Origin of the sequence: Micromonospora parastrephiae (assembly GCF_016802865.1) — a bacterium.
GTDB lineage: Bacteria > Actinomycetota > Actinomycetes > Mycobacteriales > Micromonosporaceae > Micromonospora > Micromonospora parastrephiae.
In genome coordinates, this window is sequence record NZ_JAEVHM010000002.1 from 1 (window position 1) to 57,082 (window position 57,082).

52 protein-coding genes and 4 pseudogenes are annotated in these 57,082 nt (G+C 68.4%); 19 read left to right on the forward strand and 37 right to left on the reverse strand.

Features of this window, described 5'->3' with window-relative positions:
- A partial coding sequence (locus JNW91_RS00860; protein ID WP_203173042.1) for a non-reducing end alpha-L-arabinofuranosidase family hydrolase occupies positions 1–753 on the reverse strand: 753 nt, incomplete at its 3' end.
- Between the two features lie 359 nt (positions 754–1,112).
- Between JNW91_RS00860 and JNW91_RS33780 the strand changes: the two are divergent.
- Positions 1,113–1,427: pseudogene (locus tag JNW91_RS33780) on the forward strand (TMEM175 family protein); the annotation flags it as partial.
- Between the two features lie 70 nt (positions 1,428–1,497).
- Entirely contained in the window at positions 1,498–1,803 is a 306-nt protein-coding gene (locus tag JNW91_RS31585; RefSeq protein ID WP_238424048.1) for a hypothetical protein, read from the forward strand.
- 74 nt (positions 1,804–1,877) lie between these two features.
- On the opposite strand, the pseudogene JNW91_RS00870 reads toward JNW91_RS31585, so the two are convergent.
- From JNW91_RS00870 to JNW91_RS00890, 5 genes and pseudogenes are all read right to left on the reverse strand, one after another.
- Positions 1,878–2,324: pseudogene (locus tag JNW91_RS00870) on the reverse strand (ketol-acid reductoisomerase); the annotation flags it as partial.
- A 72-nt stretch (positions 2,325–2,396) separates the two neighbouring features.
- Positions 2,397–3,275, reverse strand: coding sequence for a serine hydrolase (locus JNW91_RS00875; RefSeq protein WP_203173044.1), 879 nt, complete (start codon positions 3,273–3,275; stop codon positions 2,397–2,399).
- Between the two features lie 34 nt (positions 3,276–3,309).
- Entirely contained in the window at positions 3,310–3,924 is a 615-nt protein-coding gene (locus JNW91_RS00880; protein WP_203173045.1) for a hypothetical protein, read from the reverse strand.
- A 153-nt stretch (positions 3,925–4,077) separates the two neighbouring features.
- On the reverse strand, positions 4,078–4,578 hold the full coding sequence (locus tag JNW91_RS00885; RefSeq protein WP_203173046.1) for a SigE family RNA polymerase sigma factor: 501 nt from the start codon (positions 4,576–4,578) through the stop codon (positions 4,078–4,080).
- Positions 4,571–5,455, reverse strand: coding sequence for a hypothetical protein (locus tag JNW91_RS00890; RefSeq protein WP_203173047.1), 885 nt, complete (start codon positions 5,453–5,455; stop codon positions 4,571–4,573). Before JNW91_RS00890 ends, JNW91_RS00885 begins: the two co-directional genes overlap by 8 nt.
- A 357-nt stretch (positions 5,456–5,812) precedes the next feature.
- Between JNW91_RS00890 and JNW91_RS00895 the strand changes: the two genes are divergently transcribed.
- The 3 genes from JNW91_RS00895 to JNW91_RS00905 all read left to right on the forward strand — a co-directional run bounded on the left by JNW91_RS00895 (position 5,813) and on the right by JNW91_RS00905 (position 10,153).
- Positions 5,813–6,307, forward strand: a complete 495-nt coding sequence (locus tag JNW91_RS00895) for an alpha/beta hydrolase family protein (RefSeq protein ID WP_203173048.1) — start codon at positions 5,813–5,815, stop codon at positions 6,305–6,307.
- A 193-nt stretch (positions 6,308–6,500) separates the two neighbouring features.
- The gene (gene rph, locus JNW91_RS00900; RefSeq protein ID WP_203173049.1) at positions 6,501–9,098 is read left to right on the forward strand and encodes a rifamycin-inactivating phosphotransferase; all 2,598 of its coding nucleotides are present in this window, start codon (positions 6,501–6,503) and stop codon (positions 9,096–9,098) included.
- A 101-nt stretch (positions 9,099–9,199) separates the two neighbouring features.
- On the forward strand, positions 9,200–10,153 hold the full coding sequence (locus tag JNW91_RS00905) for a hypothetical protein (RefSeq protein WP_203173050.1): 954 nt from the start codon (positions 9,200–9,202) through the stop codon (positions 10,151–10,153).
- A 7-nt stretch (positions 10,154–10,160) separates the two neighbouring features.
- Here JNW91_RS00905 and JNW91_RS00910 read toward each other — a convergent pair whose 3' ends face one another.
- The 6 genes from JNW91_RS00910 to JNW91_RS00935 form a co-directional block, all read right to left on the reverse strand.
- A complete protein-coding gene (locus tag JNW91_RS00910) occupies positions 10,161–11,888 on the reverse strand; it encodes an IlvD/Edd family dehydratase (protein WP_203173051.1) in 1,728 nt (575 codons plus the stop codon).
- Positions 11,889–11,933: 45 nt separating this feature from the next.
- The gene (locus JNW91_RS00915) at positions 11,934–12,818 is read right to left on the reverse strand and encodes a carbohydrate ABC transporter permease (protein ID WP_203173052.1); all 885 of its coding nucleotides are present in this window, start codon (positions 12,816–12,818) and stop codon (positions 11,934–11,936) included.
- Entirely contained in the window at positions 12,818–13,759 is a 942-nt protein-coding gene (locus tag JNW91_RS00920) for a carbohydrate ABC transporter permease (protein ID WP_203173053.1), read from the reverse strand. Before JNW91_RS00920 ends, JNW91_RS00915 begins: the two co-directional genes overlap by 1 nt.
- A gap of 76 nt (positions 13,760–13,835) precedes the next feature.
- Positions 13,836–15,176, reverse strand: coding sequence for an ABC transporter substrate-binding protein (locus tag JNW91_RS00925; protein WP_203173054.1), 1,341 nt, complete (start codon positions 15,174–15,176; stop codon positions 13,836–13,838).
- Between the two features lie 105 nt (positions 15,177–15,281).
- A complete protein-coding gene (locus JNW91_RS00930; RefSeq protein WP_309244166.1) occupies positions 15,282–17,420 on the reverse strand; it encodes an alpha/beta hydrolase-fold protein in 2,139 nt (712 codons plus the stop codon).
- 214 nt (positions 17,421–17,634) lie between these two features.
- The gene (locus tag JNW91_RS00935; RefSeq protein ID WP_203173056.1) at positions 17,635–18,657 is read right to left on the reverse strand and encodes a LacI family DNA-binding transcriptional regulator; all 1,023 of its coding nucleotides are present in this window, start codon (positions 18,655–18,657) and stop codon (positions 17,635–17,637) included.
- 716 nt (positions 18,658–19,373) lie between these two features.
- On the opposite strand from JNW91_RS00935, the gene arfA reads away from it, so the two are divergent.
- Positions 19,374–20,897: an arabinosylfuranosidase ArfA gene (gene arfA, locus JNW91_RS00940; RefSeq protein WP_203173057.1), complete on the forward strand. Its 1,524-nt coding sequence runs from the start codon at positions 19,374–19,376 to the stop codon at positions 20,895–20,897.
- Positions 20,898–20,983: 86 nt separating this feature from the next.
- Here arfA and JNW91_RS00945 read toward each other — a convergent pair whose 3' ends face one another.
- From JNW91_RS00945 to JNW91_RS00980, 8 genes are all read right to left on the reverse strand, one after another.
- A complete protein-coding gene (locus JNW91_RS00945; protein WP_203173058.1) occupies positions 20,984–22,558 on the reverse strand; it encodes an alpha/beta hydrolase-fold protein in 1,575 nt (524 codons plus the stop codon).
- A gap of 54 nt (positions 22,559–22,612) precedes the next feature.
- The gene (locus JNW91_RS00950) at positions 22,613–24,130 is read right to left on the reverse strand and encodes an aldehyde dehydrogenase (NADP(+)) (RefSeq protein WP_203173059.1); all 1,518 of its coding nucleotides are present in this window, start codon (positions 24,128–24,130) and stop codon (positions 22,613–22,615) included.
- The gene (locus JNW91_RS00955; RefSeq protein WP_203173060.1) at positions 24,127–25,338 is read right to left on the reverse strand and encodes a fumarylacetoacetate hydrolase family protein; all 1,212 of its coding nucleotides are present in this window, start codon (positions 25,336–25,338) and stop codon (positions 24,127–24,129) included. The genes JNW91_RS00950 and JNW91_RS00955 overlap by 4 nt, the downstream gene beginning before the upstream one ends.
- Positions 25,335–26,021, reverse strand: coding sequence for a mandelate racemase/muconate lactonizing enzyme family protein (locus JNW91_RS00960; protein WP_203173061.1), 687 nt, complete (start codon positions 26,019–26,021; stop codon positions 25,335–25,337). Before JNW91_RS00960 ends, JNW91_RS00955 begins: the two co-directional genes overlap by 4 nt.
- 17 nt (positions 26,022–26,038) lie before the next feature.
- Positions 26,039–26,515, reverse strand: a complete 477-nt coding sequence (locus JNW91_RS00965) for an enolase-like domain-containing protein (RefSeq protein ID WP_203173062.1) — start codon at positions 26,513–26,515, stop codon at positions 26,039–26,041.
- 8 nt (positions 26,516–26,523) lie between these two features.
- On the reverse strand, positions 26,524–27,354 hold the full coding sequence (locus JNW91_RS00970; RefSeq protein ID WP_203173063.1) for a carbohydrate ABC transporter permease: 831 nt from the start codon (positions 27,352–27,354) through the stop codon (positions 26,524–26,526).
- Entirely contained in the window at positions 27,351–28,304 is a 954-nt protein-coding gene (locus tag JNW91_RS00975; RefSeq protein ID WP_203173064.1) for a carbohydrate ABC transporter permease, read from the reverse strand. Before JNW91_RS00975 ends, JNW91_RS00970 begins: the two co-directional genes overlap by 4 nt.
- 73 nt (positions 28,305–28,377) lie before the next feature.
- Positions 28,378–29,625 (reverse strand): ABC transporter substrate-binding protein, encoded by a 1,248-nt coding sequence (locus JNW91_RS00980; protein ID WP_203173065.1) that lies wholly within the window; start codon positions 29,623–29,625, stop codon positions 28,378–28,380.
- Between the two features lie 165 nt (positions 29,626–29,790).
- On the opposite strand from JNW91_RS00980, the gene JNW91_RS00985 reads away from it, so the two are divergent.
- Entirely contained in the window at positions 29,791–30,567 is a 777-nt protein-coding gene (locus JNW91_RS00985; RefSeq protein WP_203173066.1) for an IclR family transcriptional regulator, read from the forward strand.
- Between the two features lie 45 nt (positions 30,568–30,612).
- Here JNW91_RS00985 and JNW91_RS00990 read toward each other — a convergent pair whose 3' ends face one another.
- Positions 30,613–31,335 (reverse strand): alpha/beta fold hydrolase, encoded by a 723-nt coding sequence (locus tag JNW91_RS00990; protein WP_203173067.1) that lies wholly within the window; start codon positions 31,333–31,335, stop codon positions 30,613–30,615.
- Between the two features lie 210 nt (positions 31,336–31,545).
- Complete coding sequence (locus JNW91_RS00995) at positions 31,546–31,812, reverse strand: helix-turn-helix domain-containing protein (protein ID WP_203173068.1); 267 nt, start codon at positions 31,810–31,812, stop codon at positions 31,546–31,548.
- Positions 31,813–31,914: 102 nt separating this feature from the next.
- Here JNW91_RS00995 and map point away from each other — a divergent pair, with 102 nt between their 5' ends.
- The gene (gene map / locus JNW91_RS01000) at positions 31,915–32,733 is read left to right on the forward strand and encodes a type I methionyl aminopeptidase (protein ID WP_203173069.1); all 819 of its coding nucleotides are present in this window, start codon (positions 31,915–31,917) and stop codon (positions 32,731–32,733) included.
- Between the two features lie 278 nt (positions 32,734–33,011).
- On the opposite strand, the gene JNW91_RS01005 is transcribed toward map, so the two are convergent.
- Positions 33,012–33,716, reverse strand: a complete 705-nt coding sequence (locus tag JNW91_RS01005) for an SLATT domain-containing protein (protein ID WP_203173070.1) — start codon at positions 33,714–33,716, stop codon at positions 33,012–33,014.
- Between the two features lie 11 nt (positions 33,717–33,727).
- Positions 33,728–35,962: a metallophosphoesterase gene (locus JNW91_RS01010; protein WP_309244167.1), complete on the reverse strand. Its 2,235-nt coding sequence runs from the start codon at positions 35,960–35,962 to the stop codon at positions 33,728–33,730.
- A gap of 335 nt (positions 35,963–36,297) precedes the next feature.
- Here JNW91_RS01010 and JNW91_RS01015 point away from each other — a divergent pair, with 335 nt between their 5' ends.
- Positions 36,298–37,752: an alkaline phosphatase PhoX gene (locus JNW91_RS01015; RefSeq protein WP_203173072.1), complete on the forward strand. Its 1,455-nt coding sequence runs from the start codon at positions 36,298–36,300 to the stop codon at positions 37,750–37,752.
- A gap of 141 nt (positions 37,753–37,893) precedes the next feature.
- Positions 37,894–38,817: a hypothetical protein gene (locus JNW91_RS01020; RefSeq protein WP_203173073.1), complete on the forward strand. Its 924-nt coding sequence runs from the start codon at positions 37,894–37,896 to the stop codon at positions 38,815–38,817.
- A gap of 60 nt (positions 38,818–38,877) precedes the next feature.
- Here JNW91_RS01020 and JNW91_RS01025 read toward each other — a convergent pair whose 3' ends face one another.
- From JNW91_RS01025 to JNW91_RS01050, 6 genes and pseudogenes are all read right to left on the reverse strand, one after another.
- Positions 38,878–39,447, reverse strand: coding sequence for a hypothetical protein (locus JNW91_RS01025; protein ID WP_203173074.1), 570 nt, complete (start codon positions 39,445–39,447; stop codon positions 38,878–38,880).
- Positions 39,448–39,616: 169 nt separating this feature from the next.
- Positions 39,617–39,946, reverse strand: a complete 330-nt coding sequence (locus JNW91_RS01030) for a TraR/DksA family transcriptional regulator (RefSeq protein ID WP_203173075.1) — start codon at positions 39,944–39,946, stop codon at positions 39,617–39,619.
- Between the two features lie 377 nt (positions 39,947–40,323).
- Positions 40,324–40,902: a dihydrofolate reductase family protein gene (locus JNW91_RS01035; protein ID WP_203173076.1), complete on the reverse strand. Its 579-nt coding sequence runs from the start codon at positions 40,900–40,902 to the stop codon at positions 40,324–40,326.
- A pseudogene (locus JNW91_RS01040) lies at positions 40,899–42,097 on the reverse strand (RNA polymerase sigma factor). Before JNW91_RS01040 ends, JNW91_RS01035 begins: the two are co-directional and overlap by 4 nt.
- Before the next feature lie 20 nt (positions 42,098–42,117).
- Entirely contained in the window at positions 42,118–42,471 is a 354-nt protein-coding gene (locus tag JNW91_RS01045) for a YciI family protein (protein WP_203173077.1), read from the reverse strand.
- Between the two features lie 39 nt (positions 42,472–42,510).
- The gene (locus JNW91_RS01050; RefSeq protein ID WP_203173078.1) at positions 42,511–42,924 is read right to left on the reverse strand and encodes a DUF6069 family protein; all 414 of its coding nucleotides are present in this window, start codon (positions 42,922–42,924) and stop codon (positions 42,511–42,513) included.
- A 709-nt stretch (positions 42,925–43,633) separates the two neighbouring features.
- Between JNW91_RS01050 and JNW91_RS01055 the strand changes: the two genes are divergently transcribed.
- The 4 genes from JNW91_RS01055 to JNW91_RS01070 all read left to right on the forward strand — a co-directional run bounded on the left by JNW91_RS01055 (position 43,634) and on the right by JNW91_RS01070 (position 48,095).
- The gene (locus JNW91_RS01055; RefSeq protein ID WP_309244168.1) at positions 43,634–44,488 is read left to right on the forward strand and encodes an SMP-30/gluconolactonase/LRE family protein; all 855 of its coding nucleotides are present in this window, start codon (positions 43,634–43,636) and stop codon (positions 44,486–44,488) included.
- Between the two features lie 28 nt (positions 44,489–44,516).
- On the forward strand, positions 44,517–46,229 hold the full coding sequence (locus tag JNW91_RS01060) for a PQQ-dependent sugar dehydrogenase (RefSeq protein ID WP_309244169.1): 1,713 nt from the start codon (positions 44,517–44,519) through the stop codon (positions 46,227–46,229).
- Positions 46,230–46,447: 218 nt separating this feature from the next.
- Positions 46,448–46,804, forward strand: a complete 357-nt coding sequence (locus JNW91_RS01065; protein ID WP_203173080.1) for a YciI family protein — start codon at positions 46,448–46,450, stop codon at positions 46,802–46,804.
- A 73-nt stretch (positions 46,805–46,877) separates the two neighbouring features.
- The gene (locus JNW91_RS01070; RefSeq protein ID WP_407664230.1) at positions 46,878–48,095 is read left to right on the forward strand and encodes an RNA polymerase sigma factor; all 1,218 of its coding nucleotides are present in this window, start codon (positions 46,878–46,880) and stop codon (positions 48,093–48,095) included.
- Between the two features lie 123 nt (positions 48,096–48,218).
- Here JNW91_RS01070 and JNW91_RS01075 read toward each other — a convergent pair whose 3' ends face one another.
- Positions 48,219–48,611 (reverse strand): VOC family protein, encoded by a 393-nt coding sequence (locus tag JNW91_RS01075; protein ID WP_203173081.1) that lies wholly within the window; start codon positions 48,609–48,611, stop codon positions 48,219–48,221.
- Positions 48,612–48,736: 125 nt separating this feature from the next.
- Here JNW91_RS01075 and JNW91_RS01080 point away from each other — a divergent pair, with 125 nt between their 5' ends.
- The gene (locus JNW91_RS01080) at positions 48,737–49,297 is read left to right on the forward strand and encodes a GNAT family N-acetyltransferase (RefSeq protein WP_203173082.1); all 561 of its coding nucleotides are present in this window, start codon (positions 48,737–48,739) and stop codon (positions 49,295–49,297) included.
- Positions 49,298–49,306: 9 nt separating this feature from the next.
- Here the strand turns inward: JNW91_RS01080 and JNW91_RS01085 are convergent, their stop codons facing one another.
- A complete protein-coding gene (locus tag JNW91_RS01085) occupies positions 49,307–50,056 on the reverse strand; it encodes an alpha/beta fold hydrolase (RefSeq protein WP_238424049.1) in 750 nt (249 codons plus the stop codon).
- 195 nt (positions 50,057–50,251) lie between these two features.
- Here JNW91_RS01085 and JNW91_RS01090 point away from each other — a divergent pair, with 195 nt between their 5' ends.
- Positions 50,252–50,806 carry a hypothetical protein gene (locus tag JNW91_RS01090; protein WP_203173083.1) on the forward strand — a complete coding sequence of 185 codons (555 nt, stop codon included), beginning with the start codon at positions 50,252–50,254 and terminating at the stop codon, positions 50,804–50,806.
- Positions 50,807–51,008: 202 nt separating this feature from the next.
- Here JNW91_RS01090 and JNW91_RS01095 read toward each other — a convergent pair whose 3' ends face one another.
- Positions 51,009–51,881 carry an endonuclease/exonuclease/phosphatase family protein gene (locus tag JNW91_RS01095; RefSeq protein ID WP_203173084.1) on the reverse strand — a complete coding sequence of 291 codons (873 nt, stop codon included), beginning with the start codon at positions 51,879–51,881 and terminating at the stop codon, positions 51,009–51,011.
- Between the two features lie 331 nt (positions 51,882–52,212).
- Here JNW91_RS01095 and JNW91_RS32965 point away from each other — a divergent pair, with 331 nt between their 5' ends.
- Positions 52,213–52,404, forward strand: coding sequence for an aromatic-ring hydroxylase C-terminal domain-containing protein (locus JNW91_RS32965; RefSeq protein ID WP_407664231.1), 192 nt, complete (start codon positions 52,213–52,215; stop codon positions 52,402–52,404).
- A gap of 91 nt (positions 52,405–52,495) precedes the next feature.
- The gene (locus JNW91_RS01105) at positions 52,496–53,002 is read left to right on the forward strand and encodes a polyketide cyclase (RefSeq protein WP_203173085.1); all 507 of its coding nucleotides are present in this window, start codon (positions 52,496–52,498) and stop codon (positions 53,000–53,002) included.
- Between the two features lie 16 nt (positions 53,003–53,018).
- Here the strand turns inward: JNW91_RS01105 and JNW91_RS01110 are convergent, their stop codons facing one another.
- From JNW91_RS01110 to JNW91_RS33385, 4 genes and pseudogenes are all read right to left on the reverse strand, one after another.
- The gene (locus JNW91_RS01110) at positions 53,019–54,137 is read right to left on the reverse strand and encodes a Gfo/Idh/MocA family protein (protein ID WP_203173086.1); all 1,119 of its coding nucleotides are present in this window, start codon (positions 54,135–54,137) and stop codon (positions 53,019–53,021) included.
- A complete protein-coding gene (locus JNW91_RS01115) occupies positions 54,110–54,817 on the reverse strand; it encodes a ThuA domain-containing protein (RefSeq protein ID WP_309244171.1) in 708 nt (235 codons plus the stop codon). The genes JNW91_RS01110 and JNW91_RS01115 overlap by 28 nt, the downstream gene beginning before the upstream one ends.
- A 272-nt stretch (positions 54,818–55,089) precedes the next feature.
- Positions 55,090–55,887 carry a class I SAM-dependent methyltransferase gene (locus JNW91_RS01120; protein WP_203173087.1) on the reverse strand — a complete coding sequence of 266 codons (798 nt, stop codon included), beginning with the start codon at positions 55,885–55,887 and terminating at the stop codon, positions 55,090–55,092.
- Positions 55,888–56,198: 311 nt separating this feature from the next.
- Positions 56,199–56,298, reverse strand: a pseudogene (locus tag JNW91_RS33385) (tyrosine-type recombinase/integrase); the annotation flags it as partial.
- Positions 56,299–56,456: 158 nt separating this feature from the next.
- On the opposite strand from JNW91_RS33385, the gene JNW91_RS01125 reads away from it, so the two are divergent.
- Positions 56,457–56,912, forward strand: coding sequence for a DUF4383 domain-containing protein (locus JNW91_RS01125; RefSeq protein WP_203173088.1), 456 nt, complete (start codon positions 56,457–56,459; stop codon positions 56,910–56,912).
- Positions 56,913–57,082 lie beyond the last annotated feature (170 nt).

Here is a 57,082-nt window from a genome sequence, read left to right on the forward strand (position 1 = left end):
GTGGGTGGTGGCGTAGACGAGCTGCCGGCCGTTGTAGGGCGCGACGGTGAAGTCCTTCAGCGACACCCACCCCGAACGCGGGGTCGCCAGCTGACCGGTGGAGGACCACCGGTACGTCGACGGCAGGTTGCACGTGCCACCCGGCGGCGGGGTGGTGGGGTTGCCTCCGCCGTCGACACGGACGAGCTGCCACTGCTGGTTGCTGCCGTTCCAGTCGTCGTACTGGACGATGTTCCCACCGTCGGCGGTCGAGGCGCCCTGCACCTCCATCACCCTGTTGCTGTTCCGGTTGATCAACCGGACGTAGCCGCTGTCCGAGTCAGCCAGCCGGAACTGCTGGTTGGTGCCGTTGCTGTCGCTCCACTGCACGATGCTGGCACCGTTGGCGGTGGAGAAGTTGTAGACGTCCAGCACCTTGCCGGACAGGCGCGACTTCAACCGGTAGTAGCCACCGCCCGAGTCCACGAACTGCCACTGCTGCTGGTTGCCGTTGTTCCGCGCCCACTGCGTGATCCGGGCGCCGTCGTTTGTGGCCAGGTTGTACACGTCCAGGGCCTTGCCGCTGTTGCGGTTGACCAACACGTACCACGCGGTGGTGTCAACCGTCGCCGCGGCGGCGGGCGTCGTCACCGCGACCGCGGCGGCACCACCGACAACCACCGCCGCCACGCTGGCGGCGACGAGCCGCAGCAGCCATCCTCGCCGCCGCCGCGACGGCGCGGCGATCGATGGTGACCTATCGAGGGCAGACATGATCCTCCTCCAGTGACCAGGAGCCGAACGGTTCACCCGAGACGGGCGCACCGCGACGCGCGGCCGGGCGCATGCAGCGAGATTGTTCGCGTTAACACGATCCCGGCATGCCCTGACGCACGTCTGATTCGAGGTCGACGTAGCAGGCTTGCCCGGTAAGCCGTGGGTGCCGTCGTCCTTGTCCATCGACTGTGAGCGATAACATGCTGTTCGTCAAGTCGTAATCTCCAAGGAACGCCGCCCGGTTGCGCACCGCGACGAGCGGGCGGCAGGTCGCTGACGTGTCGACCGTGATCGGGCCTGCCGGGGATTTCGGTGATCGTGGTCGCGGTCCGTTGCCTCACTGTTAGCCTGCGTCAATGTCCGCGGCTCCCGAACAGGACCCGCCCACCGGGCCCGGCCCCAGACTGGCCGATTCCGGTCGGGTGGCGGCGTTCAGCGACGGCGTCTTCGCCATCGTCATCACCCTGCTGGTGCTGGACCTGCGGGTGCCCGACTTCCACGAGGGCGACCTGGCCGAGTCACTCCTCGAAGAGGCACCGTCCTTCCTGGCGTTCACGGTGTCGTTCATCTACATCGGCGTGCTGTGGCTCAACCATCACGCGGTGATCCGGCTGGTCCGGGGCACCACGCTCGCGCTCAACTGGATCAATCTCGCGCTCCTGTTCGGCGTGGTGGTCATCCCGTTCCCGACCGCGGTCCTCGCGGCGGCCCTCACCGATGGTGACAGGAACGACCAAACGTGTGGCCGTCGTCATCTACTCGGTCGCGGCGGCACTGATGTCGGCGCCCTGGCTGGTGTTCTTCGCGTATCTTCGCCGCCACCCCGCGCTGCTCGGCGAGCATGTCGGCCGGGGCCAGGTCCGCGCGCAGGAGGCGCGGCCGATCACCGGGCTCATCCTCTACGGCCTGACCGGACTGCTCGGCTGGATCGTGAATCCCCTGCTCGGCCTGGTCGGCATCGTCGTGATGATCATCTATCACGGTGCCACGAGTGAGGGAATCCGCCCCGGAATGTTCCATCGGCGGCGACCCCGCCACCAGGACTGATCGGTCCACCAGCGCGCCCCGGTAGGGTGCGACCGCCCTCGGCGCCGCTGTCGACGGCGGGCATCGAGCCCGGATCAGGCAGTCTCGGTGATCGGACGGTCGACCCAGCTCATCATCGCCCGCAGGGCACGACCGGTCTCCTCGATCGGCTGGGCGGCCGCCTGCTCCCGATACCTGGTGAAGTCGGGCCGGCCAGCATCGTCCTCGGCGATCCATTCACGGGCGAACTCACCCGATCGGATCTCCGCCAGGATGCGGACCATCTCCTCCTTCACGCGGGCGTCGATGACTCGCGGGCCCCGGCTGTAGTCCCCGTACTCGGCCGTGTCGGAAATGCTGTACCGCATCCGTGCGATGCCACCCCCGTACATCAGGTCGACGATGAGTTTGAGCTCGTGCAGGCACTCGAAGTATGCGATCTCGGGCTGGTAGCCGGCCTCCGTGAGCACCTCGAACCCGGTGTTCACCAGTGCCGTCACACCGCCCGCGAGAACCGCCTGCTCGCCGAACAGGTCGGTCGGCCACCCTGCGCCCTTGGATGATCGACAGATCGGCGTCCGCGCACCGGGACGCCGCGAGTTCAGCGAGCCGGCCTATTCCGGCGAGGGGGTCTCCTGCGCAGTGGCGGCGCGCAGCTCCCGAAGCAGATAGGTGGCGGCTTTCTCGACGACGCGGACGCCCTCTTCCTGGCTCACGTGATGGTCGGAGAGCACGGCGATCAGCCAGTCGTGACGAGCCTCGACGATCCGTCCGATGCTGTTGACCAACCAGCGGCCGCCATCGGCATCAGCGGTGTCCCAGCCGTTCTTGACGTAGGTGCCACGGTTGCCGGTCTCCCGCGCGGCGGTAACTCCCCATCGTTGTTCGGGGACCACCTTCGCCATGAGGCCCATGACGAGACGTCGGTCCTCCGGGGTCAACGGTCCCGTCGTCGATGTCAGCGCGGACAGCAGACGAATCTGGTCCGCCACCGTGGTCGTGGTGAGTCCCCAGTGCGAGTTGGGCTTGGTCTCACGCAGACCGAGTACCCGGTTCGCGGCGGTGAGGCCGCGCGAGCCTTCGATCTTCTGCCACAGGGCGACCGCCGCGTCGTTGTCACTGGACTCGATCATGGCTTCGGCCTGACGTCGGGTTTCGGAGCTGAGGGCCTTCCCCGGCGGTTTCTGGCGCAGCAGAAGGGCCGCGAGGATGTTGACCTTGACGATGCTGGCCGTCTCGAAGCGTCTGGCGCCGACCGTCACCGCGGCCGTCCCTCGCCGATCCAGTGCCGCGATCGCCAGGTGACCGTCGTACCGCTCCACATAGGCCCTGACTCGTGTTCTCACCTGCTCGATCCGGTCGACCGCCGGTGTGGTGGGGATCGGTCGGGCGGGAGAGGAACTGGACGAGGCGGCGCCGGCTCCGGGGCGACTGCGGGTGGCACCGTAGGCGGCAGTCGCCGCGCCGGCAAGAGACAGCGTGACCGCCGACACGACCCAGCGGCGAGGCAGCTGCCGGCCCTTCCGCTCAGCCAAGGCGGGCCGCCGCTGTCGCTGCGACCGAATCCACTGCGGCTTGGCTGCCCGGATCGGGCAGACTGAAGGTCGAAACCAACTCGCCTCGTTTCACCATGACGAAATACGTAACGGCCGCTGGGGTGTCCGCATGCGCGATTCGGCCTCGAACGAGCATCCCGACGCCCTTGAGATACGCGGAATCGACGATGTCGAACGAGACCTGCGAGCCGAGGACCCCATAGCTCGCGCACCGCAGTAGCACGCGGTGGACGTCGTCGAAATTCCGCTCAGCCCATCCAGGTTCGTACCTCTCCACGACGTGATGGGCCGACGGCGAGCCGTCCGACGGGTGGTAATAGCGCTCCACGGCACCCCGTCGATGTGACTTGGCGGTGTAGTCGCCGCTTCGATAGTCGGGACAGTCGTTCTGTTCCCACGGCCAGGGCGGCAGACCGGGTCGAGCGTCGCCCTCATGCCAGTTCGAGCCCAGTTCGCCTGCCCGCAGCAGCATGCTCGGATCGCTCCAGTCCACGTTCACGGTGTGTCGCTCACCGGGTTCGACGGCCGGCTCCCACCGCTGGCAACCTGCGGTCAACACCACCAACGCCGACAGAACCGCCGACACGACTGCGACCGGGCCTCGGCGCGTTCTGCCGCTCGACACCGACACCATGGACCTCCCCAAGAATGTGGCCAGCTCGCACGCCACGCGCACAGCGGTAGGCGGCCGTGCTCGCCGCGGTCACCGTCCGAGAACCCGCCGCCGGGACGGGATCGGTCAATGGCGTTCCTCGGCGAACAGCTCGAGCCGGGTGTCGCCGAGCAACTCGCGCAGACGGGCGAGGGAGCGCATGCTCTGGCTCTTGACCACCGCGGTGGAGACGCCGACGATCTCGGCAACCGCCTCCACGCTCAGGTCGTCCCAGTAGCGCAGGACGATGATCGCCCGATCCCGCAACGGCAGGGTGGCTATCGCGTCGAGCATCGTCATACGCAGCTCGGCCGGATGTTCCTCACCACGATCCGGTGGCGCCGACATCGCCAACTCGCGGCTTGACCGACGCCGCTGCTGATCGATCACACAGCGCACCAGTATCTTGCGGGCGTAGGCGTGCGGATCGTCGGCCCGGCGGACCCGCCGCCAGTTGGCGTACACCTTGGCCAGCGTCGTCTGGGTGAGGTCCTGGGCGAGATGCCAGTCGCGGCACATCAGAAACGCGCCGTCGCGCAGGCGGCCAGCGGCCGCCTGCGCGAACTCGACGAAGTCGTCGTCAGTCATTCGACCGGGCCAGCGCCGGGTAAAGCTTCTCGCCGGAGGTCACGATCTCGGCCGGCAGCCTGGTGCCCCAGATCGGGTTGGCCGCGATCCCGACCGCCTCGTCCACGGTGAGGACGGGCGCCGCCGAGGGATTTTGCGTGCCGTCCCACGCCAGGCAGGTGGAGATCAGCAGGTCGACCTGGAGGCCGCCGCCGTGGTGGACGGTCACCATCTTGTCCTGTACGCAGTTGCCGGGCACCTCGGTCAGCTCCACCGTTCCCGGGGCCGGGTCGCCGCCAATCTTGTCCTGGTAGATGGAGAGCCGCAGCATGCCCGGTCCCTTGCCCCGGTCCAGGTAGAGCTGGACGTATGGCATGCCGGGCCCTGCCCCGACGCTGGGCAGGCTCGCATAACCGCTGGTCCTCCCTCTCGGCAGGAGCCGGGTCAGCAGCAGCAGGGCGCCCTGCTCCGTGGTGGTCAGCAGCTCACCCCTGGGCTTCTCCCTGATCCTCACGGTGTCGATCACCTTGGTCGAGGGCGTCGGCAGCAGCGACCCACCGGGCTCTCGGAGCAGCTCCCCGGCGCCGGGACCCCGCTCACCCTCGCCCGGTGCCCCGTCCGAGGACGACGTCCCGGCGGTGCCGACCGGCCCTCCCGGGGCACCGAAGCCCAGCCCGCCGGGCTGACCGGCATCGTCCCCGCCGACGTTGAGCGGCCCGGCGGCCAGGCCGATCACGAGCAGCACCGCCAGCGCCGACCCGCCAGCGCCGAACTGCGCCAGGCGGCGCTGGCGACGCAGTCGGCGGCCCTGCACCACCGCCTGTTGGACCAGGTCACCCAGCGGCGGGGCGGGATGTCTGGCCAGGTCGTCCCCGAAACGACTACGGACGTCGTCCATGTCCCGTAATTCCTTTCCAGCCGGCCGCCCACCATGGCAACCCCGCCACCTGAACTGACGGGCTGGCCGACCGGTTTGGTTACCGCTTTTCCGCGCGGATTTCACGCGCCCCATTTGGCCGGCGCGATGATTCCGGCACGTGTGCGGCTAGCTACGGAACGCCACGTCCCCGGCACTCCGACCGCTATTGGGGAATGGCGAACAGGCGATAGTGGGACACGACCTCGAAGCCCATGCGCCGGTAGACCGGCTCGCCGTCACTGCTGGCCTGCAGGGTGGCGATGCGCCGACCGGACTCGCGGATGATGCGCAGCGCTTCGAGGGTGAGAGCGGTGGCGATCCCACGCCAGCGGCGTCGTGGGCATCTCCGGCGGAGGGGTGTTGGCCACCTGGCTTGTCGGCCACCGGCCCGACGTGGTGCATCGTGTTCTTCTGCTGTCGCCCCTCTACAAACCCAACCCCGCTCGGGTGCCCGACCTCGCGGTCAAGCCATTCACTGTCCTCTTCGGCTCTGGTCTGGCCCCCGACCGGGTCGACGCCGAGGGCTTCTCGTCTGCGGCGATGTCGCAGTACCTGCGCATCGTCGGCAACGTCGCGGCCGATCCGAAGAACCCACACCTGCGCGAGCTGGCGGTCGTCACCTCGCCGAACGACGGTTTCATCGATCTTCAGGCGGCGGCTGACATCCCGAGAGCCATCGCTGATCTGAACGACACCGCCTTTGCGGCCCACGAGTTGCCGCGCGAGTTCGGGATCGGGCACGACGTCCTTGACCCCGAAGGACTGCGGGGCAGAACCGACGGGATCAATCAGTATTACTTCGATCTTTACGAGGGCAACGAGCGGACCTGACGCCTCGCGGTCCAGCTGGTGATCGCGCCGGCAAGCGATGCGCAGTGCTCCCACTAAAACATATATCGCACGGTGGGGCTTGCCGCAAGACCCGGGTCCTGGCGCAGAATCGTCGGCCGGAGCCAGGAACGGATGAAGAATTGGGACACTGCATGCGTGTGTTGTTGTTGTGGAGTTTCTCGGAGGGATCGCGATGATCGAGCAGTACGTGGTGAGCCTCCGAGAGGTCGACGAGTCGCAGGTCGCCCTCGTTGGCGGCAAGGGCGCGCACCTGGGGGCGTTGTCGCGGATCGACGGCGTCCGTGTGCCGGATGGCTTCTGCGTGACGACCGACGCCTTCCGCCGGGTCATGACCGAGGCGCCGTCGATCGAGGAGCAGCTCGATCACCTGTCCCGCCTGAACCCGGACGACCGGGAAGGGGTCCGCGCACTCAGTGCGCAGATCCGACGGACCATCGAAGGAATCGTTCTCCCCGACGACGTGGCGGCGGCGATCCGCCGGGCTCTCACCCAGCTCGACGAACGAGCCGCCTACGCCGTCCGATCCAGCGCGACGGCCGAGGACCTGCCGACGGCCTCCTTCGCAGGCCAGCAGGACACCTACCTGAACGTCCTGGGACCGGCGGCGATCCTCGAGCACGTCAGCCGGTGCTGGGCGTCGCTCTTCACGGAGCGGGCAGTGACCTACCGCCAGCGCAACGGCATCGACCACCGCGCGGTCCAGATGGCCGTTGTCGTACAGAAGATGGCCTTCCCGCAGGCGGCTGGCGTCCTGTTCACGGCCGACCCCGTCACGTCCAACCGGAAGGTCGCCTCCGTGGAGGCCAGCTTCGGCCTCGGCGAGGCTCTGGTCTCCGGGCTGGTGAACGCGGATGCCTACCGGGTGCGCGACGGCGAGATCATCGAAAGGGCCATCGGCGCCAAGCGGCTCGCCATCCACGCCCTGCCCGGCGGCGGGACGAAGGAACAGTCGATCGACCCGGACCGGCAGGAGCAGCCGGCGCTGACGGATGCACAGGTCGTGCGGCTCGTGCGGCTCGGGCGGCGAATCGAAGCACAGTTCGGCCGCCCGCAGGACATCGAGTGGTGCCTAATCGACGATGACTTCCAGATCGTCCAGAGCCGGCCGATCACCACGCTGTTCCCCATCCCGGAGACCGACGACGCGGAGAACCACGTCTATCTCTCCGTGGGTCACCAGCAGATGATGACCGACCCGATGAAGCCGCTGGGGCTCTCCATGTGGCAGTTGACGGCGATGGCACCGATGCACGCGGCCGGCGGGAGGCTGTTCGTCGACGGCACCCGGCTCCTGGCATCGCCCGCGAACCGCGCCGCTTTCCTGGAGATGGCGGGCAGGTCCGATCCGCTGACCAGGGACGCGCTGGAAACCATCCTCGATCGCGGCGACTTCGTCCCGACGCTCCCGGACGCCGGTCCCGTCCGGCCGCCGGCCGGCGGCCCGTCCGCCCCGATCGAGACCGATCCGGCCATCGTCACCGAACTGATCAGGCGAAGCCAGGAGTCCATCGCCACCCTGCGGCGCGACATCGCGCCGTTGACCGGACCGGCGCTGTTCGACTTTCTGCTGGAGGCCTTCCAGGAGCACAAGCGACTCCTCAGTGATCCGCTGAGCATGCAGGCGATCATGGCGGGGATGGAGGCCACCTGGTGGCTCAACGACCGGCTACAGGGATGGCTGGGCGAGAAGAACGCCGCCGACACACTCACGTTGTCCGCACCCCACAACGTCACGTCGGAGATGGGGCTGGCGCTCCTGGACGTCGCCGACGTCATCCGCCCACATCCGGAGGTGGTGGCCTTCCTGGAGGAGATCGAGGACGAGGGCTTCCTCGCCGAGCTGGCCGGACTTCCGGGCGGCCAGGAAGCGCGAGACGCCATCCAGGACTACCTCGACAGGTACGGGATGCGCTGCGTCGGCGAGATCGACATCACCAGGCCGCGTTGGAGCGAACGCCCCAGCACCCTCGCGCCCCTCATCCTCGACAACATCAGGAACTTCGAGCCGGGCGCCCGCGAGCGGCGCTTCGAGCAGGGCCGCCAGGAGGCGGAGAAGAAGGAACAGGACATCCTGGAACGCCTTCGGGCACTGCCGGGCGGGTACCAGAAGGCCGATGAGACCAAGCGGACGATCGACCGGGTCCGCACTTTCATCGGATATCGGGAGTATCCGAAGTACGCCATCGTCCGCCGCTACTTCGTCTACAAGCAGGCCCTTCTGGCAGAGGCCGAGCGCCTCGTACAGGCCAACGTGCTGAACGCGACGGACGACATCTTCTACCTCACGTTCCACGAGTTTCACGACGTCGCACGCACCCACCAGGCGGATGATCAACTCATCCGCCGGCGGAAGGAGGCGTTCAGGTCGTATCAGACGCTCACCACGCCCAGGGTGCTCACGTCGGAGGGTGAGGCCCTCTCCGGGTCGTACCGACGTGACGACGTGCCGAGCGGCGCGCTGGTCGGCCTCCCGGTTTCCGGCGGGACGGTCGAGGGACGCGCTCGCGTCATCCGGGACCTGGCCGACGCCGACCTCCAACCAGGCGACATCCTGGTCACCGCCTTCACCGACCCGAGCTGGTCACCGCTCTTCGTCGCGGTGCGGGGGCTGGTGACGGAGGTGGGCGGCCTCATGACGCACGGCGCGGTGATCGCCCGGGAGTACGGGTTGCCCGCCGTCGTCGGCGTGGGGCACGCGACCACGCTGATCCGCGATGGGCAGCGGATTCGCGTGAACGGCACCGACGGATACGTCGAAATCCTGTCGTAACTGCCGACGCGACGTGACCCAGCGGTGGGCGGCGAGTCGGTAGGCCGCCCACCGCCTCGGGGACCAGGAACGTGCGCCGGAGACCCGGCTACCATCCGCTCGTGATCGAGGAGCTGATCAGGAGAATCGCGGCCGAGGACGACGACGCCATCGAGGAACTGTGCGAGATCGCGGACGCCGATCCCCGGCGGCTGGCCCCGTACCAGGGCCTCCTGCTCGACCTCGACGTGCTGTGGCCGGCGAAGTTGTACCGTGCGGCGGACGCCGATGTGGTCCGCCGGGTCATCGACCAGATCGACCACGGACGGACGCCCGACCGGCTCAACCATCTGCTGCTGGTCCTGGCGCACACCGCACACCCGCTCGCCGAGAGCGCGATGCGCCGCTGGTCGACGCAACCGCCAGCCGGCGCGGACAGGCTGCACGTCGGTGCGCTGAGCTACGCGCTGGAAGGAGGTTGGACGCTCGACCCGACCGGCAACCGGCGGGACCTCTGCGGGGATACCGCGTACCGCCTGGTCATGCGCGAAACACCCCGGCGCGCGGACCGACCCACCTGTCCATGGTGCGCGTCACCGCTCTGGGTCGCGGTCGACCTCGACACCACGGAACCGGCGGTCGGCGCCGCGCTGGCACACACCCGCTGGTCCGGCCGACTGGTGATCGAGACCTGCCACTTCTGCGCCTGCTACACGACGCTGTACAGCCGGGTCACGCCGGCCGGCGACGCCACCTGGTGGGCGGGCAACACCCGTCCGAGCTACCTCCCGGACGCGGCCGAACCGGAGGACCCGCCGACGCAGATCCCGGTCCTGGGGCCGGCCCTGCCGAGCCCTCACCTGTGCAGTGCCTGGAACCGGGGCGGGTCGGCGCTGGGTGGTCGGCCCGACTGGATCCAGGACGCCGAGCACGCCGACTGCCCCGGCTGCGGACAACCGATGGACTATGTCGGCCTGCTCGGCGGCGCGGACCTGGACGACTTCGGCGAGGGCGCCTACTACCTGCACCTGCACCAGCCCTGTGGGTTCGCCGCGGTGAACTACCAACAGAGCTGACCGCCCGTCAGTGTGAGTGACGGGGCACGGCGCTGCCGCTGCCGCCGACGAGAAAGTCGAGGTCGGCGCCCCTGTCGGCCTGGAGGACGTGCTCGCTGTACAGGCGCGTCCATCCGCGGTCGGCCGTCGGCCGTGGTGGCTGCCAGCCGGAACGGCGTTGGGCGAGTTCGTCGTCGTCGACCAGGAGGTCCAGCCGCCGCGTCGGGACGTCGATTCGGACCAGGTCACCGGTGCGCACCAGCGCGAGAGGGCCACCCACGGACGCCTCCGGCGCCACGTGCAGGATGCAGGTGCCGTACCCGGTGCCGCTCATGCGGGCGTCGGAGATCCGCACCATGTCGGTGATGCCGTCGGCGAGCAGCCGTCGCGGCATGGGCACGTTACCCACCTCCGGGAAGCCGGGGTAGCCACGTGGCCCTGCGTTTCGTACCACGATCACCGTCTCGGGGGTGACGTCGAGGTCCGGATCGTCGGCGGCGACGACGTAGTCCTCGATCCGGTCGAAGACGAGCGCCGGCCCGGTGTGCGTGAGGAGATGGGCGGACGCGGCGGAGACCTTCAGCACCGCCCCGGACGGCGCGAGCGAACCGCGCAGCACCACGGTGCCCGAGCCGGCGGCCTGGAAAGGCTCGGCCATGGTGCCGATGACGTCCCGATTCCAGCACTGGGCACCGCTGATGTTGTCGGCCACCGTCTTGCCGCTGACGGTGACGTGGTCGAGGTGCAGCAGCGGGGCGATCTCCGTCATCACGGCCGGAAGGCCGCCCGCGTAGGCGAAGTCCTCCATGAGGTACGCCCCGGACGGCATCAGGTTGACCAGCATGGGCACATCGGCGGTGAGGGTGTCGAAGTCCTCCAGCGACAGGGGTACGCCGAGGCGTCCGGCAATCGCGAGCAGGTGTACGACGGCATTGGTGGAACCGCCGATCGCCGCGTTGACCCGGATGGCGTTCTCGAACGCCTGCCTGGTGAGCACCGAGGACAGCCGCTGGTCCTGTTCGACCATGTCGACGATCCGGCGTCCGGCGGCGTGTGCGAGCGCGTACCTGCGGGAGTCGACCGCCGGCACGGCGGCGGCTCCCGGCAGCTGCACGCCCAGCGCCTCGGTCACGCAGGCCATCGTGGAGGCGGTACCCATGGTCATACAGTGACCCCGGCTGCGGGACATGCCGACCTCGGCCTCCGCGCAGTCGGCCGCGGTCATCCGACCGGCCCGCATCTCCTCGGTGAAGCGCCAGACGACGGTGCCCGAGCCGATGTCCTGGCCACGGAACTTGCCGTTGAGCATCGGCCCACCGGTCATCATGAGGGTCGGCAGGTCGACGCTCGCCGCCCCCATCAGCAGGCCGGGAGTGGTCTTGTCACAACCGGAGAGCAGGACCACCCCGTCGAGCGGGTTGGCGCGGACCAGCTCCTCCAGCTCCATCGCCAGCAGATTGCGGTAGAGCATCGTCGTGGGTCGCATCAGGGGCTCGCCCAGGCTCATCGCGGGGAACTCCAGCGGCAGGCCGCCGCTCTCCCACACACCCCGCTTCACCGATTCGGCCAGGTCTCTCAGGTGGGCGTTGCAGGGTGTCAGTTCGGACCAGGTGGTGGCGATGCCGATCACCGGACGACCGTCGAAGACGTCGTCGGCGAAACCCTGGTTGCGCATCCAGGACCGGTGGATGAACCCGTTGCGGCCCTCCGCACCGAACCACTGCCCGCTGCGCAGCGGACGATCCGTCGTCGACATCAGCACACCTTTCTGTTCATCCCCGCGTGGCGGGGGACGAGTGACCTACCTGAGACCTCCGACGGACAGCCCGCCGCGCCAGTGCCGTTGAAGGCTGAAGAACGCGATGATCAGTGGGAGCACGGACACGAGTGAGCCCAGAATGATGAGGCTCCACAGCGAGGTGGTTCCGGTGTTGTTCGCGGACGCGATGCCCTGCCACAGGCCGAGGCCGACGGTGACGGGAAAGAGCCGGTTGTCGGAGAGCATCGCCAGGGGCAGGAAGTAGTTGTTCCAGGACGCCACAGCGGACAGGAGCAGCACGGTGACCACCGCGGGACGCATCATGGGAAGAGCGATCTGGAGAAACGTGCGCACCTCACCCGCGCCGTCGACCCGCGCCGCGTCCAGGAGCTCGTCGGGGACCGCGTCGCGCGCGTACACGTGCATGAGGTAGACGCCGAACGGATTGAGCAGCGACGGGAGGATCACCGCCCACACCGTGTTCGTCAGGCCGAGCCGGGAGAACATGATGAACGTCGGAATGACCAGGGCGGTGGCGGGCACCATCAACGCGCCGAGTACGACGGCGAAGCTGAAGCGCCGGGCGGCGAAACGGTACTTGGCGAACCCGTAGCCGGCCATGACCGACAGGATCGTGGCGCCGATTCCGCCGGCGAGTGCGTACAACGTGGAGTTCAGGATCCACCGCAGGTAGATGCCGCCGTCGTAGGTGAAGAGTTGCCGGAGGTTGCCGAGGTAGTCGATCTGGTCGGAGAACCAGAGGGTGTTGCCGCCGCTGAACAGGCCCGGTGCGTCCTTGGAGCTGTTGACGATCACCCACCAGAACGGCACGAGGAAGTAGATCACCATGAAACCGAGAAGGATTTGCAGAGGAAGGTAGCGTTGCGGCCGGCGTGGGCCTGCGGTGACGCTGGTGCGGTCGGCCATCAGAGGAAACTCCTCCGCTTGCGGGTGAAGAACAGGAATGCGTACACGCAGATGAAGACGATTCCGCCGAGGGCGAACGAGATCGCCGAACCGTAGTTGAAGTTGGCGAGTGAGAACGCTTGCTGGTACGCGTACATGTTGGGGGTGAAGTCCGACCCGATCGTGCCCGCGGCGAGATATCGCAGGATCTGCGGTTCGTTGAAGAACTGCAGGGTGCCGATGAGCGAGAAGACCAGGATCAGGATCAGCGCGGGCGCGATCAGCGGGATCTTGATCCGCAGCGCGATCTGCCATCGTCCGGCGCCGTCCATGCGGGCGGCCTCGTAGAGCGTCGGGTCGACCCCCTGCAACGCCGCGTACAGGATGATCATGTAGTAGCCGACCCACTGCCAGGTGACGACGTTCAGCAGGCCGTAGAAGATCAGGTTGCTGCTCAGGAAATCGGGTGCGTCCGCGCCGAACAACCCGAAGATGTCGGTGAGCGGGCCGAAGCCCTTGCTGTACAGGAAGCCCCACATCACCGCGCCGATGACCGTCGGGATCGCGTACGGCAGGAAGATGATCAGGCGGGAGAAGCGGGCGAACAGGGACGTCACCGCGTCCAGGATGAGGGCCATCGCGAGGGCGATGACGATCTGCAGCGGGATGGCGACGAGCGAGAAGCGGATGACGAACCACGCCCCGGACAGGAAGCTCGGGTCGGTGAACGCCTTCACGTAGTTGTCGAACAGGACGAAGCTGGTGCCGCCGATCAGCTTCTTCTGGAAGAGACTGAGGTACAGCGCGTACAACAGCGGCGCGATGAGGAACGCCAGGAAGACGACCCCGAACGGCCCGACGAAGAGCCATCCCATCAGGTGCTCGCGAAGGTGCACCTTGCCGCGGATCTTGTGCGTCTCTTTGTGCGCACGCGGTGCGCGCTTCTCGGTCAGGAGTGTCATCGTGGTCTCCGGGGCGTGGACGCTGACGGTCGAGGGTGGGCCGGGCCGGTCATGGACGGCGCGGCCCACCCATCGGTCACTGGACGGTGAATCCCTGTTCCTTGGCGTACTTCGCCACGTCCTCCTGGAGCCGGTCGGCGGCCTGCGAACCGGTGACCGAGCCCTTGATGACCTCGCTGATCTGCTTCGTCATGGCGTCGAGGTAGTACTGGCCGAAGGGGGCGTAGGCGACGCCCTTGTAGGCGTTGGCGGCGGGGACGTAGACCTCCTTGTTCGCCTGCTGGCCGTTGAAGAACGCCACCTTCAGGTCGATGAACGCGGGGTCGTTGAGCGCCGTGAGGTTCAGCGGGAAGATGATCTGGTTGGTCCAGCCGTCGGTGAGCGACTCCTTGTCGGCGTAGAGCCCGTAGGCGACCTTCGCGGCCAGCTCCGGCTTCTTCGCCTGCTTGGTCACCGAGAAGGCCGACCCGCCCCAGTTCACCTGAACCGGGTTGGCCGGATCCCACTGCGGCAGCGGCGCCACCGCGAACTTTCCGGTGTCCTGACCCTTACCGACGCCCGCGCCGGTGAGATAGCCGGGCGCCCACGCCGCCGAGATGTACGTCGCGTACTTGCCGTTGATCACGCCCGAGATGTACTCCGGAACGAACTGGTCCTGCGTACCGACCAGGCCCTTCTTGGCGAGGCCGCCCCAGTAGTCCAGTACGTCCTTGGACGCCTGGTCGTTGAGCTTCACACCGATCGACTTCGGCTGGGCCGGATCGAAGGTGAAGGGCGAAGCGCCCTTCTGGATCTGCAACGCCATCAGGACCGCCGGGACGTTCGCGCCGAGATCCCCGAAGAGCGGGCCGCCGGCGTCCTTCACCTTCTGCGCGGCCTGCTCGTACTCGGCCCAGGTCTTCGGCGGAGTGATCTTGTACTTGTCGAAGATGTCCTTCCGGTAGATCATGCCCATCGGGCCACCGTCGACCGGGACGCCGTAGACCGCGTCGCCGACCGACACGTCCTTCCAGGCACCCTCGCCGTAGTTGGCCTTGACCGCGTCGTAGCCGTACTGCTTGATGTCGACGAGCGCGCCCTGGATCTGGAAGGTCGGGATCCGGTCCGCCTCGACCATGATCACGTCGGGTGCGCCGGTGCCCGCCGAGATGGCGGTCTGGAACTTGTCGTACTCGTCGCCGCCCTGCCCGACGTTGGTCCAGCAGACCTGCACGTCGTCGTGCAGCTTGTTGAAGTTGTCGACGACGAGCTGGGTGTTGGGGTACCACCCCCACATCGTCACGACCGGCAGATTCTGCTTGGTGATGGTGTTCGTGCAGTTGCTCGCGTCGCTGCCGCCCTCGTCGGAGGAGCAGGCGACGAGGCCGCTGCCGGCCGCGAGCATGGCCACCGTGGCGAGTATTCGTCTTCTCTTCATTGAGATGGTTCCCTTCGGGGATCGCGGTGCACGAACATCCATGCGCTGACGGGCGCCACCGGGGCAGGGAATCCTGCTCCCGGTGGCGTCGCCGGGGGCGGACTCCTAGCGCTTGAACAGGCGCGGCGCCAGGTCGATGAGGTTCTTCTGCCACACGTCCCAGCCGTGCGGCCCGGGGGTGACCCCGTCGAACTCGTAGCGGATACCGAGGTTGTTCAACGTGGTCAGGGACGCCATGAAGCTCGGGTACACGAAGTCGGTCTGGTCGCCGACGTACAGGCGCAGCATCTTGGTCCCGCTGTTGATCGCCTCCACGTCGACGCCGGTACCGCTACCGAACCCGGCCGAGAGAGCCGCGACATAGGCGAACTCGCCCGGGTGGGCCCGAAGCACTCCCAGCGCCTGGCCGCCGCCCATCGACAGACCTGCGAGGGCCTGCTGCGACGACTCGCTCGAGATGTTGTAGCGCTCACGGGCCGTCGGCACGATGTTGTCCAGCAGTTCTGAGTTGAAGTCGGAGGAGTTGCCGTTGCCCATCACGACCACCATGGGCACCAGGTCGCCGTCGAGGAACTGATGGTCGAGGATCTGCTTGGCGCGGCCCATCTCGACCCAGTCCGTGTAGCTCTGGCCGCTGCCGTGCTGGAGATAGAGGACCGGGTACGGCCGCGTCCGGTCCGGGTCGTACCCCGGTGGAGTCCACACCAGCGCGGTACGGTCCTGGCCGGCCACCGTGCTGCGATAGGTCATGCTTTCGACCGTCCCACCCTGGCCGGCCGGCACGTCCGACAGCAGGCGGGAGCGCGCGCCCGGGATGAACAAGGTGCTCCACATGGGTTCGGAGGTCACCTTCGTGGGGTTCGACGTGTCCTTGACCGCGACCCGGTCCACGATGAATCGGTAGTAGTAGAACCAGGGCTCCAGCGGACCCACGGTCGCTCGCCACCGGTCACCGTCGCGAGTCAGCGGCACGCGCAGCCAACTGCCGCCCGGCGCGATGTTCGCCCACACCGTGACGTGCTGAGCGTCCTTGAATTCCGTGGTGGTCTCGAAGGTGACGAACCCGTCCTCGGAGACGAAGGGTGTCGGGGTGGTACCGGCCGGCGGCGGGACGAACTCCCGCTTCAGCTGCCGGTGACCGGGGCTCGGCCCGTGGTCGGACACGTGCCGGAACAGCCGCGGCACGAAGTCGACGAGGTTTTCCTGCCAGGTGTTCCAGTTCGCGCCACCGTCCGGGTTGACCCCGTCGAACTCGAACCTGACGTCGGCTCGACCCAACGCCTTCATCAGCCGGTAGGTGGTGTTGTACGCGGGATCGGTCACGTTTCCCGTGTAGAGACGCAGCAACGTGACGCTGCGGTTGACCGCCTCGGCGTTCCTCCGGTCGACATCCGGGGTCGAGTGGCCCGAGAACCAGCCGACGTGGGAGAACTGACCCGGATTGGCGAGCGCGGCCCTCAGCGCCTGCGTCGCACCGTCGGACACGCCCGCGATCGCCTGGTGCGCCGGGTCGCGCAGGACCCGGTACCGGTCGGCGACCGCCTTGCGGAGGTCCTTCAGCTCCTTGCCGTCCGAGCCGTTGACATCGTTGAACACGACCACCATCGGCTTCATGGCACCCGCGGCCGACAGGTTGTCGAGGATCTGCTTGGATCGACCGAGGTCGAGCCAATCGGTGGTTGCCGCGCCCTCGCCCGACTGCAGGAAGAGCGCCGGGTAGACCTTGGGACCCTTGGTCGCGTACCCCGGTGGCGTCCAGACCAGTGCCGTTCGCGGCCCGTTTTTGGTCCGATAGGTCAGCGTCCCGATCGCGCCGCCGGTCCCGGGTGGAGCGTCCGCCAGCCAACGTGCCGAGTCACCCGGAACGAAGAACGTGCTCTGGAGCGGGTTGGACGCCACGCTGGTGCTGTTCGTCGGATCCTTGAGACTCTTGGTGTCGTCGGCGGTGACCTGGTAGTGGTACAGCCCGGGCTTGAGCGCGCCGAGGACACCCGACCACACGTCGCCGCGGCGGGTCAGACCGAACTCCGCCCACGCGGAGGACGGGCCGAAGTTTCCCTCCACGACGACCTGCGACACCGTGCCCAGGTGTTCCTGGACGTACGCGGCCGGAACGCTGAACGAGGCGTAGCGGTCCTGGGAGACGGTCAGCCACGGCGTGTCCGCCGCCGCCGGTTGCGGCGCGAGCAGAACCGCCGCGACTGCGATGACTCCGGCGGTGAACGCCGCCGAGAGTCGGCGCACGCCCAGACGGCGTAAACGCCCATGGTACGGTCCTGTTGTCACGCTCCACTCCTTTCCTGTGCCGGCATCGGATGCGACCCGACTGACCGGCTCAACTCATCGGTGGATCCCGCCGTGGGTTTGCGTGTACACCTCCTTCACGGTTTCGCCACGGGCGCACCTGACGTGACCGCTCGAAGCGGCGGATGTCCATGTCTCGTCGGCGGGCGTGTGGTCACGAGCGTGCCGTGCTCTTCGGTGGTGCGGTGGAGCTGCGGATGACGAGACTGGTCGGCAGCACGATCTGGCGCGGCTCCTCCCACTCGCCGGTCACCAGGGCCTTGAGCATGCGCGCCGCCTCGTATCCGAGCTGATACATCGACTGGTCCACGGTGGTCAGGCCCGGCTCGGTCAGTGCCGTCTCCGGGATGTTGTCGAACCCCACGACGGACAGGTCCGCGGGAACGGAGAACCCCAGATCCCTGGCGACCTCCAGAACCTTCAGGGCCATCCCGTCGCTCGCGGCGAAGATCGCCGTTGGCGGATCCGCCCGTTGCAACAGGGCACGCGCCAGCGGAACGGCCGACTCGGGATTGAAGTCCCCTCTGCCGATCAACGTCGGGTCGACCGGGACGCCGGCGTCGGTCAGCGCTGACCGGTATCCCTCCTCCCGCGACCATGCCGCCACGAGGCTGGAGCGGCCCGCGATGAATCCGATGCGCCGGTGGCCCAGGCCGAGCAGGTGCTCGACCGCGGCGGTGGCACCCGCGAAGTTGTCGGCCGTCACCGAAGGCGCCGTCGAGTCCCTTGCCGGGTCGATGGCCACGACCGGCGTCCGGCTGCGCACCTCGCCCCAGGGCGTGACGACGATGCACCCGTCGGTGAGGGTGCCCGAGAGGCGGGTCAGGTGCCGCCGCTCCCAGCCCTCCGAATAGGACCCGTAGAGGTCGCTGTTGGCGTAGATGATCAGGTCGAAGCCCGAGCGACTCAGCGCCTTCATCACCCCCTTGAGCACCTCCGCCGTGTACGACTGAAAGCTGTGCGCCACGAGACCCAGAACATTGGTGCGGCTGCGCCGGAGGCTCGTGGCCACGAGACTCGACTCGTAGCCGAGCTGCTCGATGGCCGAGCGAACCTGAGCCATCGTGTGAGCGCTAACACCGTAATGCCCGTTGATCACGCGGGAAACGGTGGCGGTGGAAACGCCAGCAACTCGGGCGACGTCACTCATTGTCACCGGCGCATTGACACCAGTCATGCCGCTCCCTCTGGACTGCAATCGTTATCGGTTACGTTTCCAGGGTGTTGCCAACGTAACCGTTGACGATTACAAACACAAGACCCGTTCACCCTGACGCAACCTTCAGAAGCCGGTCCTACCAGGACGCATGCGCGTGCATGGCTCATCGCCCGTCGCCGCTGCGGAAAGGCGGACGGCCGCCACTCGTGGTGGCCGAAGTAGAACCTGATCCGGGCGCGGCGGTGCAGCCCGTCGACGTCGGTTCGGCACTGTGCGTCAGGGCCGCGTCCGCGCAGCGGTGGCGTCAGGCACGATGCGGCGAGCGCTCACAGCCTCCGGCTTCACGGTGATCATCCGGTCACCCCAATCACCGTCACAACCTGCTGCTCCGGCCGCACCGGTCACGATGCCCTGCCCCCGGCGCGGCATTGACCACCGGCATCGTGTTCTCTTCCGTAAACGTAATCGGTAACGTTTACATAGATCGGCAACCTAATCGACCACCATCGTGTTGTCCAGAGCCCCACCGCCCTCCACCACCCCTCGGTTCCGGGCGCCGGATCGCGGCACCGGGACCTCGCACGAAGGGAGCCAGCCCTGAACAGCCACCTCGACGGCACGCCGGAGCACCTGGCCGGCGCCGAGAGCCCCCTCCCCCACCGCCACGGGCTGCCAGCCCGGTCCCGACCGGACCGGCGGGCCGAGATCCGGCCGGCGGCCAGCCGGGAGGTCTCGTGAACACGGCGCGCCTGATCCTGGACCCCCGCCGACGCGTCGCACCGGTGCCGCGCCGGCTCTTCGGCTCGTTCGTGGAGCACCTGGGTCGCTGTGTCTACACCGGCATCTACGAGCCCGGGCACCCGACGGCGGACGCGGACGGCTTCCGGGGCGACGTTCTCGCGCTGGTGCGGGAGTTGGGCGTCACCACGATCCGCTATCCGGGCGGCAACTTCGTCTCCTCCTACCGGTGGGAGGACGGCGTCGGCCCGCTCGACCAACGACCGGCCAGACTCGACCTCGCCTGGCACAGCCTGGAGACCAACGCGTTCGGGCTCGACGAGTTCGCCCGCTGGGTCGACAAGGCGGACGTCGAACCGATCATGGCGCTCAACCTCGGCACCCGCGGCACCGCCGAGGCCGTCGAGCTGCTGGAGTACGCCAACCACCGCGGTGGCAGCCACCTCGCCGACCGGCGCCGCGACAACGGCGCGGCCGACCCGTACGGGATCAGGCTGTGGTGCCTCGGCAACGAGATGGACGGCCCGTGGCAGGTGGGTGCGCGGACCGCAGCCGAGTACGGGCGCCTCGCCGCGCAGACCGCGAAGGCCATGCGTCGCTTCGATCCCACCCTCGAACTCATCGCCTGCGGCTCGTCACACTTCGGCATGCCCACGTTCGGCACCTGGGAACGCGACGTGCTGACCGAGGCGTACGACGACATCGACCTGATCTCACTGCACGCCTACTACCAGCCGGTCGGCGACGACCTGCCCAGCTTCCTCGCCTCCGCCGAGGACATGGACAGGTACATCGACGCCGTGACCGCCATCGCCGACTCGGTGGGAGCGATCCGCAGGTCGACCAAGAAGATCATGATCGCGTTCGACGAGTGGAACGTCTGGTACCAGTCCGCCGCCCCGTCGACGCCGCCGAGCGGCGAGGACTGGCCGGTCGCGCCGCCACTGCTGGAGGATCACTACAGCGTGGCCGACGCCGTCGTCGTCGGCGGCCTGCTCATCAGCCTGCTCCGGCACAGCGACCGGGTGACCGCGGCGTGCCAGGCGCAACTGGTCAACGTCATCGCGCCGATCATGACCGAACCCGGCGGCTCGGCCTGGCGCCAGACCATCTTCCACCCCTTCGCCCGCACCGCCCGGCACGCGCGGGGAACGGTGCTCGACGTGCTCCGCGCCGGCAGCACGACGTCCACCGAACGCTACGGTGAGGTCGACGCGGTCGACGCGGTCTCCACCTGGGACGAGAGCAGCGGCGAGATGACCGTGTTCCTCGTCAACCGCGTCCTCGCCACCCCCGCCGAGGTGACCGTCGACGTCAGCGGTGCCCAGCTGGCCGCGATCATCGAGTGCGTCACCGTCGGCGGCGCCGACCTGGACGCCCGGAACACGCCCGACGGCCCCGACCACGCCGCGCCCCGGCCCAACGAGACGGCGCACCGCGCGGGTGCCGGCGTCCGGCTGACGCTCCCGCCCGCCTCCTGGACCATGCTGCGGTTGCAGGCCACGGAAGCGACCCTGTGAACGGTCGACGGCCGGTGCCGTGACCGGGCGTGGCCTCGGCCGCTCACTGATGGCTGACACCAGGAGTGAGCGGCCGGGGCCCGACTCTACCGGACGTCGACCGGTGCGCTCTGGGAACCGTTGAAGAGCTTGCCGCCCTGGTAGTGGGCGACCACCGGAGCGTCCAGGTCGCCGTGGACGGTCTTCCTCAACCGGGCGACACCATCGTGCACCGGGGCCGACCCGAGGTGCGTGTCGCCCGCGTAGAAGTCGACCTTGCCGGCGGGATCGGAGGTGGTGGTGCTGACGGCATCGACCGTCGCGGTGGCGGTGACCCTGGTGTTGTGCGAGGCGCCGGCGGGTGCCACCGTGACGTCGAGACCGGTCGTGGTGGCCCGGAACGTCAGGGTGCGCAGGTAGTGGTTCAGCAGCGGGCGCCAGACGTGCCAGGTGTGCACGCCGGGCACGTTGTACTCGTCCAGATCGACGCCGGCGGCCCGCAGGGCGGCCGCGTTGCGCTGCGAGTTCTCGGCGATGTTGCCCAGCCGGTCCTGGAGCCCGGTGCCGATCATGATGCCGCCGGCCACCCCCCTCATGCGGTCGACCTGCTCCTGGGTGGCGGCCGGCCCGCCGGCACTCCAGGCGGCGTGGTAGCCGAACAGATCGGTGTGGTCGTACATGATGGTGTACGCCCGACTGCCACCGGCGGAGAAGCCGCCGAACGCGCGGTCCTGCGGGCGGGTGGAGACGTGGTAGTTCCGCTCGACGAACGGGAAGATGTTGTTCCGCAGTTCGTTGACGTAGCCCTCGTTGCCACCGGGGAGACCGTTGAAGTCGGTGGACACGATCACCATCGGCTCCACGGCACGGTCTGAGATCGCGTTCTCCAGGATGAGGTGGGCCACGCCCTGCATCGTCCAGGCCGTCGAGTGGTCACCACTGCCGTGACTCAGGTAGAGGGTCGGGTACGGCGTGGCCCGCTCCGGGTCGTAGCCGTGCGGCAGGTAGACGACGATGTCGTGCACCCCCGGCGGGTTGGTCGACAGCGGCGAGACGTACCGCCGGGACTCCAACCGGCCCATCCGGGCGACCGGCGCCTGGTACCTGGTGTCGTACGTCGGGAACTTCCTGCTGGTCGGGACGTAGATCGTGCTGCGTACCGCGCCGGGCGCTCCCGGGTACTGCGGCTGGATCTGCCACGGGTTCGCGGGGTCGTCGTGCAGGGCGCAGCCGGCGGCGAGCTCGTTGGCGCAGTCATGGGTGAACGCGTAGCGGAAGGTGCCAGCGGGCAGCGGCGTGGTGAACGTCCACACCCCGTCGGGACCCTTCCGCATGGCCTGGATGTGCCAGGGGGTGGCCGCGACGTCGCCGGGCTGCCACTCGGCGGGTGGCCGGGCGTCGCCGCAGTCCTGGCACGTGATGTTCTCCGGTCGGGAGTAGAACCAGTCGCCGTAGATGTGGACCTGCTGGACGTCCTCGGGCGCCCGGTACCTGAAGGTGACCGCATACCCGGTGGGCGGCTTGTCGGTGCGGGCGACCGTCGGGCCCAGGGGGGCGGGCGGAGCTGCCGACGCCGCGGGGGCGGCGACCGTTGCGGCGCCGACGGTGACGGCGGCGAGCAGCGAGAGCATCAGCCGACGCCTCGGCGCCGGAATCAGGGGACGGGGAATTGCAACGGGCATGTTCCTGCTCCCTCTTCGGCGTGTGCCGGACCAAACAGAATCGACAATCGCGGGTCATGCCATCCCTGATTCCAACCTCCCGTCGACTCGCCGGGGAATGGCGGTGTATCCGTCTCGCAGTTCCTCGGGAAGGATCCAGTCCGGGGCGTCCTGCCATGCCAGCGGGCGAAGGAACCGCCGGATCGACGTGGCGCCCACCGAGGTGTGCACGGCGTTTGTCGACGGCCAGGGCCCGCCGTGGTGCTGGGCCCACGACACGCGGACACCGGTGGGGTAGCCGTCGAAGACGATGCGACCCGCGCGGGCCGCGAGCACGTCCACCAGCCGGCGTACGACATCGGAGTCGTCCTCCGGCCCGCGGTGCACGGACCCGGTCAGCGACGATGGGACGGTCGCCAGGACGGCGTCGAGTTCGGCGACGTCGCGATACCGGACCACGACCATGAGCGGACCGAAGCACTCGTCGGCGATCTCGGCGGTCAGGCCGGGCAGACCGACCTCCAGCAGCGTCGGCGCGACGCTGAACCCCGCACCGGGGTCGACCTGGGGCCGCGCCGAGACACGAGCGCCGGCCTGCTCGAACGCCGTGGCCCCGCTCTCGTACGCGTCCCGGATCCGCTCGTTGAGCAGGACCGTGCCGCCCGACGAGCCCACCCTCTCCCGCAGCGTCTCGACCAGGCGGTCACCGCCCGGGTCTGACGGGACGAACGCCAGGCCGGGCTTGGTGCACAGCTGACCGCCGGACGCCGTGAAGGAGGCGAACAGCCCTTCGGCGACCTTCTCTCCCCGGTCGGCGGCCGCGCCGGGCAGGACGACGATCGGGTTCACGCTGCTCAGTTCGGCGTACAGGGGAATGGGATCGGGCCGTTCGTCGATGGCAGCCTGGATGGCGCGGGCCGCGCCGACGGAGCCCGTCAGGGCGGCCGCGCGAATCGTGGGGTGGCGTACCAGCGAGCGGCCGGCCTGCTCCCCGTACACGATGGCGATCACACCCTCGGGCCCACCCACGTCGCGGATGGCCGACCCGATCGCGTCGGCGGAGGCGTGCGAGGTGAGCGGATGGGACGGGTGGGCCTTCAGGACCGCGGGACAACCCGCGGCGAGCGCGGCGGCGGTGTCGCCCCCGGCTACCGAGAACGCGAACGGGAAGTTGCTGGCTCCGAAGACGGCGACCGGCCCGAGGGGTACGAGCATCCGCCGCAGGTCCGGGCCGCGCCCGAGCGGTGTGTCGGCGGCGTGGTCGATGGCCGCCTCGACGTACCCTCCGTCGCGCAGCACCTCGCCGAACATCCGGAACTGGAGCGCCGCCCGCGTGAGCTCCTGGTCGAGTCGCGCGTGGCCCAGTCCGGTCTCCGCCTCGGCGGCCGCGACCAGGTCCACGCGACGGGACTCCAGCGACGCGGCGATCGCGTCCAGCATCTCCGCTCTACCGACCCTTCCCAGGCCGGACAGCCACTGCGCGGCCTCGGACGCCCGGGCGGCGGTCACCTCCAGCCCAGACTCGTCGGTCTCGGTGAGATCCGTCGCGCGACGTCGACCGTCGCGCGGATCAACCGTGCTGACCACGTTCACAGCAGTCCTCTCCTTCCCAGATTGCCCATCAGATCGCGGACGCCGAACTGCCAGGGCTCGCACTCCTCCGCGTGCCGCACCCGGTTGGCCAGGGTGCCGAGCGCCGGGCAGGCGATCCGTACCACGTCGTCGACCTTGTGGGTGAAGCCCTCACCGGGACGATCCCGGTCCTGGATGGGCGCGAACATGGTGCCGAGCATCAGGACGGCGCCATCGGGATAGTGGTGGTGCGGGCCGATCAGCTGCCGCACCAGCGCCTCCGGGTCGCGCGACATCCGCGTCATCTCCGAGACCGCCTCCAGGTGGAAGCCGTCCACACCGCGGATCGTCAGACCCACCTCCAGCTCGCGGACCCGCTCCAGGCCGAACCGCTCGTCGAACAGCCGGATCAGGGGACCGAGGGCGCACGAGGCGTTGTTGTCCTTCGCCAGGGGAAGCAGGAGCGCCGAGCGGCCCTCGACGTCGCGCAGGTTCACGTCGTTGCCGAGGGTGGCGCCGATGATCCGACCGCTGGACTGGACGACGAGCGCGACCTCGGGTTCCGGATTGTTCCAGGTCGACGCGGCGAGCACGCCGACCGGAACGGCGGTGCCGACGGCGGAGAGGATCTGACCCTTCGTGAAGATCTCCGCGTCCGGGCCGATCCCCACCTCCAGGTACTGACTCCACATGCCCTCGGCGACCAGCAGCTCCTTGAGCCGCTGCGCCTGCGCCGAGCCCGGAGTCAGACTGTGCAGATCGACGCCGATGTCGGCGAGCATCCGACGACGGAGGTCCGCCGCGAGCGCCAGGTCCCCCCGTGCCCGTTCCTCGATGACGCGTTCGATCATCGAGACGGGAAAGGTCACGCCGGCGGCCTTGAGCGCCTGGAGGTCGACCGGCGCGAGCAGCCAGGGCCGGGTGCGGTCACGGGTCGCGGCACCGGTGTTGGCCAGGATCTCCCCGAAGCCGGCCACCAGCGGCCCGTCGAGCGCGGCCACCGTCGCGGCGGGATCGGGCAGCTCGCAGATGTCCCGGATGGTCGGGAACCGGTGACTGATGTCGAGGACCTCACCGCCTCGGACGGTCACGGGTGAGGGGCCGTCCACGGACGGGTCCCAGATCCGGCCGATGAGGACGCTGTGGTCGACGTCGTCGGGCAGCGCCTCGGCGGCGGTCCCGAACCAGTCCGCGTCGGCGGCCCTCCCTCGGGGCCCTGGCACCGTCATGAGCCGCTCCCCAGGTTGAAGAAGGACCGCTCGTCCCGGGGACGAATGTCGTAGACGGCGTCGCGGAACATCCGCATCGGATGCGGTGTGAACGGGTGCTGCTCGATCGCGGCGAGATCCACCTCGATGCCCAGCCCGACCCCGGTCGGGATGAGCACGTCGCCGTCGTCGGTGAGAACCAGCCGCTCGTTGGTGATCTCGGGGCGCCAGGGCACGTCCGTCGCCATGATCTCCAGGTAGCGAAAGTTGGGTAGCGTCGCCCCGAGCTGAAGTGTCGCGGCCGTGCTGAGCGGACCGCTCGGGTTGTGCGGCGCGAATCCCACATAGCTTGTCGCGGCGAGCGTCGAGATGAAGGCCAGCTCGGCGATCCCGCCGGCGTGCGTCACGTCGGGCTGGACGAAGTCGACCGCCTGACGGGCCAGCGCCGGCGCGAATCCCTGCCGGCCGTACCATCGCTCCCCCGCCGCGATGGGCACGGGCGACGCGCGGCGGACGTCGACCAGCGCGTCCAGGTTGTCCGGCGGGCACGGCTCCTCGAACCACACCGGGTCGAACTGGGCGATCTCCGTCGCGACCTTGATCGCGTGGCGGACGTCGAAGCGACCGTGCCCCTCGACAAACAGCTCGACGTCGCGGCCCACCGCACCACGAACGGCGTCGATCTGGGCGAGCACCCGGTCCAACTGCCCGGTGCTGATGGTCAGGTCGTAGTTCTCGAACGGGTCCCACTGAGGCCGCGGAAGCCGGACTCCACCGTCTTCCGCGCGGCGGCCGCGTAGTCCTCCGGCGTGACGGCTCCGGAGAACCAGCCGTTCGCGTACGCGCGCACCCGATCCCGGGTCGCACCGCCGAGGAGGCGCGAGACCGGAACGCCGAGGTCGCGAGCCGAGATGTCCCACAGGGCCATCTCCAGCGCGCTCAGCGCGGTCATGATGACCGGCCCGCCTCGCCAGTACCAGTCCCGCGCGAGTTCGTAGAGGATCTTCGAGATGCGGGTCGGGTCCAAACCCACGACCGCCTCGGCGACCTCGGCGATCGCGCCCTGGACGGCCCGTTCCTTGCCTTCCAGGGTGGCCTCACCGAGCCCGACGATCCCCTCGTCGGTGTGAACGCGCACGATGACGAGGTTCGTGCGGTAGAAGTCGACGACCAGCGTGTCGACGGAGACGATCTTCATGTTTCGGCTCAACCCTTCACCGCGCCGGCGGTCATGCCGGACACCACGTACTTCTGCGCCAACAGGTAGAAGGCGACGGCGGGCAGCGTGAACAGGAAGGCGACGGCCATCACCGTCTGGATCGGTGTGCCCAGTTCGCCGATGAAGTTCGCGATGCCGACGGAGGCCGGCTGCAACTCGGGATCGAAGATGAACGTCACCGCGAACACGTACTCGTTCCAGGCGTGGAAGAAGGCGATGACCGCGGTCGCCGCGATCGACGGGGCGATCAGCGGCACGTTGATGCGGGTCAGGACGGTGAAGGGCCGGCCGCCGTCAGCACGCGCCGCCTCCTCCAACTCCTTCGGGATGCCGTCGATCGCGCCCTTGAGGATCAGCGCGACGATCGGCAGGACGAAGGCGGAGTTCACCAGGACGAGGCCGGTCAGCGAGTCGAGCAGGTCGAACCGGCGGAAGAGCGCGAACAGCGGTACGACCATGAGCGCCTCGGGGAGCATCTGCGTGAACAGCAGCACGACGGTCAGCACGGCCTTGCCTCGGAACGAGAACCGGGACAACGCGTAACCGAGCGGGATACCCAGGCCGACGGACAGGACCATCGTGCCCACGGCGATCAGCAGGCTGTTCAGCAGCCACCCGGCTGCCTTGCCCTCGGCCAACGCGTCGACGAACACCCCGAAGCGGCCGACGTCCGGCGTGAGCCGGGGCTGCTCGGCGAACAGGTCGCCGTTGCTCGACAGCGCGGTGACGAGCATCCAGTACAGCGGAAACACCGCGACGCCCAGCACAACGAGCACGGCGACGATCCGCGCGGTGAGACCGAACCGGAAGCGCCTCATCGGACCTCCTCCTTCTCCACGGCACGGGCGACCAGTCGGCTGCCGGCGATGATGATGAGCGAGATGACGACGCCGACCATCCCGATGGCCGCCGCCGATCCGAGTTCCTTCGAGTCGAAGGCCTGCGAGTAGAGGGCGGTGACGAGCGTCTCGGTGGCGCCGACGGGTCCGCCCTTGGTCATCAGCCAGATGAGCTCGAACCGCCGCAGCGACCAGATCGTCATCAGCAGGGCCAGCAGTCCGACGGTCGGCTTGATGACCTGCCAGGTGACGGCGCGGAAGGTGGCCCATCGTCCCGCGCCGTCCACGGTCGCGGCCTCGTTGAGGTCCTGCGGAACGGACTGCAGTGCGGAGAGCAGCACCACGGAGGTGAAGGGGAACAGTTGCCAGATGGTCGTCGCGAGCACCGCCGGAAGCGCGTAGCGGGGACTGTCCAGGATCGCGCCACCCGGGACGCCGAGTCCCACCGCGTCGAGAAGCCGGTTCACGATCCCGTACTGCGCGTTGAGCATCCAGGTGGCGATGAGCGCGACCGCGATGCCGGGCGCGGCCCAGGGGACGGTCACCAGCGCCCGTGCCACGCCGCGGCCCCGGAAACCCTTGTTGAGCAGGAGCGCGACGACGAGTCCGGCACCGACCGCGCCGACGACACAGGCGAGCACGTAGACGAGCGTGATCAGCAGAGTGCGGTGGAAGTCGGGGTCGCCGAAGATCCGGTTGAAGTTCTCAAGCCCGACCCACTCGCTGCGGGTGGGGTTGAGCAGCCTCGTCCGGGTGAAGCTGAGGTACACCTCCTGAACGAGGGGCACCGCCTGGAAGACGAGGATGAACAGTGCGGCGGGGGCTAGGAACAGGTACGGCGTCCACCTGCTGCCGAGTGGACTGGGTCGACGCCGTGTCCCGGATCGGGGGGTTGTCTTCGGTGCTCCGGTCTGTTCGAGCACAGTCATCGGGTTGGTCCTTCTCAGGATGGACGCTGCCGGCGCACGGACATCGGCGCCGGCAGCGTCGCCGTGTCGACCGTCAGCGGACCATTTCGGTCGCCTGCTGCTGAGCACGATCCAGCGCGGACTTGAGGTCGGCCTTGCCCTGCAGCGCCGCGACGACGTTCTGCACGACCACCTTGCGGATGTCCGGCGTCTTGGCTTCGAACCCCAGCACGATCTGCGGGAGACTGGTCTCGGTGAGCCCGTCGAAGACGGTGAGGAACGGGGTCGCCTTCAGCGATTCGGCGCTGCGCTGCGTGGTGGTGGCGACGCTGCTCGCGCCGAGGATCTCCTGCAGCTTGGCCTGGTTCTGTGGCTCCAGCGCCCAGCGGATGAAGGTGGCGGCCTCTTCCTTGCCCTCGCTCGCCTCGTTGATCACGATCGGTGCGAGGATCGCGCCCTGCTTCCGTACCGGGAACGGGATGGGCGCGACGCTGAAGTTCAGCTGCGCGTTCTGGCCGCGCGTCGCCGTCACGTACCCCCCGTTGTTGAGCTCCATCCCGACCTTGCCCTCGGCGAACATCCGCCGGAACGTCGCCGCGTCCGCTCCGCGTGGGATCACGTTCGCGTCGTACAGGTCCTTGTACGCCTGTAGGCCCTTGAGGTTCTCGGGCGAGTTGATCGTCAGGTTCTTGCCGTCGGACCAGGCCCCGCCGAAGCCGTAGACATAGTTGAAGATGTCCTGCCAGACGCCGGCCTCCTCGGCCTCGGTCTGCCGGAACGCCAGGCCGTAGACGTCGCCCTTGGTCAGCGCCTTCGCGGTGGAGCTGAACTGCTCGTAGGTGGACGGCGGCGTCGGGATCAGGTCGGCGTTGTAGAACATCGCGTAGTTCGACGCCTCGAAGATGATGCCGTGCCGGACGCCATCGTGGACCATGAACTGATCCGGCTGCTTGAGCAGGTCGTACCTGCCGACATCGATCATCTTGTCCAGAGGCGCGATCAGACCGGCGTCCGCGGCGGCCTCGAACTCGGGCATGTCGAAGCGGACCAGGTCGGGCCCCTTGCCGCTGCCCATCTGAGTGAGCACCGTCTGGCCGAAGGTCGGGTACGGCACTGCGGCGGCGGAGACCTGGACCTTGTCCTGGCTCTGATTGAACTCGTCGAGCCACTTGGTGAGCAGAGGCCCGCGGCCCGGGTCGCCGAAGGTCGAGGCGGCGAAGCTCAGTTTGGTGACGTCGTCGCCGGAGTCGCCGTCAGAGCCGCAACCGGTCAAGAGAGTGGCGACCAGGCCGAGGGCACATGTCGCCCTGGCGATGCCGAGGTGAGCGCGCTGGTTACCCATCGATTCTCCACAGTTACAGAACAGAGTCAGGGGGATTAATTGCAACGATCGTAGCGCCATGTGCAACGGAGTCAAGTAGCGATTGCGTATCACGTCAACTACATTGCACATGACGCAACGACAGCGGCGGCAGGAGCGCCGTCGCCCGAAAGGGAGACCTGGCCTGTGGCCCAATCGATTCGTCGCGCGATCGACCTCATCCGTCGATCCGCGGAACGCCCACTGTCCCTCACGGAGGCGGCGGACGTGCTCGGCGTCCACAAGTCCACGGCCCTGCGGATCCTGCAGACGCTGGAGGCCGAGCGCTTCGTACGCCGCACCGGCGCGGGCACCTACGTGCTGGGCAGCGGGCTCATCGAACTGTCCGAGCTCGCGCTCGGCTCGATGGACCTACGCCAGTTCGCCGCCGCGCCCCTGCGGGCGCTGCAACGCGAGACCAGCCACACCGTGCACCTGGCCCAACTCACCGGCGACGAGATCATCTATATCGACAAGGTCGACAGTCCCGCGTTCGACGCGGTGAAGCTGCCGTCCCGGGTGGGGCGCGCGGTGTCGATCTACGCGAGCGCCGTCGGCAAGACGATCCTCGCCTACCTACCCCCCGAGGAACGCGACCGCCTTCTCTCGCACGTCGTCTTCGAGAGGTTCACCGACACCACCCTCGCCGACCACGACTCCCTCGAAGCCGAACTCGCCCGCATCCGCGAGCGCGGCTGGGCCGCCGACAACGGCGAGCACGACGCCTACGTGATGTGCGTCGCCGCGCCGATCCGGGATTCGCGCGGGCTGGTCATCGCCGCCGCCTCGCTCACGGCCATCGAGGTCATCGCCAACCTCGACCAGTTGAAGAGCAGCCTTCCGCTTCTTCTGAAGACCGCGAACCAGATCTCGTCCGAACTCGGCTACACGCCGCCGTCCGCCGAAGGCCCGGACGGCTCGTAGCGAAGGTGTCCGTGTTCGCGTCGAGCAGGTCGCCGATGCTCAGGACTATCCGGCCCCGACGCCCCGCGCCGCCTCGATGACAGACTCGGCGACCTCGCCGGGCCGGGACACCGTCATCGCGTGGGAGGCGCCGGCCACCTCCCGGATCCCACGGGCGCCGGCCCGTTCGGCCATGAAGCGGTGCACCGCGACCGGGATGTTGTTGTCCGAGTCACCGAACACGAACCACGTGGGCAACGACTGCCACGGGGGCGTCGCCGTCGCCAGGCCCTCGCCGAGCGCCTGCTCGGTCACCGGTCGCTGCGTCCGGGCCATCAGGGCCGCCTGATCGTCGGACACGTCCGCGGCGAACTGCGCGTGGTAGGCGTCCTGGCCGATCGCCACCTCGTTGCCGCCGCTGGACACCGGGTACGAGACGAGGGTGTCGCCGAGCGTGCTGCCGGGGAACTTGCCGGACAGCGCCAGCGCCGACTCGCCCGTGTCCGGACAGAACCCGTTGACGTAGACCAGGCCACGCACCGTCGGTTCGTCCGCCGCCGCCTCCGTGATGACCATGCCGCCGTACGAGTGGGCGACGAGCAGGACGGGACCGCCGATTCCCCGGACCACGTCGCGCACGTACGCGGCATCTGTCGTGACACCGCGCAGGGGGTTGGCGACGGCCACCACGGAGTAGGCGGGACCGAGCCGCTCGATCACACCGTTCCAGCTCGCCGACTCGGCGAACGCGCCGTGCACGAGGACGACGGTGAGTTCCTGATCTGCCACGGCCGAGGGCTCCTTTGCTCCAGGACGGGGTGCTGGGCGTCCCGCCCGAGTACGTGGGCGGGGCTGATTACCCACCGTGAGCCGGGGAAACGTCGGATCGTCCTCGAAGCGAACCGTCCCGGAGCTGCCGGTGACTATCCGCTCCGCGCCGGCTCAGGCTCGCCGCGCCGGCTTCGATCATGACGAGTTCGGATGGCCCGACGCAGGCCCTCAGGACGCTTCGCGGACGCGCAGATCGGCCAGCCACACCTCGGCCAGGTCGCTGAGCGCGACACCGAGGACCTCGCTGAGGCAGACCACGGTGCCGAACGCCGGCGCCGGGAGCCGGCCCACCTCGATCTTGCGGAGCGTCTCCGGCGAGATGCCGGCCGCCATGGCCACCTCGACCGGGCTGCGGCTGCCTCGCGCGACCCGGAGCGCCGCACCGAGACGTTGCCCCGCTGCGATCTGTTCAGGTGTGAGCGGTGGGCGAACCATGTCAGCAGGATAGATCCGCCTTCTCGGACCGGCAACGCCGACGCGCGGGACCCCCCGATCAGCGTGGTATAAATATACCGCCACGGAGAGGGAGGGTTGATCATGATCGAGCTCAAATCCGCCGAGGAGATCGGTCGGATGGCCGTGACCGGCCAGTTCGTCGGCGAACTGCTGGCGGAGCTGCGTGAGGTCGCCGCCGTCGGGGTCAACCTGATGGACCTCGAACACCACGCCCGCCGCCGGATCAAGGAGCGCGGCGCCGAATCCTGCTACTGGGACTACACGCCGTCGTTCGGCCGCGGCCCGTTCCGCAACGTCCTGTGCCTCTCGGTCAACGACGCCGTGCTGCACGGCCTGCCGCACAGGTACGCCCTGCGCGACGGCGACCTCCTGAGCATCGACATGGCGGTCGGGATCGACGGCTGGGCCGCCGACTCCGCACTCTCCGTCATCGTCGGCAACCCCACGCCGGACGACCTGAAGCTGATCGAGGCCACCGAGGTCGCACTGGAGGCCGGGATCGCCGCCGCCCGACCGGGCAACCAACTCGGCGACATCTCCGCCGCCATCGGCGAGGTCGCCCGCCGCTACGGCTACCAGGTCAATGACGAGTTCGGCGGGCACGGCATCGGCCGAACCATGCACGAGGCCCCACACGTGCCCAACAACGGCCGCCCCGGCCGGGGCATGAAGCTCAAGCCCGGCCTGACGCTCGCGATCGAGCCGTGGTTCTGCCGCAGTACCAATAAGATCAAATTCGATGAGGACGGGTGGACGATCCGGTCCGCGGACGGCTCGCGGACGGCCCACTCCGAGCACACCGTCGCGGTCACCACCGACGGCCCGCAGGTGCTGACCCGCCGTCCCGGGCACGACACACGGCCGGGCAACCGCAGCGGGCAGCCGGCCGCGACGTCCTGACGAGCGCCCCTGGGACCGAGGAACACGTATACATTGGATCGGCTCGGTGAGCTGACCTTTGAGTAAGCGGCGACAGCCGTTTCCTACTATTTCCGTTCAAATCGGAAACCTCCGCGCAAGCGGAGGAAAGGGTATTTCGGCGCCTGCGCTCTCCTCGACCCTCGTCCACGAGCCGTAGGCGGCCGCCGGCATCGCCTGGTCGCCCGATCGGCGGCAGGTCACCGATCCGCGCGGGCACAGCCGCCGGGCCACGGTGATCTCGTCGTCGCCGCCGCGGGTCAGGTACCTGTCGGCCGGGTCGGCGCCTGCTGGCGGTGGGCCGGGCTGATCGATCCCTCCAGCGTGCTCCTCGCCGTGGGTGCGGGCAGTACCAGGCCCGCAGCCGTCTGCTCCAGTTGAGCAAGGAGGTCATCGGCCCACATCGACGTCTCCTGGACCACCGCGCGCGCCGTCGCCGCGACGAGTGCTTCGACGAGGTGAAAAAACTCCTCCACCTGGTCGGGCGGAGGCGTGTCATGGCCGGCGTTGCGGCTCAACCAGGCCAGGTAGCTGACCCTTATCTCGTTGAGTTCCGACTGCAACACCGCCTGGGTGTGCATGAAGCGCATCCAGGACGAACTGAATCCGAAGAGTCGATCCGCGAGCAGGAATCCCCCGGCTGAAGCGAGGAGCACAAACCCCCACTCGGGCGCGGGCATGCCGGCGTTCGCGGCGTGCAGCAGGGGCACCAGTCCGCCGCCCACGCCGAACAGGATGGCCAACCCGCGGCAGGCCTTCGACCACCTTGAGCGACTGGTCTTGCGCCACAGGTACCAGCGAATGGCCGCTTCCGCTGACGCCTCAGCCCAGCTGAAGACCGCGGCCAGTCCCTGATAGGTGGCAGCATCCTCCCTGATCCGGGGCAGCGGCGGACCGGTGAAGTTACGCGGGGAGTCTGGGGCCGGCTGCCGGAACCCACCGGCAGCCCCGTTGGCAGTGCTCATGCTCGCCGCACCTATCCCTTCATCACCCACCGGCCGCCCGACACCCACTCGGCCCCGAGCTGGACGGCCATCTCCCGCCACTCGACCCGGAGGAAGTCGGCGCCTCGCTCACGCCGGTCGCGCAGCAACTTGATGATCGCGAAGTGGTTCGACTGGTTGTGTTCGAGCTCCTGTTCCGCCACGCCGGTGCTGCCGCAACCGGAGACGATCAATGAGCGGCCGGCGAAGGCCGAGCCCTCGGGCCGTTGCCGGACGGAGGTTTCCCGCAGCTGAGGCTTGTGCTTGTGGCCGTGCAGGACCAGAGAGAACCCGAGCCGGGACAGGCGTTGCTCGACGATGCCCGCATCTCGCACCGTGGACATGTCCAGCAGCACCTCCTCAGCCCGGCGCGTTGGTTTCAGAGCCTCCGGGTACGGAAGCAGGTGGTGGTGCATGACGGCGGCCCTGACCGAGTCACCGGCGACATCGTCGAGGAGCTTGGCGACACGGCCTAGTTGTTTGAGGCCGATGAACCCGTAGTGGTGCTGGTGGTCCTCGAAGACGCACGAGTTCAGCCCCACGAAGGTGATCGGTCCCCGCTGCTGCACGGAGACGACCTCACTCGGCTCCGGGCGGTCGTGGCCGACGTGGAAGTCCCACGTCACGAGCGGAAAAATCTTGTAGAACAGCTTCTCCCCGTAGAAGTCGTGGACGAATGTCAGGTAGTTGTCGAAGCGCTTCTGCGGGCTCGCGCGGGCGACATCCCAGTCGATGTCGTGGTTGCCGGGGACGATGACCACCTGGTCGTGGGACATGCCCAACCCGCCGCACAGCTCCTCGAGGAAGGTGCGAACCAGCGCGAACTCCTCGGCCTTGCCCGTGTAGACCAGGTCGCCGGACAGGACGATCGTGGCGTTCGCCGGATCGCACCCTTCGTGGGTCAATGCCCGCATGAACTCGTCGCGGAGCTCAAGGCTCAGGCGGCGGCAGTTCTCGTCATCGCGGTACCGGTGCATCTCCCGGCCGCCGGGCCCGCTCGTGCCGAAGTGGACGTCGGAGATGTGGAAGATCAGGTGCTGTTGCTGCTCGGTTCGCCGGTCGGTCGGAGCGCCACCGCGGCCCTCGTTCCGGGAGGCGCGCACGAGCCAGTCGGAGAGCGCCTCCGCTTCCTCCGGGTAGATCCCGGCCTGGCCCAGCATGCGGATCTGCTCGGCGGCGGACTGGGCGTCAGCGGGACGGGCGCCGTTCTTCACCGCGTCCTCCGCCCGAGACCGCGCCCGCTCGAAGTCACCCAGCACCAGGTTCGCCTCCGCCGCCACCAGGTCGGCCCAGTAGTCGCCGACCAGGTACTCCGTCTCCTCGATATCGGAGCGAAGGCCCTGATACAGCTCCCGCCCCCGCTCGGGGTGGTCCGGGTCGGCCAGGATGACCATGCCGGCGTGCGCGACTCGCAGATACAAACTCTTGGGCGCCAGGCGCATGGCCTGCTCGTAGTACTCGAGGGCCTCGGCGTAGCGCTGGAGGCGCTTGACCGTGCCGCCGAGCATGCCGAGTGTCTGCGGATCGTGGGGGTTGAGCTCCAAGGCCCGGTTCAGCTCCCGCAGCCCGCCTTCGAAGTCCTGGAACTTCCTCAGGTAGAACCCTCGCTGGCGATGGACTTCGTAGTCCCCGTCGGCGGCGGGGTACGCCGCCTCGAGCACCGTCGCGGCGGTCCCGTAGTCCTCCACCCGCGCCAGCTCGTTGGACAGGGCGAGCAGCCCGGAAACCGGCAGGTTGCGGAACTGCTTGGCCCAGTGCCAGACGGCGACCAACTGTTCGTCGCGCTTGGCGCGAGCGATCTTGGCTGCGAACTCGCGCTCGAACGCCGCTTGGTCATGCTGGGGGTCGGGGGCGACGCCCAGTTCCTGGAGGGCGTCCTGGACCGGGTTACGCACGGGCCCGTTCGTGACCGTCAACGCGGACCTGAACCGACGTTCGAACGTCTTGTCGTTGCCGAAATCCCGGTCGTAGAGCAGGATGCGCTGGCTGGCGATGTCGAACGGAAGCGGCGTCTGCTTCTCCGCGACCAGAATCGTCGCTCCCGGCGAGATCGCCTGCCGAACCCCGAGCTCGTAGTAGACATTGCTGTTGGGCGCGCTGACGTCCGCGAGCACGATGTCCGCCGCGTAGATCTGCTTGATCGCCTGGTTGGTGATGGTGCCGGCTTCGACGATCTCGTCGATCCGCAGGACCCGGAAGCCCTCTGCCTCGGCTGTCGGCCGCAGCACTTGGGTATAGAAGGCGTCGAAGTCATGTTCCGTACCATCGGTCAGGGACCGCACGCCAAACGGCATGATCACAAAAAGTAGGGGACGCTTCACCCATTGCAGACTAGTAGGTGGAGTCCCACGGACGGGAGCGGGACTCCCGCTGTGCAGCGGAGAGCATGAGAGGCCGGTGCACGTGCGAGCCCGTTCGCCGCCGTCGAACACTTCGCGACGCGTGAGTGACCCTGATTCTTAACTCCGATGTCACCGCCCGATTCCACAGGTGACGTGTCGGTGTCCGCCCGCGGGGGTTGGCTGTCAGTCGTCGCACTTGCCTTGACCAGGAGCTGATCCACGTGCCTTCCTCTCGCCGTACCTTCCTCGCTGGCGGCGCCGCCGCCGGCGTAGGCCTTGCCGTCGCGGGCGGCCTGCCGTCCCTGGCTCAGGCCAGCCCGGGCCGGCCCCAGCCGCCGGTCAAGGGCGGACACCCGCCCTTCCCGCCGCTCGTGGACGATCCCGATGGCATCCTGGCCCTGCCCGAGGGCTTCAGCTACACCGTGGTCACCCGCACCGGCATCACCCGCCTCGACCGCGGCCAGGGCACAACCCCGTCGGACCACGACGGCATGGCCGTCTACGACGCCGGCCACGGCCGTTACACGCTGATTCAGAACCACGAGATCGACCCGGGCGCCGAGTTCGGCGTACCGCACGTCAAGGGAACGGTCTACGACGCGGGCGCCGTCGACGCCGGTGGTTGCACCGTGATCAAGACCGACCGCGCGGGCCGGAACCTGGGTGAGTTCGTCGCTCTCTCCGGCACGATCTCCAACTGCGCCGGCGGGCCAACCCCCTGGGGGACCTGGCTCACCTGCGAGGAAACCGAGGACCGGGCCGGCGACGAGTGGGAAGAGGACGGCCGGTCCGGTGTCTTCCAGAAGGACCACGGCTACGTCTTTGAGGTTTGGGCCGACGGCAGCGCGGACCCGAGGCCGATCAAGTGCCTGGGCCGCTACTCCCACGAGGCCCTGGCGGTCGACAAGGACCGCACCAGGATCTACCTCTCCGAGGACGCCGACGGACCCAACGGCCTCTTCTACCGCTGGACGGCGCCGGGTGGCGTCAAGCTGGGTCCCGGCGTGCTCACCCACCTCGCACCGAACGCCGGTGTCCTCGCCGCGATGCAGATCATCATGGACGACGGATCGGTGCTGCCGGACGTCGCCTACCTGACCTCCGCCCAGCTGAACCGCCCCTTCCCCGTACGGTGGATCGAGGTTCCGGACCGCGACGCGCGGACCACGTCCGTCCGCGAGCAGTTCGCCGACGGCCAGGTCACCCGCGGCCGCAAGTTCGAGGGCGTGTGGGGCACCGACGAGGGCGTGTACGTGGTCAACTCGTACGCCTGGGACGACGGTGACCTGCCGGCGGACGCCGCGCCGCACGACGGCATGGTCTGGTTCTACAACTACAAGGCCCAGACCATCCAGCTGGTGACGTACTTCCCGCACCAGACGGCCTCCGAGGAGGGGGCGCCGGTCAAGTACACCGACCTCACCTTCGACGGCCCGGACAACGTGACCGTCACCCCGTGGGGAAGCCTCGTGCTCGCCGAGGACGGCACGGGCGCCTCGCACGTGCTCAGCACGGTCCCCGGTGGCCCGACGTACGCGATCGCCCGCAACCAGCTCAACGACTCGGAGTTCTGCGGACCGACCTTCACGGCCGACGGCAGGGTGCTCTTCGTCAACATGCAGGACCCCGGCCTCACCCTGGCCATCACCGGCCCGTGGGAGAAGTACCTGGGCTGACCAAGCCGGACCGACCGGGTGGGGGCCAGGCGATCCGCCTGCCCCCACCGTGTCCCCGGCCTGACTCGTCGGGCCGCGGCCGTGTGTCCGATGGTGTGCACATCCCTGTCACTACGACGTGTCCATGGCACCCTCGACAGCGTGCTGCCGGAATTCTCCGATTCCCCTAAACATCCGTGGGCCGAGTACATCGCGACATTCTCGGAGAGCGAGGTGGAGGAGATTGGGGACGCCGACCTGCCTGATTTATCCGCCATCCCGTGCGATTTCGACGAATCCGGGACCAGCTCGACGACAGATCTCGAGCTCATGGAGCTTTCCGAGATCCCCGGGCAGGAGCCGGACATCGCCGATCCGCTCGTCGAGACAACAGCTATGACTGCGGCAGAGGCAACGGACACTCCCGAGCGCACAGACCTTCCCGAGGTCCCAGAGCGGACCCGGGACCTTCCCGATCAGCTCGTCGAGACAGCAGCTACGACTGCCGCGAAGGCAGTGCTGTGGAAGGCCATGGAGGTCACGGCCGACGCTCTCGCCCCCGGCAGTGGGCTCGTCGTTCGGGTCACGAAGATCATTATTGATTGTCGCGGGGCTGTGAAGAGCTACGAACAGGGCGATGGCATCCTCCTCAACGTTCCGCTCCTCGATCTCCCCGGCCGGGACTTCTCCGCGAGTCTGCGGCTCCGGATCTTCGCCGATAACCCGTCTCCCGGCCTGCCCGCGGACCTCGCGATCGACTATGTCTCCGCGGACGGCCGGTTGGACAGGCTCAACCTCGTCGAGAGCGCCGACGCCTCGCCGATCCACGGGACCGACCTGCAGGGCCACAACCTTGATCTCCTGTTCCGCCACCCGCAGCGCCTCGTCCCAGCGGACACCGTCACCTATCTGCACCAACCGACCCGGACCGGGTGGATCGTGGTGCAACCGCTCGGAGCGCCGCCACGCTGCGAGGCATGGTTCACGTACAAGCTCAGCCTCACTCTCAACAGGCCGACCGAAACGGAGGCCAGGTGCACACGGTGTGGGCGGGTCGCGCCCGCCGAGCACGTATGCCTGAACTGACCCGCATCGGGCGCCTGGGCCCGCGTTCACGGGCGTGACGGGCCGCCCGACGAGCCGAGGTCAGGCCGCCGTCAGGTTGTATTCGCGCTCGGTGAACAGGTCCACATCACGGGGTCCCAGCTTGGCTATCCGGCGGGCGTGCAGTGCGAGCTGCCCGCGTGCTTCGCCGAGGCGGCGGGTGGCGACCACCATGTCATCGCTCACCTCGAACGATTCCTTGCCGCTGGACTTCATGGCCGCGTCCATCACTCCGTTGAACGCGGTCATGAGCCCGTTGGCCAGGGCGATGCCGTCCTGGTCGCCGCTGGTCCAGATCTGCGACCAGGCGGCCTCCACGGTGGCCATGTCCCGGGCCAGCCAGTCGTGCAGCACCATCGGATCCAGCGGCTTCTGCCCACCGAAAAGCTGGTCGCCCACCTCCCGCAGACCCGAGCGCCAGTATCTGGTCTGCCGCAGCGCCTCGGCCTTGTGCGACAGGCGCAGGGCGCCGGACAGCATGAGGATGTACGCGCGTTGCAGGTCGGCCCGCTCCCGGTGTCGCCGCCTGAGCCGAGTTTGCAACATGACCACGAACAGGGACGCGCAGGCGGTGATCGCAGAGCCGAGCAGAGCGGCGACGGTCGAATTCACGCCGACATGATGCCCGCCGATGGTCGGCCCCGACGCGCGGGGTCGGCCGCGGCCGTTGAGCGACAGTGGAGCATCGGGCTGGACGCGAGGGATGCGTCGCCGATTCATCTCCCACGTGACGGCGTGTGGCTGCCGTGCCACAAGCGCGGCACGGCAGCCACACCGGGGGTCACCCGTCGTGTTTTGCCTGGCACGGCACGCAGAAGCGAGCGTGCGGGAGGATTTCAAGCCGCTCGGCCGGGATGTTCTGGCCGCACTTCTCGCAGGCACCGTAGGTGCCGTCGCTGATCCGGCTCAGCGCACCGGTGATCTGCTCGATGGTGCGGCGGGTCGCCACCAGCAGCGCGGCGCGGTTGTGAGCCTCGCTGGGGTCGCCGGTGTCGTCGTTGAGCTCGGTCAGTTCCCGCAGCCGAGCCGTCTGCGTGGCGAAGTCTTCCGCCAGGGACGCTCGCAGATCAGCCAGCCAACTCTGGTCGACGGATCGATGATCGACGCTCATGGTCTACCTTTCGAGAGGGGCGTAAAAAGAAAAGGGCCGAAGCTCTGACAGCTTCGCCCTGGCGGTCGTTCCGGGATGCAACGATTCCGCGGGAGGGCCTCGGCCGGTTCGCGCCGGGCTCGACAGCCTGTGCGTCGGCGCGATGTGCGGCGCGCCGACAACCGGCACCCTCATTCCGGCGAGCAGACGCGCCACCGTCGCCACGCGGACAGCCCCGGATGCCGCCACCTCAGTGACGGCACGGAAGCGGAACGTCACCGGGGCCATGCCTCCACCATAGGGCGGTGACTGCGGCAAAGCCAACGCCCATGGCGGGAGCTCACTCCGGCCGCGATCAGCTTCGCCCGTCGACCTGCCGGGGTACAGGCACGGACGGCTCAGACATGCGGGGTGGGCCGGTAGATGAGTTCCTGGGAGCGACCGTCGAGTGTCCGACCCTCGATCAGCTCCAGGTCGAAGTCGGCCGCCCCCTGGAAGATCGGTTCCGTTCCGGTCCGACCGGTGATCACCGGGAAGATCGTCACCTGGACGAGGTCGACCAGACCGGCGGCCATCAGCGCCCGGTTCATCGACAGGCTGCCGTGCGAGCGCAAGGGCACGTCGGACTCCTCCTTGAGCCGGGCGACGACGTCGACGGCGTCGCCGCGCACGACGGTCGCGTCCGGCCAGTCGAGGGGGTCTTCCAGCGTGTTCGACACCACCGTCGCCGGGAGGCTCCTCATCCGGGTGACCCAGGCGTCCCGGACCTCGGACTCCTCGGTGCTCGCGGCCAGCATCTGCGCGAACACCCGGTACGTGCCGGCCCCGAAGACCATGCGTTGCTCCTCGCCGTACGAGGCGAGGCGGTGCTCAAGCAACTCGGGGCCCTGCTTACCCCAGTAGCCGCCCCAGCTGCCGCTGGTGGTGCCGAAGCCATCGAGGCTGGAAAAGACGTCGAAGGTGTAGGTAGCGGTCATGATTCACTCCAGGTGCGTGTGAGTTCGGTACGACGGTTGCGCAGGAAGGCGCGCTCGGTCTCGTTGGTGGCCAGTGCCATGGCCTGGTCGTAGGCGGCTCGGGCCTCCTCGTCGCGTCCGAGCCGAGCCAGCAGTTCCGCCCGGGTGGCGGGCAGCCGGTGGTAGCCCGGGAGGTCGACGTTCTCCAACGCCGCGAGGGCAACCGCCGGTCCGTGCACTTCGGCGACGGCGACCGCACGGTTGAGAGCGACGACAGGTGTTGGCGCGAGCGCGAGGAGCTGGTCGTACAGTGCCAGGACCTGCGGCCAGTCGGTGGCCTCGCCGTCGGTGTGCACCGCGCTGATCGCGGCCTGGATCTGGTACGGGCCGGGTCGGTTACGCCGCAGGCAACGGCGGACCAGGTCGTGGCCCTCGGTGATGAGTGCCCGGTTCCACAACGACCGGTCCTGGTCGGCCAGCAGCACCAGTTCGCCGGTCGGGTCGAGCCGGGCCGGGCGGCGCGCTCGGTCAGCAGCAGCAGGGCGAGCAGGCCCAGGACCTCGGGTTCGTCGGGCATCAACGCGGCGAGCTCGCGGGCGAGCCGGATCGCCTCGGCGCACAGGTCCGTTCTGATCAGCGGTCCGGCGGTGGACGTGTAGCCCTCGTTGAACATCAGGTAGAGCACGGTGAGCACGGGCGGCAGCCGGTCCGGCAGCTCATGCTCGGCGGGCACCCGGTAAGGGATGGCGGCATCTCGGATCTTCTTTTTGGCGCGCACGATTCGTTGGGCGACGGTCGCCTCCTGAATCAGGTAGGCCCGGGCGATCTCAGGTACTTCGAGGCCACCGAGCAGGCGGAGCGTGAGGGCGGTCCGCGCGTCAGGGGCGAGCGCCGGGTGGCAACAGGTGAAGATGAGTCGCAGCTGGTCGTCCTTCACCGGTCCCACCTCTCGGGGCTCGTCCTGGTGATGCAGCAGCAGGGCCTGGGCGTGCCGGGCCTCGCGGGTCGACTCCCGGCGGAGCCGGTCGACGGCCCGGTTGCGTGCGGTGGTCACGATCCAGGCGCCCGGGTTCGGCGGCGGCGTCTGCCATTTCTGCACCGCGGTGGTGAAGGCGTCCTGGACCGCCTCCTCGGCGAGGTTGATGTCACCGAGGAGGCGGGCCAGGGTGGCGACGCAGCGGCCGTACTCCGCGCGGTAGATGCTCGCCAGGTCCATGTCGGGTGGCCGGCTGCTGTTCAGGCTTGGGACAGGTCGTCGAAGGGGCGCACCTCGACCGGGCCGCACGCCGCGGCGCACTTCTCGGCCCAGGCCAGCGCCGCGTCCAGGTCCGCGCACTTGATGACCCAGAATCCGGCGATGTGCTCCTTCGTCTCGGCGAACGGGCCGTCGCTCATGGTGGTGGTGCCGTTGTCGACCCGGACGACGGTGGCGCTGTCCGGTGACGTGAGTCCCCCGGCGAAGACCCAGGCGCCCGCGGCCTGCAGTTCGTCGTTGATCCGGTCGGTCTCCCTGAACATGGTCTGCATCTCCTCGTCAGACGGGGCCGGCGCGCCCTCGACGAAGTGCACGGAAAGCAGGTACTGCTTCATGACGGTCCTCCAGTAGTTCGACGGTGGAATGACGACAGGTCAGGCGGCCAGGCGGCGCGCGACAGCGGGGATCACGATCGCGGCCGCGACCAGGTGGGTGAGCATCAGCAGCGCCTTGGTGGCCGTCCCGGCGTCGGCGATCACGTCCGGCACCAGCGACAGGGCCGTCAGCACCACCGTCGTACGGACGAACGCGCGCCGGGGGCGCCGAGCGAAACGGGACAGCAGCGCGGCGATGGCCACGCCGATCAGGGAAAAGACAGCGGTCAACGTGCCGAACCCCGACACCGGAATCGACGCGCCGCCCATGTCGAGGCTGATCCCCGCCGCGTGGCCGGCGGCGGCGACGGCCATGGTGGCGGCGCTCGCGACGACCGTGGCGATGACACCGGTCCGGATCAGCGCACCGACGGTCGACGTGGTGGCGCGGGTCGTGGTCGCAGTGGTGGTCATCGTGCCCTCCAACGAATGATGGGCCCGTCTGGGTTGCCGGGCTCTCACCAGGGCTACGAAGAGAACCAACCCCAATCGACAGGCGCAGCCGAATCTTTCCAAAAAACTTCGACCCCCGGGGTACGCCGAGGTCGCTTTCAGGACAAACCGGGACGATACGCTGCCGCCTTCAACGGGCACAGCCCGTCGACGCGGGCCGTCGGTACCGGTCAGGTGGGGAGCAGTCCACGGGGCCGACCAGGTGGGGCGTCAGCACCCGGCCGCCCGACCCTGGGCCACCCGCGCCGATCCGTCCACTGTGGCAAGAGGGCCCAACATATCTTCGTTGAACCTTTACGCATTGACCAGCGTCTTTATCTACTATGCTGGTCTTCGGAAGAATTATCGGAGTGAAACCGGCGCGGCCCGCTAGCTCGTAACTTACGCTGCCACATACCCACACCGTGCCGGCCCTCGCCGACGCCGATTGGAGTATTCGATGAGCAGGCGTCCATCCATTGCCGCGCTGGCCGGCCTGTGCCTCGCGCTCAGCACCGCGACAATTCCCACCGGTGCCGCCGCCACGCCCCCGGAGACCTCGCGCGCTGTCCATGTTAGCGCTCACGCTGCGGCCACCAGGGCCGATGGCGCGCTCGCCAATCCGCCCGGCGCGCCATCCGGGGTCTGCCCGGCGGGGACCGCGTACGGCCCACCCCTGCCAGCCAGTTCCGTGACGGCCACCAAGATCCAAAGTGGATTCTCGTTCCTCGAAGGGCCGCTCTGGGTCGCCGACGGCGGCTATCTGCTGTTCTCCGACATGGCCGCCGGCACCGGGCCGTACAACGTCCAGCCGTCCACGATCCGCCGGTTCACCCCGCCGGCGACCTTCGACACGTTCCTCGCCAACGCCGGCAGCAACGGCCTGGCGCTCAGCGCCGACGCCCAACAGGTCATCGCGGCCACCCACGACCAGCGGAACGTGTCCGCGTACCGGTTGAGCGATTCGGCCCGCAGCACCGTCGCGGCGAACTACCAGGGCCGGGCGTTCAACTCGCCGAACGACGTCGCGGTCCGATCGGACGGGGTTGTCTACTTCACCGACCCCAACTTCCAGCGCGGCAACCGCCCGGACCAGATGAGCGGACGTACCAGCGTCTTCCGCGTCTCCGGCAACCAGGTGACGCTGGTGGACGACCGCCTGCGCCAGCCCAACGGCCTCGCGCTCTCACCGGACGGGACCACCCTGTACGTGGGCGCCTACTCCGAGAACAAGATTTACAAGTACGCCGTCCAGCCCGACGGCAGCACCGGCGCCCGCAGCGTCTTCGTGAACTACGTCGGTGGCCCGGACGGCGGCACGATCGACTGCGCCGGCAACGTGTACTGGGCGTCCGGCTCGGACTCCCTGATCCACGTCTACTCCCCCGCGGGCACCCAGCTCGGCACGATCCGATCCGGCACCACGGGTACGACCAACGTGGCGTTCGGCGGGCCCGACCGGCAGACCCTCTACGTCACCTCGGGCCCGAGGAACGACTCCGGCCTGTACAGCGTGCGGCTCAACATCCCCGGATACCCGTACTGATCAAGACTTTCGGAAAGGGACGTCTCCCGTGCGGACCAGACCTCGCCAGCCCAGACATCTGGCGTCACTCGCTCTGCTGACGTGCGCCGGCACCCTCCTGGCCGGCGCGCCGGTCAACGCGGCCGGGCCGGCTACCGCGAGCGGGCTGCCCGCCCGGCTCGCCGCGGACACCACGCCGCCCACCCCGCCGACCAACCTGCGCAGCACCCGGACGACCTGCCAGTCCGTCACGCTGGCCTGGTCCGCGTCCCGGGACGACGTCGGCGTCGCGTTCTACGACATCTACCACGACGGTCAGCTGGTCACCGCGGTCAGCGGAACCACCCTGACCGCCACCCTCACCGCCGTGCAGGGCAGCACCTGGGGCTGGTACGTCAACGCACGCGACGCCGCCGGCAACGTGTCGCAGGCCAGCGCCACACTCACCATCACGCCGCCGTTCTGCCAACGCGACACGCAGCGACCCACCACGCCCACCGATCTCACCGCCAGGGTGAACGGTACGGACGTGACCCTCACCTGGTCGGCCGCCCGCGACAACATCGCAGTCACCGGCTACACCATCCTGCGCGACGGTACGGCGGTCGGTTCCATCGCCGGTACGGCCACCAGGCCGCCAAGCACCTCGTTCACCGACACCGGGCTGGCCGTCAACACGGACTTCCGGTACACCGTCGTCGCCCGCGACGCCCAGGGCAACAGTTCGGCGGCGAGCGCCGCGGTGACCGCGCACACCGGACCGGCCTGCACGAGCGCGGTCTGCGGCACCACCGTGGTCACCACCGAGCGGGACCTGCCCTGGGGGCTGGTGCAGCTACCGGACGGCAGCGTGCTGTACGGGCGGCGCGACCTGTTCGACATCGTCGCCATGAATCCCGACGGCACCGGCAAGCACAGCATCGGCACGGTGCCGAACACCGCCGGCACCAACGGCGAGGGTGGCGTGCTCGGGCTGGCCGTGTCGCCCGACTTCGCCGTCGACCGGTGGCTGTACATCTACCACACCACCACGACCGACAACCGGATCGTCCGCATCCGCTACGACACCATGCTGCGCACCGAAACCGAGCAGGTCCTCGTCACCGGCATCCCGCGCAACAAGTACCACAACGGCGGCCGGCTGCGGTTCGGTCCCGACGGCATGCTCTACGCCGCCGCCGGGGACGGTCAGAGCCCGGACCGGGCGCAGGACGTCAACGACCTGGGCGGCAAGGTGCTGCGCCTCAACCCCGACGGCACGGTGCCGCCGGACAACCCCTTCGGCAACTACGTGTGGAGCTACGGCCACCGCAACCCTCAGGGGCTGGCGTTCGACTCCCAGGGCCGGCTCTTCGAGCAGGAGTTCGGCAACAACGTCCTGGACGAGACGAACATCATCGTCAGGGGCGGCAACTACGGCTGGCCCGCCTGCGAGGGCACGGTCGGCGACTGCGCGAACCCGAACTTCACGGCGCCGATCCACACGTACCCGGTCGCCGAGGGCTCGTGCAGCGGCATCGCGATCGTGCAGGACGTGCTCTACACCGCCTGCCTGCGCGGCAACCGGATGTACCGCGCGGTGATCAGGGGCAACACGCTCACCGACGTCCAGCAGTACTTCGTCGGCACGTACTTCCGACTCCGCACGGTCGAGCCGACCCTCGACGGCAACCTGTGGCTGACCACGAGCACCGGAGGGGACAAGGACAGCACCCCGAACAACAGCAACGAGAGGATCCTCAAGGTGACCCTCGGCGGCTAGTACCGCACCGTCACCTGGCGCTCTCCGGTTCGTGCGGGCGCAGCCGCACGGTGCTGAGGCAATCTGATGAGGCGACCGTCCACCCGCACCGGAAGCTGACGCGCACCGATCCTTCGAACGGGCCAGATTCTCGTCGCCGCTGTCGATCTGCCGCCTGCCCGGCTCGTCGTAATGTAGAGGCCACCACGGAGGGGCCGGCACACGATGGGATATGAGACATGGCCAGGTACATGGTCCTCATCTACGGCGACGCTCAGCAGTGGGACACGATGACCGACGAGCAGTGGAAGGCGCACAACGCCGCCCACGCGGCGTTCGTGGCCAAAGCCGGCGCACAGGTGATCGACGGGCAACAGTTGGAATCGGTTCCCACGGCCACCTCGCTGCGGTCGGACGCCCTCGGCAGGATCAATACGACGGACGGACCGTTCCTGGAAACCAAGGAAGCGCTCGGCGGCTACTACCTGCTCGAGGCGGCCGACCTTGACGAGGTCCTGTCGCTGGCGACGCTGCTTCCCGAAGTGCACGCGACACACAGCGGTGTGGAGATCCGTCCGGTGGTCGACCACGGGTGACGTGGCCGACCACCGGATGAACGACGAGGTCGTCGCGGCGGTCGCCCAGGCGCACCGCCGCGACTGGGCCCAGGTGTTCAGCACCACTGCCCATCTGACCCGTGACCTCGACCTCGCCGAGGAGTGCGCCCAGGACGCGTTCGCACAGGCCCTGGAGACCTGGGCGGAGACCGGCATCCCCGACCGGCCGGGCGCCTGGCTCACCACCACCGCGCGCAACCGGGCCCGGGATGTCCTGCGCCGTGAATCGGTGTTCCGTCGCAAGATGCCACTGCTTGTCGCGGACGACACGGTACCGGGACCCGAGGGCGGCCTCGTCGACGACCGGCTGCGACTCATCTTCACCTGCACCCACCCCGCGCTGTCCAGGGAGGCGCAGGTCGCACTGACCCTGCGCCTGGTCTGCGGGCTGTCCACCCCCGAGGTGGCCCGCGCGTTCCTGGTGCAGCCGGCGACGATGGCCGCCCGTATCACCCGGGCCAAGAAGAAGATCGCCGCGGCACGTATCCCGTACCGGATACCAGATCCTGACCAACTCGAGGAACGGGTTGGCGCCGTACTCGAAGTCGTCCACCTCATCTTCACGACGGGCCACACCGCACCGGTCGGCGCGCACCTGGTCCGCCAGGACATGGTCGACAGTGCGATCAGCCTGGCCCGCATGCTGCACCTGCTCATGCCGGCCGATGCCGAGATCAGCGCGCTGCTGGCGCTGCTGCTCCTCACCGCGTCGCGTCAGGACACCCGCGTGTCCGCCGATGGGCGCCTGGTGCTTCTGTCCGAGCAGGACCGCTCACGCTGGGACAGGCAGCTCATCGCCGAAGGCCAGTCGTTGTTGCTTGTCGCGCTGCGGCGACGACCAACGCGGTACGCACTGGAGGCCGCGATAGCAGCCTTGCACGCCGAGGCGCCGACGTGGCAGGACACCGACTGGACCCAGATCGTCCGGATCTACGATGCCCTGTTCCGGGTGTGGCCCTCCCCCGTGGTCGGCCTCAATCGTGCCGTCGCCATCGGGTTCCGCGACGGTCCGCGAGCCGGGCTCGACGCGCTGACGCCGCTGCTCACCGATCCGGCCCTGGCCACGTACGGATACCTCAGTGCCGCCCGCGCCGACTTCCTGCGTCAGTTGAGGCAGTGGCCGCACGCCGCGACCGCCTACGAAGAGGCGCTGATCCTCACCGACAACGACGTCGAGCGCGCTTTCCTCACCGAGCGGCTGACGGACGTCAGGCGGCACCTGTTAGGACCGCCCACCGCTGGACCGTCGACGGGCTCCCCGAGCGGCTGACGCATAGCCGGCGGCAGATCTGGACGCCACCGCGCCGTGCTCGGTTCGGGCATGTCCGCGGTCTCTGGGCAGCCACGCCGGGATGGCCTGCGGCTGAAGGACGCGCGACCGGGCAGCCGGCCGCTATCCGTAGATGATCAGCTCCAGCAGAGAACCGTCCGGGTCGCGAAAGTAGATGCTTGTGCCCCGGCCACGCCCGCCCGAGCGGACAATCGGCCCCTGCTCCACCGGCACTCGATGGTGGAGTAGATGGGCCATGGCCATCTCCACGGTGCCCGGCCACACGAAGCAGAGATCGCTACCCCCCGGCCTCACCGGCGGGTTCGCCACCAGCGTGCCGACGTCCACACCTGGTCCGTGGACGTTGAGTTGCTGATCGCCGAACCTGTATGCGACTCGACCGTCGGCGTGGCCGACGACCTCCGCTCCCAGCACGTCTCGATAGAAGCCCGTCGACCGTTCCCAGTCGCTCACCGCGATCACGCAGTGGTCGAGCCTGACCTGGATCTCCGCCATCAACGAAATGTACCGGCAGATTGGCCCACGTAACTCGGCAGACGAGGACATCACCCGGGCCAGCGGAGCCGGTCGGCAGAATAACCGGACGTCTCGCCGAGGTGCGTCCACTAACGTGCCGCCTCATGGAGAGAACCGCCATACGCACCGAACGCCTCGAGCTTCCCCCGGTGCGTGATGAGGACGTCGACCGGATCCTGGAGTACCGCAATCTGCCGGAGGTCACGCGCTGGCTCCTACGCACGGAGGTTGACCCTGCGTCCTTCCGCGCTGCGTGGCAGCGCGCGGCAGCAGACCCCGACGACCACAGCGTGGTGGCCACGCTCGACGGCGTGGTGATCGGAACCGTTTCGCTCGATGTCGTCGACGGCATCGGCCAGCCCGGCATGCCACCGCGGACGGAGGCCGAACTCGGCTACATCTTCGATCCCGCCTACGGCGGCCGTGGTTACGCGACTGAGGCGGTCAGCGCACTGGTGGCACACGCGTTCGACCGGCTGAGCATTCGACGGATCACTGCCGGCTGCTTCGCGGACAACCTCGCCTCGGTGCGAATCCTCGAGAAGGTCGGCATGCGTCGTGAGCAGCACGGCGTCGGCGACTCCTGGCACGCCGAGCTGGGCTGGGTCGACGGCTACACGTACGCCCTGCTCGCCGAGACATGGCGTCGAACGGCGGCACTCTAGGGGTCACACCTAGCGGGCGGTGGCGCGGGCGGCGGTGTCGATGAGGTCCGCGACCGGGCCGGGTTGAGAGACCGCAACGGCGTGGGACGCGTCGATCTCGACCACCGTTGACCCGGCCCGCTCGGCCATGAAGCGCTGCAGGTCCGGCGGGATGCCCAGGTCCTGGGTGGTGATCAGGGCCCAGGATGGGATCATCTTCCAGGCGGCCCTGGTCACACTCTCCCGCTGGGCGGCTTCGGTGGGCGGTCGCTGGGTGACCGCCATCAGTTCAGCGGTGTCGGGATCGACGTCGGCGGCGAACACCGCCGGAAACTTGTCCTGGTGGATGTACTGCTCCATGGCGGTGCCACCGTCGTCGAGGGGGATCGGCACCATTTTGATGGAGGTGCCGAGCTGGCTTCCGGGGAACTTGACGGTCAACTCGGCCACGCTTTCGCCGACGTCCGGGCTCAGGCTGGCGCAGTACACCAGAGCCTTGACGTTGGAGGCGCCATCCGCGGCCTCGGTCATCACTGATCCGCCGTACGAATGAGCGGCCATCACGACCGGGCCGGACACGGTGTCCACGATAGATCGAACGTAAGCAGCGTCCTTCTGCACACCACGCAGCGGGTTCGCGACGGCAATGACCGGGTAACCTCGCCGCTTGAGATGAGCGATCACCCCATTCCAACTCGACGAGTCGGCGAATGCGCCGTGGACGAGCACGATGGTCGGCATCCCTGCCCCCTTGGCAGACATGTCAGAAGCGGCGTTCATCTGGCATTCCTTCCGAAAGACCCGGCTATCCGCTGAACGCGATAGCGCAGACCGGACGACGAGGATGTTCGATCGGGCGTCTCTCTGGCGGCCGCATACCGGCCCCCATTCCCGGCCGTGGGAACTGTGCAGAACCCAGTATCCAAGGCCGACCAGACTTCTGTCAGCGACATCCGGAAAGCCGGCTGTACGACGATGGGTGCTTCCGCCCTGGGCGGTGTCGCGATCGCGACGACCGAAGATCACGCCGCGCAGGAGACTGCCGGCGTCGGGAGCGTGAAGGGTTGGGGGCGCCTGCACTACCCGGATCCAACCCACGACGTGGAGTTCTCCGTGGACGCCACGGTCACCTACCCTGCGGGGACGGCCAACCCGATGGATGGTGTCGCCCGCGGCACGGCGCGCATCTCTCACCACGCTCCGAACGCGGCGGGCGGCCCGGTGACGATCTGGGCACAGATCAGGGTCGACTGCGTCGTCACGGGTGGCCGGGTCGCCACCGTTACCGGCGAGGTCGTCGACGCCGACCCGATGAGCCAGAAGAACAGGTGGGTGGGGCAACGGTTCGGTTTCAGCGTTGCCGACAACGGCAGGGGGCACTTCGATCGGGTGGGATGGTCCGGCCCACAGCTGCGCGACGTACCCGGGCGGCCAGACGATCCGGAGCTCCGGTGGTGCATGGCTCCGGCGCCGTTCCACACCGTCCGGGCAGGTGGTTACACGGTTTTAGGCGCGAACTTCTTCGAGTGAATGATGCTCGGGGCCGGCGGGTCCTGTCGGTTTCGGGCGTACTGGATCGCGCACGGTCACGGCGCCTGCCCAGCGGCAGAGCCGCGACGGACACCGGGTCAGGGCTCGGTTGTGTCGCTCGATCCCGCCGGCTGCCAGTCCTGCCTGACCTGCTCCAACCGCGAGCGGGAACAGGACTCGCAGCCGGCGGAGGGCGAGCGCGTCAGTTCTGGATGGAGAACGTCGCGACGACACCGTTGTGGTCGGAGTTGGTGCCGCCGACGATGTCGTAGTCGGTCATCCACATGAGCTGGTACTCCGGCAGCCGCTTCCAGAAGTAAACGTAATCGATGTGCCGGTTGCCGTGCGTTCCGGTGCCCTTCTCGCCGTAGAGGTTGTAGTTGGAGCGCAAATTCGGCAGCTCGTTGGCCTCGAAGACCTGCCACGGGAACTTCGCGTACCCGTAGCTGCGGTCGGCGCTGAAGTCGACGTTGAGGTCACCGCTCACGATGACCTGGCCCTCGTCCTGCTTGTCGACCGCCAGGTCCTTGAGACCCTGGAACTGCGCCTCGGCACACCTGGTGCGTGGCAGGTCCTCGGGCCGGCCGGCGGTCTCGATGCTGGCCACCGCGTGGGCGTTGATGTGTGTCACGTTGCGGCCGCTGGCCTTGTGCCGATACTTGACCCAGTTGTTGTACCGCGCGGGCGGCACCTCGCCTGGACCGTTGGTGTCACACACGAAAATCGAGCCCTTGTCGAGTACGTCGAACATGCTCTTCCTGGCGATCAGCGCCTCGCCGGCCTGGTTGGTCCCGCCCGGCGCGTACAACCACCAGCCGTTGTCGGCGGCCCAGCTTTCCAGGAAAGCCTTGCGGTTGCCGACCTCGTTGAGACCGACGAGATCCGCCTTGGACGCGATCAGGTTCAGGTCGTGCGTGAAGTCGGCCTGGCTCAGTCCGTTGTAGATGTTCAGCGTCGCCGCCTTGAAGGCCACGGTCGCCGCGGCCGCCGGAGTGGCCGGCAGCACGGCCGCCAGCGCGACCGCGGCCGCGAGAGCGCCCAGGGCGCGGGCCGACCAGTGTGTTGTTTTGCGCATCGACTTCCCTTCGCACGAAACCGCCGTCGGTGGCGGCCAGCGCACCCTATCGATCCGAGTCGACGCGACAGCGAACAACGGGGGACGAACGAGGGCCGCCTTGATCGTCGCCTTCGGCCCGCCGGACGCTCCCCCACCACGGAAGCCGCGCGCCGCGCCTGCCGTGGCGATGAGGCACACCCCGAAGGGATCACGATCAGTTCGGCGAAGAGTTCCCGCAGGACCAATGATCTCGTCGCCGGGCCGATGAGCGCCGACTGCGCCTGGGTGGACATGACGACCCGTTCGGCGACGGGGCGACGCTCTGACCCGCGCGGCCCGGCCGCTGCTGCTGCACTCCACGGGTGCCTACGCCGCAGTCGCCGCGCCGCGGCGGGACCGGGTCGACGTGGTCACCGGCCCATTGCAGGGCACGACCGCCACCGCGTTACTCGTACGCCCCGACTGCTTCATCGCCTGGTCCGCCGGGTACGCCGGCACGCTGCGCGCCGCGCTCACCCACCACTTCGGCCTTCCACGATGACCAGGGTGTTTGCGCAGGACCGGCCCTGCTGGTGCGCATGTCGGGAGTAACTCCGGGCGTCGGCGTCGCCGACACGGCGGAAGATGAATGCATGATCGGTGACCGGTGGGGCGTTACTGACAGCGAGACACTGCGTTCCTATCCCTGCGACGACTTCGTCGTCTCGCCCGCCCTACAGGCGTGGCGGGGAGTGGGGATCGAGGTGCCCGCCGCGGCGGTGTGGCCGTGGGTAGCCCAACTGAGGCTTGCACCGTACTCGTATGACTGGATCGACAATCTCGGCCGCCGCTCACCCCGACAGCTGGTGGGCCTACCCGAGCCTCAGGTCGGGGAGGCATTCACCACCGCTGGCGGACGGAAGTTGGGCAGGATCGCCTCGGTCGACCCCGGCAGACAGCTGACAAGCACCATCATGGGTGCCTTCATGTCCTACGTCCTTGTGCCCCAAGAGCACGACACGACCAGGCTGCTGCTCAAGGTCGTCATGCAGACGACCCGCTGGGCCGCACCCGGCCTGTCCGTCGGCGACCTGATCATGGCACGACGGCAGTTGCTGAACCTGAAGCAACTCGCCGAGCGCAGCCAACGCCAGGGATGAATTACGGAACGAGAGTTCACTGTCCGTCTGCCTGGTACGCCTTCCAATCCTCGACCGGGGTGAGCGGAACCGGTGCCGGCCGCTCCACCACCGTGGTCAGCTCGATCCGCCGGCCTTCGGCTGCCGACCGGAGCAGGGTGGTCATCGTTTCGAGGACGTGCAGCGCGACGTCGCCGCCGGCGCGCGGCAGACGCTGACCGTCGGCGCTGACAAGGTCGATCAGACCGATGCCTCGGGAACCCTCGGCGTAACCGGCCCGCGGTTCGAGAACACGCCATTCGGTGCCGCCGAGCGCGAACAGGCGGACCTCACCGTCGAAGTGGTTCGGATCGGGTACGGCGAGTGTGCCGGTCTCCCCGTGTACCTCGATCGGTGCGGCCGTCGTCGCGACGCCGTCGAAGCTCGTCGTGATCGTGGAGAGAGCGCCGTCAACGTGCTCGAGCACGCCGGTCACGTGGGTGTCGACCTCCACCGGGATCCGTTGGCCGATGCGCGGGCCCGAGCCGATGACGCGCTCGACGCGCAGGCGGCTGGCGGCCCCGTTCACCGCGCGAACCGGCCCGAGCAGGTGGATGAGCGCGGAGATGTAGTACGGCCCCATGTCCAGCAACGGGCCGCCGCCCGGGGCGTAGTAGAAGTCAGGGTTGGGATGCCAACGCTCGTGCCCCGGGGTGACCATGACGGCCGACGCGGACAACGGCCGCCCGATGAGCCCACCGTCGATCGCCGCCCGCGCCGTCTGCGTACCCGTTCCCAGGACCGTGTCCGGCGCGCACCCAACGCGGACGCCGACCGACGCGGCCCGGCCGATGATGGAACCGCCGTCCTGGAACGTCACCGCCAGCGGCTTCTCGACATACACGTTCTTGCCCGCGTCGATCGCGCCGAGCGAGATCTCGGCGTGCGCCGCAGGGATCGTGAGGTTGAGCACCGTCCGCACGTCCGGGCGAGCGAGCAGGCGCTCCACACTCAACGCCTCGGCACCGGGAATCACGGCGGCGACCGCAGCCGACCGGGAGGCGTCGAGGTCGGCCACCGCGGCGATGGACACCGCAGGGTGGTTCGCGAGCGTCTCCAGGTACGCGCGGGAGATGACCCCGAGACCAACTACGCCGATGCGATGCGGGTCGCCCACACCATCCCCCTCTCGACAACGGTACGGACGCTCGGGTGCTCCAGCACGTCGAGGCTGTGTCCCGGGGTCGTCACGACAATGCGCCCGGCACCCCACATCCGGGTCCAGATCGCCGGCGACGTGACGGGTCGGTGCCATGGGTGCCAGGCCTGCGTGGGGTGGGTTGTCGTGGCCAGTACGTCGATCAGGTCGTCGTGCAACACCCAGTACTGCTCGGTGGCCAGGTCGAAGTCCTCGATTCCCGCAGTGATCGGATGCTCGCGGCCGAGGTCGGTGATGCGCACCGTGTGCGGCAGAAAGTTGTCCTCCGCGCCACCGCGACGCTCGCACGGCTCCTTACCCGGATGAGTCGCGAACTGGCCGCCCACCAGATGCAGGTACTCCGAGGACGCGCGGAACGAGTCCACGATGCCGCCGTGCCAGCCGGTGAAGCCCGTACCGGCGATGACCGCCGCGCTGAGGCCCGCCACCTCGTCGGAGGTGATCTGCGACATCGTCACGCACTGCACGACGAGGTCCGTGTCGGCCATCTCGGCGACATCGGCGTAGATCTCCGTCGACTCCTCAACCCGTACCGCATAGCCGCTACGTCGAAGGAAGGGGATGAACAATTCCGTCGCCTTGACCGGCTGGTGCCTCTCCCACCCGCCCCGAACCACCAATGCCCTGCGCTGCGCCACCCTCGCTCCCTCCCACGGTCCGTCGCCCGGGCTGGCCGCCTCACGCTTGGCGACGGGCCACCGATGCCCGTGCATGTCGAGCACCGAAACCGTACTCGTGATTGCCTCCGAAGCCGGTGTTGGCCAGGTTCCGCGCTGACCGGTCCGCCGTTGAGCGCTCGGGCTCGCGAACTGGCGCGGCGACTCGGACGGCGCGGCAAAGCTGGAGAGCCCGCGTTCGTTCGCTGTCTGTTCGAGGTGACGGCAGTGCGCAGATCGGACGCCGAGCCGAGTCACGGTGTCTTATGCGCGATGGCGAGCCGAGTCCGGTACTGCTTGGTAATTGCTCCGCCGTAGATGTCGTCGATCAGGTGAGTGATGCACGCGAACAGGCCGGCGCGTGCCTGCGGTGCCATGGCTCGATTGCCGGAGTAGGTCATGAGCAGGTTCAGATACTCGGGGGCCGTGTAGGTCTGTTGCCACTCGTAGCGCCGGAATTCGGCTGGCCCGAATCGTGCCGATCGATCGAACTCTGCTGCCTCCTCGGGGGTTTCGTCGTCGGTCGTCAGGCGCATACCGGGCGGTGTTGTGGGGTCGAAACGTTCGTAGCAGCGTTGTGCGTCGGCAAAGAAGGCGTTCGTTCCGCCGGCGATGTGGTGAGTCGAGACGATGCCAAGAGATCCGCCGGGCCGCAGCATGTCCGCTGCCTTGATCATGCGCACCTCGGGGTCAAGCCAGTGGAACGCGGTCGCGGAGAGAACCGCGTCGAAGGTTCCGTCCGAGGGCTGCCAGTCCTCGAACGCCGAGACGACGACGGTGACGTTCGGGAACTGAGCGAGATTGCGTCGGGCGATGGCGACCATGTCGGGGCTGAGGTCCATCGCGACGACGGTGCATCCCAGTTGTGCCAGGGGCAGGGTCGCTTGGCCGGTGCCGCATCCGATCTCCAGCACCCGAGCGTGCGGCCCGAGACCGGCGAGCGTGGCGAGGTCGGTGAACAGCGGGGGTGGATAGCTGGGACGGCACTGGTCGTAGAGTTCGGCGTCCTGGCCGAACGTGGTGCGCAGCATTTCTCGGTTGGTGTCGGTCATGGTGGCTGGTTGTCCCTTCAAGTCGCGCAGGCTGGGATGCTCGGGTGCCCCGGGCAGGAACGGGCGCACCCGCGACGCCCAGTCGTGGTCAGGCGCCCTCTGCGGGAGGATCCTGAGTCCGTCGAACACCGCCGTGCAGTTAACGGCTCCGGGATTTTGCCGCAACGGCAGTGCCGTGACGGGGCCATCGCTCGGCCGGTGGCACAACTCCATGTCGGGGAGTGGGTCCGCGGGCACGCGCGACATTTTCCCAGCGGGGGTCCGCTGTTGGCGGCGATCGACAGGTCGGGGCCGGTTGTTGTGGACAGTCACGAGTGGCCGAGCAGCTCCTGCACGGCTTTGAGGTCCACGCCCCGCGCGTACAGCGACGACGGCGCAAGAGTGCCGCAACCCGCGCGGCGTCAACCGGCCCGGGCAGCCGCTGTTCGGCTGATCGTCGGACAAACCATCACCGAACTGTGATTGCCCTCGTTAACTCCTACCGGTGCTGACATGTGTCGTCGCGTCCCGTTTGGGGCCCGCCGGACGGGGCACATGGGCCATCATCCCGATCGATGGAGGTATGTGACATGGCTAGCAGATCCCTTTCAGGCACCGCAACAACCGGCAAGCACCCCGTTCGTACCGCCGCTCAGGTGGTTGGTGCGGTCTTCGTGCTCGTCGGGATCCTGGGCTTCATCCCGGGGATCACGAGCAACTACGACACCATGATGTTCGCCGGGCACGAATCCGAGGCGAAGCTCCTCGGGCTGTTCCAGGTGTCGATCCTGCACAACCTGGTGCACCTGGCGTACGGCGTCGCTGGCCTCGTGCTGGCCCGCACCGTCTCGGGTGCCCGCACGTACCTGATCGCCGGCGGTGCCATCTACCTTGTGCTCTGGCTCTACGGCCTGGTCATCGACCACGGCAGCGGCGCCAACTTCGTGCCGCTCAACAACGCCGACAACTGGCTGCACCTGTTCCTCGGCCTGGGCATGATCGGCCTTGGCGTGGCGCTGACGCGTCGCCCGGCTGACCGCCGCTGACGCTCCGGTACTGGATGGGAGAGCTTGATGTGAGGATCGAACGGGCTCTCGGCCGCGTCCAACAGCATCGAATCATGCACGGCGCCCATCCGCGATCCTCGGCACCACATCAACATCGGTCACGCCTCATGATCCCCTCGGGATGATGCCATCTGACCAGTCAGTTCAAG

Excerpts from the sequence above, each read along its gene's own strand:
- JNW91_RS01005 (WP_203173070.1), bottom strand. The coding sequence starts at position 33,716 with ATGAGCACTGCCAACGGGGCTGCCGGTGGGTTCCGGCAGCCGGCCCCA.
- JNW91_RS01050 (WP_203173078.1), bottom strand. The coding sequence starts at position 42,924 with ATGACCACCACTGCGACCACGACCCGCGCCACCACGTCGACCGTCGGT.
- JNW91_RS01075 (WP_203173081.1), bottom strand. The coding sequence starts at position 48,611 with ATGGCGGAGATCCAGGTCAGGCTCGACCACTGCGTGATCGCGGTGAGC.
- JNW91_RS00955 (WP_203173060.1), bottom strand. The coding sequence starts at position 25,338 with ATGACGGTGCCAGGGCCCCGAGGGAGGGCCGCCGACGCGGACTGGTTC.
- JNW91_RS00975 (WP_203173064.1), bottom strand. The coding sequence starts at position 28,304 with ATGACTGTGCTCGAACAGACCGGAGCACCGAAGACAACCCCCCGATCC.
- JNW91_RS01125 (WP_203173088.1), top strand. The coding sequence starts at position 56,457 with ATGGCTAGCAGATCCCTTTCAGGCACCGCAACAACCGGCAAGCACCCC.
- JNW91_RS00910 (WP_203173051.1), bottom strand. The coding sequence starts at position 11,888 with ATGTCGACGACGGATCGTCCGCTGCGCAGCGGGCAGTGGTTCGGTGCG.
- rph (WP_203173049.1), top strand. The coding sequence starts at position 6,501 with ATGATCGAGCAGTACGTGGTGAGCCTCCGAGAGGTCGACGAGTCGCAG.
- JNW91_RS00890 (WP_203173047.1), bottom strand. The coding sequence starts at position 5,455 with ATGGACGACGTCCGTAGTCGTTTCGGGGACGACCTGGCCAGACATCCC.
- JNW91_RS01105 (WP_203173085.1), top strand. The coding sequence starts at position 52,496 with ATGATCGGTGACCGGTGGGGCGTTACTGACAGCGAGACACTGCGTTCC.
- JNW91_RS01035 (WP_203173076.1), bottom strand. The coding sequence starts at position 40,902 with ATGACCGCTACCTACACCTTCGACGTCTTTTCCAGCCTCGATGGCTTC.
- map (WP_203173069.1), top strand. The coding sequence starts at position 31,915 with ATGATCGAGCTCAAATCCGCCGAGGAGATCGGTCGGATGGCCGTGACC.
- JNW91_RS00980 (WP_203173065.1), bottom strand. The coding sequence starts at position 29,625 with ATGGGTAACCAGCGCGCTCACCTCGGCATCGCCAGGGCGACATGTGCC.
- JNW91_RS00965 (WP_203173062.1), bottom strand. The coding sequence starts at position 26,515 with ATGAAGATCGTCTCCGTCGACACGCTGGTCGTCGACTTCTACCGCACG.
- JNW91_RS00935 (WP_203173056.1), bottom strand. The coding sequence starts at position 18,657 with ATGACTGGTGTCAATGCGCCGGTGACAATGAGTGACGTCGCCCGAGTT.
- JNW91_RS00885 (WP_203173046.1), bottom strand. The coding sequence starts at position 4,578 with ATGACTGACGACGACTTCGTCGAGTTCGCGCAGGCGGCCGCTGGCCGC.
- JNW91_RS01120 (WP_203173087.1), bottom strand. The coding sequence starts at position 55,887 with ATGACCGACACCAACCGAGAAATGCTGCGCACCACGTTCGGCCAGGAC.
- JNW91_RS00970 (WP_203173063.1), bottom strand. The coding sequence starts at position 27,354 with ATGAGGCGCTTCCGGTTCGGTCTCACCGCGCGGATCGTCGCCGTGCTC.
- JNW91_RS00945 (WP_203173058.1), bottom strand. The coding sequence starts at position 22,558 with ATGCCCGTTGCAATTCCCCGTCCCCTGATTCCGGCGCCGAGGCGTCGG.
- JNW91_RS01030 (WP_203173075.1), bottom strand. The coding sequence starts at position 39,946 with ATGAGCGTCGATCATCGATCCGTCGACCAGAGTTGGCTGGCTGATCTG.
- JNW91_RS00995 (WP_203173068.1), bottom strand. The coding sequence starts at position 31,812 with ATGGTTCGCCCACCGCTCACACCTGAACAGATCGCAGCGGGGCAACGT.
- JNW91_RS00925 (WP_203173054.1), bottom strand. The coding sequence starts at position 15,176 with ATGAAGAGAAGACGAATACTCGCCACGGTGGCCATGCTCGCGGCCGGC.
- JNW91_RS01095 (WP_203173084.1), bottom strand. The coding sequence starts at position 51,881 with ATGCGCAAAACAACACACTGGTCGGCCCGCGCCCTGGGCGCTCTCGCG.
- JNW91_RS01080 (WP_203173082.1), top strand. The coding sequence starts at position 48,737 with ATGGAGAGAACCGCCATACGCACCGAACGCCTCGAGCTTCCCCCGGTG.
- JNW91_RS00915 (WP_203173052.1), bottom strand. The coding sequence starts at position 12,818 with ATGGCCGACCGCACCAGCGTCACCGCAGGCCCACGCCGGCCGCAACGC.
- JNW91_RS00920 (WP_203173053.1), bottom strand. The coding sequence starts at position 13,759 with ATGACACTCCTGACCGAGAAGCGCGCACCGCGTGCGCACAAAGAGACG.
- JNW91_RS01090 (WP_203173083.1), top strand. The coding sequence starts at position 50,252 with ATGGGTGCTTCCGCCCTGGGCGGTGTCGCGATCGCGACGACCGAAGAT.
- JNW91_RS01085 (WP_238424049.1), bottom strand. The coding sequence starts at position 50,056 with ATGAACGCCGCTTCTGACATGTCTGCCAAGGGGGCAGGGATGCCGACC.
- JNW91_RS01045 (WP_203173077.1), bottom strand. The coding sequence starts at position 42,471 with ATGAAGCAGTACCTGCTTTCCGTGCACTTCGTCGAGGGCGCGCCGGCC.
- JNW91_RS01065 (WP_203173080.1), top strand. The coding sequence starts at position 46,448 with ATGGCCAGGTACATGGTCCTCATCTACGGCGACGCTCAGCAGTGGGAC.